General features: G+C 59.1%; 49 protein-coding genes and 1 pseudogene (1 of these 50 only partly in view). 30 read left to right on the top strand and 20 right to left on the bottom strand.

Annotated elements, in window-relative coordinates; all coding sequences use genetic code 11:
* Nucleotides 1–126 precede the first annotated feature (126 nt).
* Nucleotides 127–1,092, top strand: a pseudogene (locus tag OYW20_RS15435) (FAD-binding oxidoreductase); the annotation flags it as partial.
* Between the two features lie 263 nt (nt 1,093–1,355).
* A complete protein-coding gene (locus OYW20_RS15430; protein ID WP_268796824.1) occupies nt 1,356–3,467 on the top strand; it encodes a hybrid sensor histidine kinase/response regulator in 2,112 nt (703 codons plus the stop codon).
* A 115-nt stretch (nt 3,468–3,582) separates the two neighbouring features.
* Here OYW20_RS15430 and OYW20_RS15425 read toward each other — a convergent pair whose 3' ends face one another.
* Nucleotides 3,583–4,644 carry an SDR family oxidoreductase gene (locus OYW20_RS15425; RefSeq protein ID WP_268796823.1) on the bottom strand — a complete coding sequence of 354 codons (1,062 nt, stop codon included), beginning with the start codon at nt 4,642–4,644 and terminating at the stop codon, nt 3,583–3,585.
* Between the two features lie 69 nt (nt 4,645–4,713).
* Nucleotides 4,714–5,196 (bottom strand): DUF2938 family protein, encoded by a 483-nt coding sequence (locus tag OYW20_RS15420; RefSeq protein ID WP_268796822.1) that lies wholly within the window; start codon nt 5,194–5,196, stop codon nt 4,714–4,716.
* Nucleotides 5,197–5,372: 176 nt separating this feature from the next.
* Between OYW20_RS15420 and greB the strand changes: the two genes are divergently transcribed.
* Nucleotides 5,373–5,846 (top strand): transcription elongation factor GreB, encoded by a 474-nt coding sequence (greB, locus tag OYW20_RS15415; RefSeq protein ID WP_268796821.1) that lies wholly within the window; start codon nt 5,373–5,375, stop codon nt 5,844–5,846.
* Nucleotides 5,847–5,985: 139 nt separating this feature from the next.
* On the opposite strand, the gene OYW20_RS15410 is transcribed toward greB, so the two are convergent.
* The gene (locus tag OYW20_RS15410; RefSeq protein WP_268796820.1) at nt 5,986–8,499 is read right to left on the bottom strand and encodes an ABC transporter permease; all 2,514 of its coding nucleotides are present in this window, start codon (nt 8,497–8,499) and stop codon (nt 5,986–5,988) included.
* Nucleotides 8,499–9,182 carry an ABC transporter ATP-binding protein gene (locus OYW20_RS15405; protein ID WP_268796819.1) on the bottom strand — a complete coding sequence of 228 codons (684 nt, stop codon included), beginning with the start codon at nt 9,180–9,182 and terminating at the stop codon, nt 8,499–8,501. Before OYW20_RS15405 ends, OYW20_RS15410 begins: the two co-directional genes overlap by 1 nt.
* A 10-nt stretch (nt 9,183–9,192) precedes the next feature.
* On the opposite strand from OYW20_RS15405, the gene OYW20_RS15400 reads away from it, so the two are divergent.
* The 3 genes from OYW20_RS15400 to OYW20_RS15390 all read left to right on the top strand — a co-directional run bounded on the left by OYW20_RS15400 (nt 9,193) and on the right by OYW20_RS15390 (nt 11,376).
* The gene (locus OYW20_RS15400) at nt 9,193–9,798 is read left to right on the top strand and encodes an arylesterase (protein ID WP_268796818.1); all 606 of its coding nucleotides are present in this window, start codon (nt 9,193–9,195) and stop codon (nt 9,796–9,798) included.
* A 66-nt stretch (nt 9,799–9,864) separates the two neighbouring features.
* Nucleotides 9,865–10,158 (top strand): hypothetical protein, encoded by a 294-nt coding sequence (locus OYW20_RS15395; protein WP_268796817.1) that lies wholly within the window; start codon nt 9,865–9,867, stop codon nt 10,156–10,158.
* A 255-nt stretch (nt 10,159–10,413) separates the two neighbouring features.
* Nucleotides 10,414–11,376, top strand: coding sequence for a L,D-transpeptidase family protein (locus OYW20_RS15390; RefSeq protein WP_268796816.1), 963 nt, complete (start codon nt 10,414–10,416; stop codon nt 11,374–11,376).
* A 174-nt stretch (nt 11,377–11,550) separates the two neighbouring features.
* Here the strand turns inward: OYW20_RS15390 and OYW20_RS15385 are convergent, their stop codons facing one another.
* Nucleotides 11,551–11,802, bottom strand: coding sequence for an Lpp/OprI family alanine-zipper lipoprotein (locus OYW20_RS15385; protein ID WP_065988522.1), 252 nt, complete (start codon nt 11,800–11,802; stop codon nt 11,551–11,553).
* A gap of 499 nt (nt 11,803–12,301) precedes the next feature.
* On the opposite strand from OYW20_RS15385, the gene OYW20_RS15380 reads away from it, so the two are divergent.
* Nucleotides 12,302–12,583, top strand: a complete 282-nt coding sequence (locus OYW20_RS15380; protein ID WP_268796815.1) for a GNAT family N-acetyltransferase — start codon at nt 12,302–12,304, stop codon at nt 12,581–12,583.
* Between the two features lie 105 nt (nt 12,584–12,688).
* Here OYW20_RS15380 and OYW20_RS15375 read toward each other — a convergent pair whose 3' ends face one another.
* Nucleotides 12,689–13,762 carry a 3-deoxy-7-phosphoheptulonate synthase gene (locus OYW20_RS15375; RefSeq protein WP_268796814.1) on the bottom strand — a complete coding sequence of 358 codons (1,074 nt, stop codon included), beginning with the start codon at nt 13,760–13,762 and terminating at the stop codon, nt 12,689–12,691.
* Between the two features lie 255 nt (nt 13,763–14,017).
* Between OYW20_RS15375 and OYW20_RS15370 the strand changes: the two genes are divergently transcribed.
* The 5 genes from OYW20_RS15370 to cysB all read left to right on the top strand — a co-directional run bounded on the left by OYW20_RS15370 (nt 14,018) and on the right by cysB (nt 18,071).
* The gene (locus OYW20_RS15370; RefSeq protein WP_268796813.1) at nt 14,018–14,353 is read left to right on the top strand and encodes a YbbN family protein; all 336 of its coding nucleotides are present in this window, start codon (nt 14,018–14,020) and stop codon (nt 14,351–14,353) included.
* Between the two features lie 28 nt (nt 14,354–14,381).
* Nucleotides 14,382–15,356, top strand: coding sequence for a putative 2-dehydropantoate 2-reductase (locus tag OYW20_RS15365; RefSeq protein ID WP_268796812.1), 975 nt, complete (start codon nt 14,382–14,384; stop codon nt 15,354–15,356).
* 51 nt (nt 15,357–15,407) lie between these two features.
* Entirely contained in the window at nt 15,408–16,328 is a 921-nt protein-coding gene (locus tag OYW20_RS15360) for a 5'-nucleotidase (protein WP_408005412.1), read from the top strand.
* A 138-nt stretch (nt 16,329–16,466) separates the two neighbouring features.
* Complete coding sequence (locus OYW20_RS15355) at nt 16,467–16,961, top strand: universal stress protein (protein ID WP_268796811.1); 495 nt, start codon at nt 16,467–16,469, stop codon at nt 16,959–16,961.
* A 135-nt stretch (nt 16,962–17,096) separates the two neighbouring features.
* Nucleotides 17,097–18,071 carry an HTH-type transcriptional regulator CysB gene (gene cysB / locus OYW20_RS15350; RefSeq protein ID WP_268796810.1) on the top strand — a complete coding sequence of 325 codons (975 nt, stop codon included), beginning with the start codon at nt 17,097–17,099 and terminating at the stop codon, nt 18,069–18,071.
* A 109-nt stretch (nt 18,072–18,180) separates the two neighbouring features.
* Here cysB and OYW20_RS15345 read toward each other — a convergent pair whose 3' ends face one another.
* Nucleotides 18,181–18,915, bottom strand: coding sequence for a phosphoadenylyl-sulfate reductase (locus tag OYW20_RS15345; protein ID WP_268796809.1), 735 nt, complete (start codon nt 18,913–18,915; stop codon nt 18,181–18,183).
* Between the two features lie 152 nt (nt 18,916–19,067).
* Here OYW20_RS15345 and thrH point away from each other — a divergent pair, with 152 nt between their 5' ends.
* Nucleotides 19,068–19,685 (top strand): bifunctional phosphoserine phosphatase/homoserine phosphotransferase ThrH, encoded by a 618-nt coding sequence (gene thrH, locus OYW20_RS15340; protein ID WP_268796808.1) that lies wholly within the window; start codon nt 19,068–19,070, stop codon nt 19,683–19,685.
* 150 nt (nt 19,686–19,835) lie between these two features.
* Here the strand turns inward: thrH and pabB are convergent, their stop codons facing one another.
* Genes pabB through rloA form a run of 4 tightly spaced genes read right to left on the bottom strand, consistent with a single transcriptional unit; the run spans nt 19,836 to nt 24,304 of the window.
* Entirely contained in the window at nt 19,836–21,188 is a 1,353-nt protein-coding gene (gene pabB, locus OYW20_RS15335; protein WP_268796807.1) for an aminodeoxychorismate synthase component I, read from the bottom strand.
* Nucleotides 21,189–21,247: 59 nt separating this feature from the next.
* Nucleotides 21,248–22,216 (bottom strand): alpha-L-glutamate ligase-like protein, encoded by a 969-nt coding sequence (locus tag OYW20_RS15330; protein WP_268801149.1) that lies wholly within the window; start codon nt 22,214–22,216, stop codon nt 21,248–21,250.
* The gene (gene rloB / locus OYW20_RS15325) at nt 22,216–23,766 is read right to left on the bottom strand and encodes an osmotic stress tolerance membrane protein RloB (protein WP_268796806.1); all 1,551 of its coding nucleotides are present in this window, start codon (nt 23,764–23,766) and stop codon (nt 22,216–22,218) included. The genes OYW20_RS15330 and rloB overlap by 1 nt, the downstream gene beginning before the upstream one ends.
* Before the next feature lie 4 nt (nt 23,767–23,770).
* Complete coding sequence (gene rloA, locus OYW20_RS15320; protein ID WP_268796805.1) at nt 23,771–24,304, bottom strand: retropepsin-like aspartic peptidase RloA; 534 nt, start codon at nt 24,302–24,304, stop codon at nt 23,771–23,773.
* Between the two features lie 304 nt (nt 24,305–24,608).
* Between rloA and OYW20_RS15315 the strand changes: the two genes are divergently transcribed.
* The 5 genes from OYW20_RS15315 to prpF all read left to right on the top strand — a co-directional run bounded on the left by OYW20_RS15315 (nt 24,609) and on the right by prpF (nt 31,574).
* Nucleotides 24,609–25,316, top strand: a complete 708-nt coding sequence (locus tag OYW20_RS15315) for a GntR family transcriptional regulator (RefSeq protein ID WP_268796804.1) — start codon at nt 24,609–24,611, stop codon at nt 25,314–25,316.
* Nucleotides 25,317–25,318: 2 nt separating this feature from the next.
* Entirely contained in the window at nt 25,319–26,212 is an 894-nt protein-coding gene (prpB, locus tag OYW20_RS15310) for a methylisocitrate lyase (protein ID WP_268796803.1), read from the top strand.
* Between the two features lie 102 nt (nt 26,213–26,314).
* Nucleotides 26,315–27,442, top strand: a complete 1,128-nt coding sequence (gene prpC / locus OYW20_RS15305) for a bifunctional 2-methylcitrate synthase/citrate synthase (RefSeq protein ID WP_268796802.1) — start codon at nt 26,315–26,317, stop codon at nt 27,440–27,442.
* A gap of 193 nt (nt 27,443–27,635) precedes the next feature.
* Nucleotides 27,636–30,227, top strand: a complete 2,592-nt coding sequence (gene acnD / locus OYW20_RS15300) for a Fe/S-dependent 2-methylisocitrate dehydratase AcnD (protein ID WP_268801148.1) — start codon at nt 27,636–27,638, stop codon at nt 30,225–30,227.
* Nucleotides 30,228–30,383: 156 nt separating this feature from the next.
* Nucleotides 30,384–31,574 (top strand): 2-methylaconitate cis-trans isomerase PrpF, encoded by a 1,191-nt coding sequence (gene prpF / locus OYW20_RS15295; protein ID WP_268796801.1) that lies wholly within the window; start codon nt 30,384–30,386, stop codon nt 31,572–31,574.
* Between the two features lie 126 nt (nt 31,575–31,700).
* Here the strand turns inward: prpF and ppsR are convergent, their stop codons facing one another.
* Nucleotides 31,701–32,519 carry a posphoenolpyruvate synthetase regulatory kinase/phosphorylase PpsR gene (ppsR, locus tag OYW20_RS15290; RefSeq protein ID WP_268796800.1) on the bottom strand — a complete coding sequence of 273 codons (819 nt, stop codon included), beginning with the start codon at nt 32,517–32,519 and terminating at the stop codon, nt 31,701–31,703.
* Between the two features lie 194 nt (nt 32,520–32,713).
* Here ppsR and ppsA point away from each other — a divergent pair, with 194 nt between their 5' ends.
* The 8 genes from ppsA (at nt 32,714) to OYW20_RS15245 (ending at nt 40,918) form a co-directional block, all read left to right on the top strand.
* A complete protein-coding gene (ppsA, locus tag OYW20_RS15280) occupies nt 32,714–35,089 on the top strand; it encodes a phosphoenolpyruvate synthase (RefSeq protein WP_268796798.1) in 2,376 nt (791 codons plus the stop codon).
* Between the two features lie 159 nt (nt 35,090–35,248).
* Nucleotides 35,249–36,241, top strand: a complete 993-nt coding sequence (locus OYW20_RS15275) for an alpha/beta fold hydrolase (RefSeq protein ID WP_268796797.1) — start codon at nt 35,249–35,251, stop codon at nt 36,239–36,241.
* A 188-nt stretch (nt 36,242–36,429) separates the two neighbouring features.
* Nucleotides 36,430–36,918: a ribonuclease E activity regulator RraA gene (gene rraA / locus OYW20_RS15270; protein ID WP_268796796.1), complete on the top strand. Its 489-nt coding sequence runs from the start codon at nt 36,430–36,432 to the stop codon at nt 36,916–36,918.
* Between the two features lie 21 nt (nt 36,919–36,939).
* The gene (locus OYW20_RS15265; protein WP_268796795.1) at nt 36,940–37,935 is read left to right on the top strand and encodes a zinc transporter ZntB; all 996 of its coding nucleotides are present in this window, start codon (nt 36,940–36,942) and stop codon (nt 37,933–37,935) included.
* An 88-nt stretch (nt 37,936–38,023) separates the two neighbouring features.
* Nucleotides 38,024–38,272, top strand: a complete 249-nt coding sequence (locus tag OYW20_RS15260; protein ID WP_268796794.1) for a CrfX protein — start codon at nt 38,024–38,026, stop codon at nt 38,270–38,272.
* Between the two features lie 2 nt (nt 38,273–38,274).
* Complete coding sequence (locus OYW20_RS15255) at nt 38,275–39,099, top strand: mechanosensitive ion channel family protein (RefSeq protein WP_268796793.1); 825 nt, start codon at nt 38,275–38,277, stop codon at nt 39,097–39,099.
* 87 nt (nt 39,100–39,186) lie between these two features.
* The gene (gene sigX, locus OYW20_RS15250) at nt 39,187–39,777 is read left to right on the top strand and encodes an RNA polymerase sigma factor SigX (RefSeq protein WP_268796792.1); all 591 of its coding nucleotides are present in this window, start codon (nt 39,187–39,189) and stop codon (nt 39,775–39,777) included.
* Nucleotides 39,778–39,883: 106 nt separating this feature from the next.
* Nucleotides 39,884–40,918, top strand: a complete 1,035-nt coding sequence (locus OYW20_RS15245; RefSeq protein WP_268796791.1) for an OmpA family protein — start codon at nt 39,884–39,886, stop codon at nt 40,916–40,918.
* Between the two features lie 105 nt (nt 40,919–41,023).
* Here the strand turns inward: OYW20_RS15245 and cobA are convergent, their stop codons facing one another.
* The 5 genes from cobA to OYW20_RS15220 all read right to left on the bottom strand — a co-directional run bounded on the left by cobA (nt 41,024) and on the right by OYW20_RS15220 (nt 46,871).
* A complete protein-coding gene (gene cobA, locus OYW20_RS15240) occupies nt 41,024–41,788 on the bottom strand; it encodes a uroporphyrinogen-III C-methyltransferase (RefSeq protein WP_268796790.1) in 765 nt (254 codons plus the stop codon).
* Nucleotides 41,789–41,884: 96 nt separating this feature from the next.
* Nucleotides 41,885–43,579: a bifunctional protein-serine/threonine kinase/phosphatase gene (locus tag OYW20_RS15235; protein WP_268796789.1), complete on the bottom strand. Its 1,695-nt coding sequence runs from the start codon at nt 43,577–43,579 to the stop codon at nt 41,885–41,887.
* 34 nt (nt 43,580–43,613) lie between these two features.
* Nucleotides 43,614–44,825, bottom strand: a complete 1,212-nt coding sequence (locus OYW20_RS15230) for a nitrate/nitrite transporter (RefSeq protein WP_268796788.1) — start codon at nt 44,823–44,825, stop codon at nt 43,614–43,616.
* Nucleotides 44,826–45,073: 248 nt separating this feature from the next.
* Nucleotides 45,074–45,649, bottom strand: coding sequence for an ANTAR domain-containing response regulator (locus OYW20_RS15225; RefSeq protein WP_268796787.1), 576 nt, complete (start codon nt 45,647–45,649; stop codon nt 45,074–45,076).
* 13 nt (nt 45,650–45,662) lie between these two features.
* On the bottom strand, nt 45,663–46,871 hold the full coding sequence (locus tag OYW20_RS15220) for a CmpA/NrtA family ABC transporter substrate-binding protein (RefSeq protein ID WP_268796786.1): 1,209 nt from the start codon (nt 46,869–46,871) through the stop codon (nt 45,663–45,665).
* 266 nt (nt 46,872–47,137) lie between these two features.
* On the opposite strand from OYW20_RS15220, the gene OYW20_RS15215 reads away from it, so the two are divergent.
* Nucleotides 47,138–48,169 (top strand): quinone-dependent dihydroorotate dehydrogenase, encoded by a 1,032-nt coding sequence (locus OYW20_RS15215; protein WP_268796785.1) that lies wholly within the window; start codon nt 47,138–47,140, stop codon nt 48,167–48,169.
* 125 nt (nt 48,170–48,294) lie between these two features.
* Here the strand turns inward: OYW20_RS15215 and rmf are convergent, their stop codons facing one another.
* A complete protein-coding gene (gene rmf, locus OYW20_RS15210; RefSeq protein ID WP_080290409.1) occupies nt 48,295–48,510 on the bottom strand; it encodes a ribosome modulation factor in 216 nt (71 codons plus the stop codon).
* 587 nt (nt 48,511–49,097) lie between these two features.
* On the opposite strand from rmf, the gene rlmKL reads away from it, so the two are divergent.
* Together rlmKL and OYW20_RS15200 are read left to right on the top strand one after the other, a co-directional pair.
* Complete coding sequence (gene rlmKL / locus OYW20_RS15205; RefSeq protein ID WP_268796784.1) at nt 49,098–51,350, top strand: bifunctional 23S rRNA (guanine(2069)-N(7))-methyltransferase RlmK/23S rRNA (guanine(2445)-N(2))-methyltransferase RlmL; 2,253 nt, start codon at nt 49,098–49,100, stop codon at nt 51,348–51,350.
* Nucleotides 51,351–51,511: 161 nt separating this feature from the next.
* Nucleotides 51,512–53,521: a sensor domain-containing diguanylate cyclase gene (locus tag OYW20_RS15200; RefSeq protein WP_268796783.1), complete on the top strand. Its 2,010-nt coding sequence runs from the start codon at nt 51,512–51,514 to the stop codon at nt 53,519–53,521.
* 104 nt (nt 53,522–53,625) lie between these two features.
* Here OYW20_RS15200 and dacB read toward each other — a convergent pair whose 3' ends face one another.
* Nucleotides 53,626–55,092, bottom strand: coding sequence for a D-alanyl-D-alanine carboxypeptidase/D-alanyl-D-alanine endopeptidase (gene dacB, locus OYW20_RS15195; RefSeq protein ID WP_268796782.1), 1,467 nt, complete (start codon nt 55,090–55,092; stop codon nt 53,626–53,628).
* A gap of 369 nt (nt 55,093–55,461) precedes the next feature.
* Between dacB and OYW20_RS15190 the strand changes: the two genes are divergently transcribed.
* Nucleotides 55,462–55,806: a YggL family protein gene (locus tag OYW20_RS15190; protein ID WP_268796781.1), complete on the top strand. Its 345-nt coding sequence runs from the start codon at nt 55,462–55,464 to the stop codon at nt 55,804–55,806.
* 125 nt (nt 55,807–55,931) lie between these two features.
* Here the strand turns inward: OYW20_RS15190 and OYW20_RS15185 are convergent, their stop codons facing one another.
* Nucleotides 55,932–57,671, bottom strand: the final stretch of a protein-coding gene (locus OYW20_RS15185; protein WP_268796780.1) for a transporter substrate-binding domain-containing protein. 1,896 nt of this gene lie beyond the right edge of the window; 1,740 of the gene's 3,636 nt are visible here — the last part of the coding sequence; its start codon lies beyond the right edge, outside the window; its stop codon occupies nt 55,932–55,934.

Genomic DNA, 57,671 nt, shown 5'->3' with positions numbered 1-57,671 from the left:
ATCAACATGCACCTCATTGACAAGAACGTGCTCTCGCTGCTCACCGCATGTTCAGCGAGCCGACGCCTGCTCCTTCGGCAGACACCTCACCTGCGCAACCCGACGTTGCTCATTGGAGACGCCGCCATGCCCCTCGTCACACCTGTCACGCCCGCCACTCCGTCGCCGTGGCACGCTGGCGAAAAGCAATTGCAGAGCCAAACCGGCGTCGCCGAGCGAATGGAGGCGGTCGGTAGCAAGGTCCTGCGCGATCATCTTCCCGAGCAGCATCAACGGTTCTATACGCAATTGCCCTGCATCGTGGTCGGTGCAGTCGATGCCCACGGGCAACCATGGGCGAGTGTGCTGGACGACCGCGCAGGCTTCATCGCTTCGCCGCAACCGCGCTTGCTCACGGTGAGCCGCGTGCCGGACCTCGATGATCCGATCAGTCACGGCTTCACTCCGGGCGCTGCGCTGGGCTTGCTCGGAATCGAGTTGCACACCCGCAGGCGCAACCGCGTCAACGGGCGAATCAGCCAACTCGATCAGCAGGGTTTTTCGGTCGCGGTCGAGCAGGCGTTTGGCAATTGCCCGCAGTACATTCAACAGCGCCAACTCAATCAAGCGCTGCCCCCGTCTCAACCTGCGCGGCCAATGTCTACACACCTCAGCGCGCTGGACGACGCGGCGGTAGCCACCATTCGCATGGCAGATACTTTTTTCGTTGCCAGCTACGCTGACGTTCTGGACGATCCCGAGCAGCGGCAGGTGGACGTTTCCCATCGGGGCGGTCTGAAGGGTTTCGTGCGGGTGGATGGCGATGTGCTGACGATTCCGGATTTTGCCGGCAACCGGTTTTTCAACACACTGGGCAATTTCGTGCTTAACCCCAGAGCCGGTCTGGTGTTCGTCGATTTTGCATCGGGTGACTTGTTGCACCTGACCGGGCGGGTCGAGGTCATCCTGGACAGCCCTGAAATCGCGGCGTTTGAAGGAGCAGAACGTGTGTGGAAGCTGCAGGTGGACGCCGCTGTACGTCGGCCTGCCGCCCTGCGTTCGCGATGGACGTTCGAGGCTTTTTCACCTGCTAGCCTGAACACCGGGACCTGGCGTTAGCGGCCGGCAGCGACGCTCGGTTCATCGCTTGCTGCGCAACGTGACCCTCTTTAACCGGCATTGAACACCGGGATTTACCACCGCTGCGGATCGTCATGCCATTCTCCGGCGCTCAACCTGCGGTCAGAAATTGCAACGTCCTTTGGAGTTGCGCTATACGACGTTGAATTTTTTCTGATGTCCCATGCTCGAACATCGGTGAACGGAACAATCCATAACCGGCTCCGTGCGGAGCCGTCGCGATACAGAGTGAGCGGATGCCTTTTCTGACTGATGACCACGGGTGTGCTGGCTGGGGCGGCGAGATGGCCGGGCGTATTCGTGCGTTCAATTGGTCGCTCACCGACCTGGGACCGATTGAGGCGTGGTCACTCAGCCTGCGCTCGGCGGTGCAGTTTCTGCTGGCATCACCAGTACCTCTGGTGATGCTGTGGGGGCGCCCCGGCTACATGATCTACAACGACGCTTATTCAGTCTTTGCCGGTGGCCGCCACCCGTATCTGCTGGGAACGCCGGTTGAACTGGGTTGGCCGGAAGTTGCCGAATTCAACCGTGGCGTGATGGAGACGTGCCTGGCGGGCGGGACATTGTCGTTTCGCAACAAAAATTTGGTCCTGCTGCGCGAAGGCAAGCCCGAAGAGGTCTGGATGGACCTTTACTACAGCCCTGTTCCGGGCGATGACGAGGCACCGGCTGGCGTCATGGCGGTGGTGGTCGAGACCACTTCGCACGTAGTCTCTGAAAGTCTGCGCGAGCAAGCCGGGCGGGCCTTTCGGGCCACCAACGAACGGCTGCAACTGGCGCTCAACGCAGGTTCCCTGGTGGGCTCGTTTGTCTGGGACATCAAAACCGATCTGCTCTCGGGCGATGACCGCTTTGCCCGAGCCTTTGCCTACCCTGCTGACCTGCTCATCGAAGGCATGCCGCTTGCCAGCGCAGCCGAGATCATTCATCCGGATGACCGCGACCGGGTGGCTAACTCAATTGCCTACACGATCCGGCATGGAGGCCCTTACAACACCGAGTACCGGATTCGGCGCGCTGATGGTCATTACATCTGGGTGCAGGCCAGCGGCCGGTGCGAGTTCGACGAGCGCGGTGAGCCGCTGCGTTTTCCGGGCGTGCTGATCGACATCAACGAACGCAAGATCGCCGAAGACTCGCTGCTCCAGCTCACGCGCACGCTTGAGCAGCGGGTGGCCGATGAGGTGCGTGCGCGTTCGGCGGTCGAAGACAAACTGCGCCAGTCGCAGAAGCTCGAAGCCATCGGTGGCCTGACAGGCGGCGTTGCCCACGACTTCAACAACCTGTTGCAGGTCATCTCCGGGAATCTCTATCTGCTGGCCCGTCAGGAGCCGGACAACCCACGCGTGCAGAAGCGCGTCAGTGCGGCGGCTGCGGCGGTCGAGCGCGGCGCTAAACTGTCATCGCAACTGCTGTCGTTTGCGCGCCGCCAGGCTTTGTCCCCGGGTGTCTACAGCCTGTTGCGGATTTATGAGGGCCTTGGCGAGTTGATGCAAAGGGCCCTGGGCGAAACCATTCACGTTGAAATCCTGTTGCCGGAAAATGCCTGGCGCATCCATGTGGACCGTAATCAGCTGGAGAACGCACTGCTGAACCTGGCGATCAATGCCCGCGACGCCATGAAAGGCGAAGGCCACATTACCGTCAGCGCACAGAACGTGGTGCTCGATCAGGAGGCATGTGCCGGCAAGGAACTCAGCCCCGGCGAGTATGTATTGCTGGTGGTCGCCGACACCGGCGGTGGGATGTCCCCTGAGACCGCAGCGCGTGCCTTCGAGCCGTTCTTCACCACCAAACCGGACGGCCACGGCACCGGGCTGGGCCTGAGCATGGTGTTCGGCTTCGTGAAACAAAGCGGTGGGCACACTGAAATCATCAGCACCGTGGACTCAGGCACGAGGGTGCGCATGTATTTCCCGCGCAGCCTTGAGCCGGAGATGCAGGACACCCCGAACCAGATGGTGGGCATTGCGGGAGGACACGAGACCATTCTGGTGGTCGAGGATGACGCAGACGTGCGTGCTACATCGGTCGAGTTATTGCAGCAGGCCGGCTACAACACCCTGATGGCCGCCGACGGTGACGATGCCATCGCCATCCTGCGCAGCGGCGTCATGATCGACCTTATCTTTACCGACGTGGTGATGCCGGGGCAGGTCAAAAGCGCCGATCTGGCCATTTGGGCACGGCAGCAGTCGCCGCAAATTCCCGTGCTGTTCACCTCAGGGCATACCCGCGACGTGTTGGCGCGCACACATGAACTGGGCAGCACCACCTTCCTGCTGAGCAAGCCTTACAGCCCTGACGAGCTGACCACGATGATTCTTGCGGCGCTGAAAGTCTAGGTGCACTGAGTGTCCTGGCACGCTGGTGTCGGGATGATTTGGGAAGCGGTGGGAGGGAGCTTGCTCGCCAGCAACGTTCCCCCACGCAGCCATGTCGGCTACGCGGGGGCGCGCGTCATGGAATCAGACGCTCGGCGCGCAGTTTCTCGAACACGTCGAAGAATGCCTGATCACTGGCCTGGAAGGCGCTAAAGCCCATGGCGCGGCTTTTCGACATGTCTGTGACCACCTCGATCGGGCGACCGAGGTCGGCATCGGAGTGCCAAGGCGAGATCAATCGGCTGATGTCCGACTCTTTCAGGCCATGCTCGGCAACGATTTTGGTCCAGACGGCCTGATCGTCAGCCATCTGTGTTTCCAGAGGCGAATGGGCTTGGGGAAACGCAGCCGGTTGCAGGCCGAAATATTCTGCGATCTGCCCCCACATCCAGCTCCAGCGAAACACGTCGCCATTGGTGATGTTGAACGCCTGGTTGGCGGCGGCCGGCGTCGTGGCTGCCCACAACTGCTGTTTGGCCAGTTGGCGTGCGTCTGTCATGTCCGTGAGGCTGTCCCATTGCACGCGAGAGCCGGGAAACACGAACGGGCGCGAAGTCGCTTTGCAGATCGTTGCATAGACGGCGAGGGTGGTTGCCATGTTCATCGCATTGCCCACGGCCACGCCAGTGACGGTGTGTGGCCGGTGGACGCTCCAGGTAAAGCCGTCTTTGGCTGCTGCGGCAAACACTTCGTCTTCTTGGGCGTAGTAGAAGTTTTCGATGTCCAGGCGGCCTTGCTCTTCGCGGAACGGCGTCTGCGGCAGAGTGCCTTTGCCGTAGGACTCGAACGGGCCGAGGTAGTGTTTCAAACCCGTGACCAAAGCCACGTGCTCAACACTGCCGGCCGGGCGAACGGCGTCGAGGACGTTACGCACCATCGCCGCGTTGACCCGAATGTTTTCGGCTTCGGTGGCCTGTCGCGACCACGTTGTGATGAATATATGGGTGGGCTTCAAATCTGCCAGCGCCTGGTTTAACGACGCTGGGTTCTGAAGGTCAGCGGCCACCGGGATCACGCCAGGTATCGTCGACGGCTGCCGCGACAGCGCTGCAACCTGCCAGTGATTGTCGAGGAGTAGTTGAGTAATGGCGCTGCCGACAATGCCGCTGGCACCGACGACCAATGCTGTCTGGGTCATGGGTTTCTCCTTAAGTGAAGTTTTCAGAGCCCCGATGGGCGGCAGAGGTTCAACTCAATCGGATTCGCCTCAGCCAACCACCAACGCTGCCCCGTACATGCCAATGGCAAAAACCACATGGCCGATGACGTTTTGCAGCCGCGCCACAGGCGGGTTCGGCGCTTTGTTGCACGCCACGCCGACGCCCATTCCCGGCTGCAAAATAAACCAGCCGGCGCCCACTGTGACCAGACCGACCACCAGCGCCGGCAGAAAGCTCGGCGCGTGGGCCCATTGCACGCCCCAGATGACCAGCAGCACAGCGGCGAAGACGATGCCGACCAGGTAGTGGCCAGCCCAGCCAATGGCCAGTTCATTGTTGACCGCCGGGACATTGCCAATGCCTTCGCGTCGCACCAACTGGCCCTTGGGCAAACCGGCGAACCAGCGTCCGACCAGATGCCAGGGCGGGGTCGGCAAACCCAGTGTGGCTTTGAGCAGTAGCGCCCAAAGGTCCAGCAATGCCGTCCCGCCGATGCCGATGAGTACCGCGAGGTAAATGAATTCGAACATCTCAATCCTTATTGAAGGTCGGTGAGTATGGAGCCCGGTTGATACTACGGACACCGCCGGGAAACAAGCGATCAGCACCGATGAGGCACATTAGTGCGCGTTGAGAGGGGATGGCGCTGTTACGCTACGCCGCACACCCTCAACAGCGGTCAGCCTGGGTTCGGAGACGCACGCACGTGAACACCAAAATTATCACTCGCGCAGGGCATGAAGCGCTGAAGCAGGAGCTTGATCACCTGTGGCGCGTGTACCGGCCGGAAATCACTCAGAAAGTCGCGTGGGCGGCCTCCTTGGGCGACCGTAGCGAGAACGCCGATTATCAGTACAACAAAAAACTGCTCCGTGAAATCGACCGACGCGTGCGCTATCTGCGCAAGCGTCTGGAGGACATGCGCGTCGTCGACTACGCCCCTGAGCAGGAGGGCAAGGTGTACTTCGGCGCGTGGGTCGAAATCGAGAACGAAGCTGGCGAGATGAAAAAATTTCGGGTGGTGGGGTATGACGAAATCTACGGCCGCATGGACTACATCTCCATCGACTCACCCATGGCCCGCGCGCTGCTCAAGAAAGAGGTCGGCGATGAGTTCACGGTGCAAACGCCTTCAGGTGAGGCGTTGTGGTGGATCAATGAAATCAACTATCCCGGCTAAAAGCGTATCGGCGTACTGGGGTGGCTCGCGCCTTCAAGGGCATTTGAGCAGTATCAAGAGCATCGCGAGCAAGCTCCCTCCCACAGGGTGTGTAGCGCTTCAAAAACAGTGGGAAGGGGCTGACTCGCGATAGCGCCCGTCAACCTTCGCGCAGCACCGCCAGCGGGCTTGCGTTCAATGCGCGTCGCGTGCCAAACACACCGGCACCGCCTACCAGCAGCGCGCCGATGACGGGCAGCAGCAACAGCCACACATGCGGCTGCCATTGCAGGTTGAACGCGAACCTGTAGAGCGCAAAACTCACCAGCTCGCACCCCAGCGCCGCCAACACACCGCTGACCGCACCCAACAAGCCGAACTCGATGCGTCGTGCCTTGGTCAGCAGTGCGCGGTTTGCGCCCAGTGCCCTGAGCAACGCGCCCTGACGAATCCTTTCATCAAGGGTCGATTGAAGCCCCGAAAACAGCACCGCCATGCCCGCCGCAAGTACGAACAGCAGCACGTACTGCACCGCCAGCGTTACTTGATCAAGAATGCTGCGCAGTTGTTCCAGCAGCGCCTCGACTTGCAGGATGGTGACGGCGGGAAAGGCGCGGGACAGTTCGACAATCTGCTTGTCGTTGCCTGGCGCCAGGTAAAAGCTGGTGAGGTAAGTGGCGGGCACGTCCTTGAGCGTACCGGGCTGGAAGATCATGAAGAAGTTGGGCTGGAACGTGTCCCAGTTGATGTCGCGCAGGCTGGTGACTTTCACCTCGCGGGTCAGCCCGCCAATCACGAAGCTCAGCGTGTCACCCAGCTTCATGTTCAGGCTCTTGGCCAGCTTGGTTTCTACCGAAACCCCGGGCACAGCGTCCGTGGCAGGCAACTGATCGCCGTTCCACCACTGACCCTCGGTGATGGTGTTGCCTTCTGGCAGCGTTGCCGCCCACGTCAGGTTGAGGTCGCGCTGGGTGGCATTTTCGCCGCGCGAATCCTTGGTCACGAACTGGCTCACCGGCGCGCCGTTGATGCTCATCAGTCGGCCTGGAATCATCGGATAGAGTGGCGCGCTATGGGTCGACAGACTGCTTATGCGCTCTGCGAAATGATCCTTGTCGTTGGGCAGGATATTCAGCGCGAAGTAATTGGGCGCATCTTTGGGCAGCTGGTTCTGCCAGGTGTCGAGCAGCTCGCCGCGCAGCAGGGCGATAAGACCCATCGACAGCAGAATCAAGCCGAAGGCCAGTGATTGACCGGCGGCCGCCAGCGGGTGGCGCAGCAATTGACCCAACCCCAGACGCCAAGGCAGCGAGGCATTGGCGAGCAGTCGACGCAGGCTCTTGAGTGCCAGCAGCAATATACCGCCCAGCACCAGCGCAGCGATCATGCCGCCGCCGAGTAAGGCGAACGTCAGCACCAGGTCCAGGCTCAGGCGCCACATGATCAGACCGAGAGCAAACAGCGCCGCGCCGTAGACCAGCCAGGTGCTGGCCGGAATCGGCAGCATATCGCGACGCAGTACGCGCAATGGAGGTACGCGGCCCAAGGCTGCCAGTGGCGGCAGTGCAAACCCGGCAAGTGCTACAAGGCCGGTGCAGATCCCCGCCAGCGCGGGTAACAGTCCGCCGGGCGGCACTGCGGCAGGCAGCAGGTTTTCAAGCAGGTAAAACAGCCCCAGTTGCGCGAGCCAGCCGATGAACGCGCCGGTCAGGCTGGCAACCACGCCGAGCATCGCCAATTGCAGACTGAACAAGACCAGCGCCTCGTTGCGCGACAGGCCCAGGCAGCGGAGCAGGGCGCTGGCGTCGAAACGGCGCACGGCAAAGCGTGCGGCCGACAGCGCCACGGCAACGCCGGCCAGCAGGACCGCCACAAGGCTCGCCATGTTCAGGTAGCGCTCGGCCTTGCCCAAGGCGCCGCCGATCTGTTGGTTGCCGTCACGTGCGTCGTCGATCTTTTGATTGGGGGCAAGCCCCGGTTCGATTGTCTTGCGATACGCCGCCAGCGCTTCAGGCGTGCCGCGCCACATTTCCCGATAACTGACCCGGCTGCCCGGTTGCACCACGTTGGTCGCCTTAAGGTCGGCGAGGTTGATCATCACCCGTGGCGTCAGGCTGTAAAAGTTGCCTGCCCGGTCGGGCTCGTAGGTCAATACGCGGCTCAGCTTCAAGGTCTTTGAACCGACGTCGATGCTGTCACCGACCTTGATGTTCAGTGCCACCAGCACCCGTGCTTCGGCCCAGGCCTCCCCGGGTTGCGGCTCGCCGCCAGTGGTTTCGGGCTCGTACGGTGCGGGCGCGCTCTTCAGCTCGCCGCGCAGCGGATAGGCAGCGTCAACGGCTTTGACGCTGGCCAGCTGAATACCTGCATCGGTGGCGACAACACTGGAAAACACCACGGTCTGTGAGTGATCCAGTTTCAGCGCGGTGCCGGCCTCTATCTGCTCCGGAGTCGCCGGGCTGGAACCGCCCAGCACCAGGTCGGCGCCCAGAAACTCGGTGGCGCGCAATGTCATGGCGCTGTTGAGTCGGGCCCCGAAATAACCGATGGCGGTGCTGGCAGCGACTGCTACCACCAAGGCAAAAAACAGCACGCGCAATTCGCCTGCGCGTGCGTCGCGCAGCAGTTGGCGAGAGGCGAGGCTGAGCAGGCGCATAAAAGGCAGACGGGCCATCAAGGCTCCAGAGGGGCGACCAGACGGCCACCTTCAAGACGTATCAGGCGCCGGCAGCGATGCGCCAGGCGTTCGTCGTGTGTCACCAGCACCAGCGTGGTGTTGCGCTCTTTATTGAGCTCGAACAGCAGGTCGCTGATGCGCTCGCCGGTGTGGCTGTCCAGGTTGCCGGTGGGTTCATCGGCAAACAGTACGCTGGGGTCGGCGGCAAACGCGCGGGCGATGGCGACACGTTGCTGCTCACCGCCTGAAAGCTGGCGCGGGGTGTGGGTCAGGCGTTGCCCGAGGCCGACGCGTTCAAGCAATCCGCGCGCTTGTTCGCGCGCGTCCTTGCGGCCCTCCAGTTCCATCGGCAGCATGACGTTTTCCAGCGCGTTCAGGCTGTCGAGCAACTGGAATGACTGGAACACAAACCCTACGTGCTCGGCGCGAACCCGCGCGCGCTGGTCCTCGTCCAGGTCGCTGAGATTGCGTCCGGCGAGGGTTACCGAGCCTGCGCTCGGCAGGTCGAGACCGGCCAGAAGGCCAAGGAGGGTGGATTTACCCGAACCGGACGCGCCGACGATGGCCAGCGTGTCGCCCTTGTTTAGTTCCAGGGAGAGTTCGTGCAGGATGGTCAGGTCACCTTCGGTGCTGGGGACCACTTTGCTGAGGTTCTGCGCACTGAGAATACTTTCGCTCATGGAGAATCCGATGCGTGCGTGGTTTTTAAGTGCTGGCCTGGGGTTGTTGCTGGTGTCTCAAGGGGCAATGGCGGGCACGGTGTTGATCGTTGGGGATAGTATCAGCGCAGCTTTCGGGCTGGATACCCGGTTAGGGTGGGTCAGTTTGCTGGAACAGCGGCTGGCGAAGGAAGGTTTCAAGGACAAAGTGGTGAACGCTTCAGTCAGCGGCGACACCAGTGCAGGTGGGCAGGCGCGGCTGCCGGCGCTGCTTGCAGAGCACAAGCCGGACCTGGTGGTGCTGGAGTTGGGTGGCAATGACGGTCTGCGCGGTCAGCCTCCGGCTCAATTGCAACAGAACCTTTCAGCGATGATCGACAGCTCTCGTGCAGCCGGCGCCAAAGTCCTGCTGTTGGGGATGCAGATTCCCCCCAATTACGGGCCGCGTTACACCACAGCGTTCAAAGAGGTTTACAGCAATCTGGCGACCGAGAAAAAGGTGGCGCTGGTGCCATTCATGCTTGAAGGCGTCGGCGGTGTGCCGGAGTTCACGCAGGCTGACGGTTTGCATCCTGCCGCCAACGCTCAAGGCCGGTTGCTGGAAAACGTCTGGCCCAGTTTAAAACCTTTGCTTTAAAGGGCTGCGAGGCTTTTCCGCACGCAGGGTTTCGGCTAATGTGGCGCCCCCGCTCTGGAGCCCCTCATGCCCCGCCGCCTTGCCTGGTCCCTTTTTGCCTATCAATTGATCGAGCCTGATGAACAGCTCGACCTGTTTGCGTGCCAGGAAATCCGCGTCCACCTCGTCGCACGTCAGCTGGAGCTGGCGGGTTCTGCTGACCGCACACTGTGTGGTTCGCTGCTGCCGGCACAGCCTCGCTGGTCGGTGGTAGAGCAAGGCATTTATCAGGACGAGCGACTTTGCCCGCTGTGCCGCGCGATCATCGATGCACAGCGTCGCGGCTGGGCACCGATCTGGCCGGAACTTGAAGACGCTTGAGGTTTCACCATCGTGGCCTGGCGTTGCTCATCGGACGTCAGCCTGGCAACGAAGCTTGTAAGCGATAACTGTGGGGGAGCTTGCTCGCGATGAGGTCGGTGCATTCAACGCATATTCTGTGTGCAGGGTCTCGAATCGCGAGCAAGCTCCCTTCCACATGCCGCGTTTGCCGAAGCTAAGCGCACTGCGCGTTGGCTAGCGTCCGTGTACAATCGCGTTTTTTTGATCCCGTCCGTTTATCCAAGGATTCTCCAGATGTTGTCGCGCATTCCAGCCTTCGCTCGCTGTCTGTCGCTCGCTGCACTGTGTGCGGCTGGCCCTGTTTCCGCTCTGGAGTTCCCGTTGCCGCCACCTGGCGAAGACATCATCGGCCAGGTCCAGACCATCACCGCCAAGTACGAAGACACCTTCGCCGACCTGGGCACCCGTTACGATCTTGGCTACCTGGAGATGATCGCTGCTAACCCCGGCGTCGATGCGTGGCTGCCGGGTGTTGGCACGCAGATCGTGCTGCCGACGCGTTTCATTCTGCCACCCGGCCCGCGTGAAGGTATCGTGATCAACCTCGCCGAGTACCGTTTGTACTACTACCCCAAAGGCCGGGACGTGGTTTACACCTTCCCGCTGGGCATTGGCCGCGAAGGTTGGGGTTCGCCAATATCCACCACCAAAGTCACCGCGAAAACGCCGAACCCGACCTGGACACCGCCCGCGTCGGTAAAAGCCGAGCATGCTGCAGATGGCGATATCTTGCCGAACGTGGTGCCTGCTGGCCCGGACAACCCACTCGGTCCGTTCAAGTTCGGCCTCGGTTTGCCGGGTTACCTGATCCACGGTTCAAACAAAAAATTCGGGATTGGCATGCGTACCAGCCACGGCTGCTTCCGTATGTACAACAACAACGTGCTGGAGATGGCCGACATGGTTCCGGTGGGCACTCCCGTGCGAATCATGAGCGAGCCCTACAAGTTCGGCGTGAGTGGGGGCAAGGTGTATCTGGAGGCGCACACGCCGCTGGATGAAAGCGGCAATCCTTCGGTGGTCGACAAGCACACAGCGGTGATCAACGCGTTGCTCAAGCGTGAAGACCTTGCCAATAACGTGCGGATCAATTGGGATGAGGTGCGTGATGTGGTCGCTGCCGAAGACGGCATGCCGGTAGAGATAGCGGTGCCCACGACACCTGTGGCGCCAGTTGCGCCTGTTGTGCTGCAGTAAGCAGTGGCGACTTAAGACCGGCGAAAATACTGCGACGCTGATACCCGTCCGCGGGGCCTGAAGAGGCTGAGCGGACGGGTTTTTTATTGCCCGGAAAACACCTTGAAAGCGTGATTGGACAACAAAAAAGCCGATCCGAAACCGGATCGGCTTATCAATAATCCCGAAGGATTATTACTTGCGGCTTGCCTTGTCCAACATACGCAGAGCGCGTTCGTTGGCTTCGTCAGCAGTTTGCTGAGCTTTCTGAGCGGCGGCCATAGCTTCATCAGCTTTGCGGTACGCTTCATCAGCACGGGCTTGCGAACGAGCGGCTGCGTCTTCAGTTGCAGTCAGACGAGCTTCGGTTTCTTTGGATGCGCTGCTGCAACCGGTGGCCAGAACTGCGGCCAGAGCCAGAGCAGAGAATTTCAGAACGTTGTTCATCGTGTTCCCCTTAAAGGACTTCTATAAAATTAGTCATCTCTCGAGAGTGAGAAAATGACCGGCGTACATACTACCCATTGTTTGTAGTAAGTAAACGGACGAAGCGCAAGAAGTGGACAAAATTCTTTGCTTTGAAAGTCTTCCGTGCAACTTCTCGCGCCCTTTGTACTTAAAAAGCCACGCGTTCAGTGACATCGGCCATCAATTACCCTGTTTGGAGCAATCAGGTGACTCCTTCGCTGTACAAGCGTCCTAATGGACCTTGGCGAGTGTTGTCAGGTTCCACAGTTAACACAGTCAGGTGTTCGGCAGTGCATCTGCGGACGATTCACTTGAGCTTATTCGGTAATGACGCCTACTATTTGTGGGTGCTCACTTGTTTGAGAACAGCAAAGCTCTTCTCGGTGTCCAAGTCTGAGGCAGGGTGGCGTAGCAGTTCCTTCGCCGGGAAAACATCGGTAAGGTAGGGGTCAAAATCCAAGACCCGCGAGGAGTAGTGATGAGCGAGGCGTTGTCGATCCACCATGATGAGACTGGTCACCAGTTTGAAATCAATATAGACGGTCATCGTGCCTATCTGACCTACATGGACCTGGGTAAGGAAACCCTGGATATCTATCGTACATTCGTTCCAAACGAGCTACGTGGACGAGGCATCGCGGCGGCGCTGACCGAGGTTGCGCTCGATTACGCCGACAGTATTGGTTATACCGTTATCCCGTCGTGCTCCTATGTGGAGCGTTACATGGAACGTAATCAGCGTCAGGCCGCAAAGATATAATCCACGTTTTCGCGTTGACCGACTCCATAAAAAACGCCGAGCATTTGCTCGGCGTTGTTGTTTCTGCGTCTACCAGGCCTGCAGTGCAGGCCTGTTAAACCGCGGTCAGCGCTTGCGCGTTGGTAGCACGTCCTTAAGTTTGGCGTGCATGCTGCGCAGGGTTTTTTCGGTGCTCGCCCAATCGATGCAGGCATCTGTAATGGAGACACCGTATTGCAGGTCGGCCAAGTCCTTGGGAATCGATTGTGCACCCCAGTTCAGGTGGCTCTCGACCATCAGGCCGATAATCGACTCGTTGCCTTCCAGAATCTGGTTGGCGACGTTTTCCATCACCAGCGGTTGCAGGGCCGGGTCTTTATTGGAGTTGGCATGGCTGGCGTCCACCATGATGTTCGGCTTGATCTTCGCCTTGTTCAGCGCCTGTTCGCACAGAGCAACGCTGACCGAATCATAGTTGGGCTTGCCGTTGCCGCCGCGCAGCACAACGTGACCGTAGGCGTTGCCTTTGGTGGTGACGATGGACACGCCGCCTTCCTGATTGATGCCCAGGAAACGATGCGGGCTGGACACGGACTGCAGCGCATTGATCGCCACGGTCAAGCCGCCGTCGGTGCCATTCTTGAAGCCGACTGCCGACGACAGGCCGGACGCCATTTCACGGTGCGTCTGGGATTCGGTAGTGCGCGCGCCGATGGCCGACCAGCTGATCAGATCCTGCAAGTATTGCGGGGAGATCGGGTCGAGCGCTTCGGTGGCGGTTGGCAGGCCTTTTTCAGCCAGTTCCAGCAGCAGTTGGCGACCGATGTGCAGGCCGTCCTGAATCTTGAAGGAGTCATCGAGGTACGGGTCGTTGATCAGACCTTTCCAGCCAACCGTGGTACGCGGCTTCTCGAAATACACGCGCATCACCAGGTAGAGCGTGTCGGACACTTCAGCGGCCAGCGCTTTGAGCCTGTCGGCGTATTCGTGAGCGGCTTTGAGGTCGTGGATCGAGCACGGCCCGATCACGATGAACAGGCGGTGATCCTTGCCGTCGAGAATATTGCGGATCACTTCGCGGCCCTGGCTCACGGTCTGCTGGGCAGCTGCCGTAAGGGGGATTTCGCGCTTGAGTTGATCCGGAGTGATCAGTGTCTCGTTGGACGCAACGTTGAGGTCGTCAATCGGTAAATCAGCCATCGTGTTACTCGTCAGGTCACGGATGCTGGCCGCCAACGTCCCCGAGCGGCGGAGCCGAGCATGATTGAGCGCAGCGGGGGAGCGGAACCTTAGCGCGTTAAGCCGCCTTTCGACAATGGGCAAACGACGCTTTCGTCCAGTCCGCGCGGCTCATTTATAGAAAACACCGGCGCCCATGACGGCGTGCCCCATGGAATTTGTAAACTGACGTCCTGCCTGGCCTATAGTGTGCAGCCAACTGACCGGGATGATGGCGTGGACCAACTGCAATTGACCGATTTCGACGTGGACCAGCAACTGTTGTCGTTGCGCGGCACGTCGCTGCTGATTTTCACCAGCGTGGGCTGCGCGAGTTGCCGCTGGGCCCATGAACATCTGGTGCGTCAGACATTACCCCTGAACCGTCTGTGCTGGATTGATGCCGAAGAAAACGGCGGTGCGGTCGAGCGCTACGGTGTGTTTCACCTGCCGGCGCTCTTCGTTGTGCGCGACGGCGAGTTTTTCGGTCCTTTGCGCAGCAAGCTGCTTGCAGACGACATCAGCCGTGACCTTGAGCGGGCACTGCGCCTTGCGCCCGAAGAATTACCTTGATTTGAAGTTTGCCTTGAATGGGACCCTCATGACCAAAGACTCTACCAAACCACGCATCGGCATTATCGGCACAGGTGCCATCGGCGGCTTTTACGGCCTGATGCTGGCGCGTGCGGGCTACGACGTGCATTTCTTGCTTCGCAGCGAATTCGACGCAGTGTCGCAAAACGGCTTGCGCCTGGAGAGCAAGGTCCACGGCCCGTTAACGCTTGAAAACGTGCAGGCGTATGCCTCGGCCGACGACATGCCGCCCTGCGAGTGGTTGCTGGTCGGCGCCAAAACTACCAGCAACGCTGAACTGGCTCCGGCGATTACAGCAGCGGCGGCGCCTAACGCCAAAGTCTTGTTGCTGCAAAACGGCCTGGACGTCGAAGAAGCGTTGCGTCCTTTATTGCCCGACTCCCTGCACCTGCTGGGCGGCCTGTGTTTCATCTGCGTGCATCGCACAGGGCCGGGACAGATTGCGCACGAGGCGTTTGGCGCGGTGAATCTGGGCTATCACAGCGGTCCGGGCTACGGGAATAACCTGCGCCAGTCGATCCTCGAGCACGGTGCCACTTTGTTCCGCGCGGCAGGCATCGAAACGTCGGTGATGGAAAACCTGGAGCAGGCGCGCTGGCAGAAACTGGTCTGGAATATTCCCTACAACGGCCTGTCCGTGTTGCTGGGCGAGGGCACCACGGCGCTCATGGCCGATGCTGACAGCGCCGAGTTGATCCACGAAGTCATGAATGAGGTGGTCGAAGGCGCTGCGGCATGCGGCTACGACTTGCCTGCGGGGTACGCAGAGCGCCTGTTCAATGTCACCCGGCAAATGCCCGATTATCAGCCAAGCATGTTCCATGACTTGCGTGAAAAGCGCCCGCTGGAGCTTGAAGCGATATACGCCAAGCCATTGGCCGCGGCGCTGGCCGGTGGTTATGACATGCCCAAAATCCGCGCACTGCATCACGCGTTGTCATTCATGGACCGGCGCAACCGGCAGGCGCCAACGCCTCTGTAGGCGCGAATTCATTCGCGAGGCCTCGAACTGTTTACTGAGGGATGGGAACGCATGACCAGCGGATTAGTGACAAAAGTACCGGCCAACAAGCTGGTGCTGGCGATTTCCTCGCGGGCGCTGTTCGACCTGCGTGAGAGCCATCAGATCTACATGGCGCAGGGCGTGGCGGCCTACCGTCAGTACCAGATCGATCACGAAGACGAAGTACTTGAACAGGGCGACGCGTTTCAACTCGTGCAAAAGCTACTGAGCCTCAATGCCAGTCTGAGCAAGGCGCGGGTCGAAGTGGTGCTGGTTTCTCGCAACAGCGCGGACACCGGCTTGCGTGTGTTCAACTCCATTCAGCACTACGGGCTGGACATTTCTCGCGCCGCATTCGTCGGCGGGCGCAGTCCGTTCCCTTACCTGGCAGCATTTGGCAGCCATCTGTTCCTCTCCACTCACGCAGAAGATGTGCGCAGCGCACTGGATGCCGGTTTTGCGGCCGCGACGATTCTGTCCGGAGGCGCCCGACGCGCTGCAAGCGCCGAATTGCGTATAGCCTTCGATGGCGACGCGGTGCTGTTTTCTGATGAATCCGAGCGCGTCTATCAATCCGGTGGTCTGGAAGCGTTTCAGGCCAGCGAACGTGAGGCCGCACGTCGGCCCCTCAGTGGCGGTCCTTTCAAGCCATTTCTGGAAGCACTCAACCTGTTGCAGCGTGAATTTCCTGAAGAAACCTGCCCGATCCGCACGGCCCTGGTGACGGCGCGTTCGGCACCCGCTCACGAGCGGGTGATTCGCACGCTACGCGACTGGGACATCCGCCTGGATGAGTCGCTGTTTCTGGGCGGGCTGGAAAAATCGGCATTTCTGGAAGCGTTTGCAGCGGACGTTTTTTTCGATGATCAGCCAGGCCATTGTGAGAAGGCCAGGGACGTTGTCGCCACCGGTCACGTGCCCCATGGCATCAGCAACGAACTAAAACCCTGAACCTTTAGACCCTAATGATTTATCGCACCCGTTGGTTTCTCCCGGCGCTGCTAAGCTGAAAACAGATCCGGGCAAACGACCTGCGTGGCCGAAGTTGCCCGGCGTGCGCCTTGCCGTAACGGGCTTTCGGGAGGTCCCATGATTCGTTCGATGCTTTACGCGACGGACCTCGGTCTTTATTCGCCTTATGTGTTGCAGCACGCATTGGCTCTGGCTCGCACGTTTGAGGCCGAGCTATACGTGATTCACGTGGTGGAGCCCATGGGGCCGTTTGCCGAGTCGGTGTTGCAGAGTTATCTGGGAGAGGACGCGCTCAAATCGCTGCACAGCGAGGGCATCAGCAATGTCATTGATGGCATTGAGCAGCGGGTGCTCGACGGGTTTCGCGAGGAGCTGGGAGAAGGCCATAAAGACCTGGCGTTGATCCGCACCGTTCGGGTGGTTCAGGGCGACCCATCCAATGTGATACTCGATCAGGCCCAGAAGCTGGCAGTTGATCTGGTGGTGGTCGGTAGCCACAGTCACGGCGCACGGGGCGAGACGCCTATTGGCCGTACGGCTGCGCGTGTATTGCAGTTGAGCGAGGTGCCGGTTTACATGGTGCCGATGCTTCATAACCGGGCTGTCGATTAAAAGCAGGCAAAGAAATATCGAGCGTGTCATCGCCGTTCAAAAGTGATAAAAAGTTCTAGATTTTCTCTCCTGACCATTAATCCAGTTATATACCGTCGTGATGCCCGTGGGGTCTTCCGGCTTTGAGGGATACATATGAAGCTTCAACAATTGCGCTACATCTGGGAAGTGGCGCACCACGATCTCAACGTTTCGGCCACGGCCCAGAGCCTTTATACCTCTCAGCCAGGTATCAGCAAGCAGATCCGTCTTTTGGAGGATGAGCTTGGGGTCGAGGTTTTTGCGCGCAGCGGCAAGCACCTGACACGGGTAACGCCAGCGGGGGAGCGGATCATCACTACGGCAGGGGAAATCCTGCGCAAGGTTGAAAGCATCAAGCAAATCGCCCAGGAATTTTCCAACGAGAAAAAGGGCACGCTGTCCATCGCCACCACCCACACCCAGGCGCGTTATGCACTGCCGCCGGTGATCAGCAGCTTCATCAAGCAGTACCCGGACGTTGCGCTGCACATGCATCAGGGTTCGCCGATGCAAATCGCCGAAATGGCGGCCGATGGCACGGTGGATTTCGCGATTGCCACCGAGGCGCTGGAGCTGTTCGGTGATCTGGTGATGATGCCGTGCTACACCTGGAACCGCTGCGTGGTGGTGCCACAGGGCCATCCGCTCACCAAAGTGTCGAAGCTGACCCTGGAAATCCTCGCCGAATACCCGATCGTGACCTACGTCTTTGGTTTTACCGGCCGCTCCAAGCTCGACGAAGCCTTCAGCCACAGAGGCCTGACCCCTAAAGTGGTGTTCACCGCTGCCGACGCCGACGTCATCAAAACCTACGTGCGTCTGGGCCTGGGCGTTGGCATCGTCGCCAAGATGGCTGTTGACCCGAAACTGGACAGCGACCTGGTGGTGCTGGATGCCAGCGAGTTGTTCGAAGCCAGCGTGACCAAGATCGGCTTCCGTCGCGGCACCTTCTTGCGCGGGTTCATGTGCGATTTCATCGAGAAATTCGCCCCGCACCTGACCCGTGATGTGATGGCCAAAGCCATCGCCTGCCACAACAAGCAAGAACTCGAAGAGCTGTTTGCCGGGGTTGAACTGCCGGAGCATTGATGGAAGAAGCAACAAGCTGCAAGCGGCTCTGAAACGGGCTGCTTCTTCTTGCAGCTTGCAGCTTGCAGCTTGCAGCTTGCAGCTTGCAGATTAAAGCTTGCAACTGCCCCTATGCTTTCCCGATCAAATTCCCTGCATGCAGCCCGCATTCTTTTTGCGTGGCTTCTTCCCACCACCAACGGCCTTCGCGCTCGTGCTGGTTGGGCAGCACGGGGCGTGTGCAGGGTTCGCAGCCGATGCTGATAAATCCGCGCTCGTGCAGTGGATTGAACGGCAATTCCAGCATGCGGATGTAGTTCCACACATCAGCGCTGGTCATCTGTGCCAGCGGGTTGAATTTGTACAGCGGGCGCTCCGGCGTCGAGAACGCACCATCAATCTCCACCACCGCCACACTGTTTCGGGTGCTCGGGCTCTGATCCCGACGCTGACCCGTTGCCCAGGCCGTCACGGCACTGAGCTTGCGCCGCAAGGGCTCGATCTTGCGTATGCCGCAGCACTCTCCATGGCCGTCCCGGTAGAAACTGAACAAGCCCTTTTCCTTGACGAAGGGCTCGAGTGCGCGCTGATCGGGCGACACGATCTCGATCTCGATCTTGTACTGCTCGCGCACCTGTTCAATGAAACGGTAGGTCTCGGGGTGGAGCCGGCCAGTGTCCAGGCTGAACACTTTGACGTTTTTGTTGATCTTCCATGCCATGTCCACCAGCACCACGTCTTCCGCGCCGCTGAAGGAAATCCACAGCTCGTCGCCGAAGTGCTGAAACGCAAACTTGAGAATGTCTTGGGCGGACTTGCCCGCGTAAGTCGCAGCGATGTCAGCGACGTCGAAAGGGTGGCTCATCAGGAGGCTTCCTACAATTGGATGGCGCTTAGGCGCTCGTAATGGCAACGATGGTAACAAAATCCTTCGCGTGTTTGCCCACTCGCTGTGTTTGCGCAGGCATGACCCACTGGTTAGAGTGCGGCTACTTTAACGTCAGCGAGGAGTGTCCCGTGGAAATTGCCTGTCTCGATCTGGAAGGTGTGCTGGTCCCGGAAATCTGGATCGCATTTGCGGAAAAAACCGGTATCGAGTCGCTTCGAGCGACCACGCGTGACATCCCCGATTACGACGTGCTGATGACCCAGCGCCTGCGGATTCTCGATGAACACGGCTTGAAGCTGTCAGACATCCAGAAAGTAATTGGCACGCTCAAACCGCTGGACGGCGCGGTCGAGTTCGTCGACTGGTTACGCGAGCGGTTTCAGGTGGTGATCCTGTCGGACACCTTCTACGAGTTCTCTCAGCCACTGATGCGTCAGCTGGGTTTTCCGACGCTGCTCTGCCATCGCCTGATCACCGATGAATCCGATCGCGTTGTCAGCTATCAGCTGCGTCAGAAAGACCCTAAACGTCAGTCAGTGCTGGCTTTCAAAAGCCTGTATTACCGGGTGATCGCCGCAGGCGACTCCTACAACGACACCACCATGCTGGGTGAGGCGGACGCGGGCATTCTGTTTCACGCGCCCGACAAAGTGATTCGCGAGTTCCCGCAGTTTCCGGCGGTGCAGACGTTCGAGGCGCTGAAGCAGGAATTCATCAAGGCGTCGAATCGGGTGCTGAGTGTGTAGCTGGCGCTGTTCGCTCTCCAGGAGCGAACTTGGTCCCGAGCCGAAGTGATTGATGCGCCGTGTCAGCGGTGCACGACCTGTAGGCGCGAATTCATTCGCGTGGCGGGGGTCTGGGTCAACTCGCAAGACGCCTCGCCAACAAATTGCCTTCTACAGAGTTTTAAGGTTCTCCAGCGTCTGCAGCAACACCCGCACTTTAGTGAACGTCTCCTGATACTCGGCTTCGCCCTCCGAGTCGGCAACGATGCCGCCACCGCCCCAGCACGACAGTTGTCCGTCTTTGGCCAGCAGGGTGCGAATGGTGATCGAGCTGTCCATTTCTCCGCGCACGTCGACGTACAGCAGCGAACCGCAATACAACGCCCGTTGCGTTGGCTCCAGTTCGTCAATGATCTGCATGGCGCGGATCTTTGGTGCGCCGGTGATGGAGCCTCCGGGAAAACCGCCGCTCAGCAGGTCCAGCGCATCTTTGCCAGTTGCCAGCTCGCCGGTCACGCTGCTGACCAGGTGGTGCACGTTGGGGTAGGTTTCCAGGCTGAACAATTCCGGCACCGTGACCGATCCGGTGCGACAGGCCCGTCCCAGATCGTTACGCAACAAGTCGACGATCATCAGGTTCTCGGCGCGGTCCTTTTCACTGCTCAACAGTTCGGCGGCGTAGGCCGCGTCTTCGGCCGCGTCCTTGCCGCGAGGGCGGGTGCCTTTGATCGGTCGGGTTTCGACCTGGCGTTGACTGATTTTCACAAAGCGTTCGGGCGACAGGCTCAACACGGCGTCGCCTTGGGGCAGGGCGATGTAGCCAGCGAAGGGTGTCGGGCAGGCGCCTCGCAGCGCGCAGTACGCCGCCCATGGGTCGCCGGTATAGCCTGCGCGAAAGCGTTGTGTGAGGTTGACCTGATAACAGTCGCCGGCGTGGATGTAGTCCTGAATCCGCTGGAATGACTGTTGGTATTGCGCTGCGCTGGTGTCGGCTTTGAAAGGCCCGGTGAGGGCGAAATCACCCGCGCGCACCGGTGTCGGCTCGCTGAACAGAGCGATCAGTCGCTGCCGCTGTTCAGGCGCACACGCGCGGTGAAACACCAGTTGGCTGGTCTGTTCGTGGTGGTCGCTGATCAACGCCCAGTCATAAAGGCCCAGGCGCGCGGACGGCAGATGCAGGTCGTCCAGCGACTGTTGCGACAGGGGTTCGAGCAAGCGTCCAAAATCATAGGCCAAGTAACCGATCAGGCCGCCCGCAAACGGCAGCGGGCAATGCTCGGGCAACTGGCTGCTGCCCAGATGCGTGAGGCTGTCGCGCAGGCGCTCAATGAACGTGAGACCCGATTCCCCAGCCTGAGGCAAAAACTGTTCGAGCGGCCACGCACTGAGGATGTCGAACCGCCCGCGATCTGCTTCAGGGCGGCCGCTGTCGAGTAACACCGCGCCCGGTGCATGACGCATGACCGAAAAAAACCCGGAAGGGTTCGGGCTGTAGGCGAGGGGATATACAGAACAGGTTGGCATTCGAAGGAATCAGTCATGGAGCGCGGAAGGGCGATTGTAGTCGTATGGGTTTGCGCAGGCTACACGTGCCCGAACAGCGCCTGTGCGAATGCTACCCGTTCGGCCGGGCTTTCCACGCGGCCCTCGGCAGCCAGCTGTTCCAGTCGATCTTCGACTGCGCGGGTGCGGTGAGTCAGGCCACAATCATTGGCGATCTGAATGTTCAGGCCAGGACGCGCGTTGAGTTCGAGGATCAGCGGGCCGCGGTCCTGGTCCAGCACCATGTCGACGCCAATGTACCCCAGCCCGCACAACTCGTAGCACTCGGCCGACAGCTTCATGAAACCGTCCCAGTTCGGCAACTGCACGCCATCCACGGGATTGGTGGTGTCAGGATGTTTGCTGATGATGCTGTTGAGCCAGGTGCCGCGCAGCGTCATGCCGGTGGCCAGGTCCACGCCCACGCCGATAGCGCCTTGGTGCAGGTTGGCCTTGCCGCCGGACTGACGCGTCGGCAAGCGCAACATGGCCATCACCGGGTAGCCCATCAGCACGATCACCCGGATGTCCGGCACGCCTTCATAACTGATGCTCTTGAATATCGGGTCAGGGGTGACGCGGTATTCGATCAGCGCCCGGTCGCGGTGCCCGCCAAGGGAATACAGGCCGGTAAGGATGCTGGAGATCTGATGCTCGATTTCATCGCGGCTGATGATGCGTCCCGAAATGGTCCTGAAGCGCTCCTCGAAACGGTCGGCAATCACCAGAATGCCATCGCCGCCCGCGCCTTGGGCCGGCTTGACCACGAAGTCATCGCGCCCGCCGATGATGTCGTCGAGTTTGCTGATTTCTTTTTCGGTGGAAATGACGCCGTACATCTCCGGCACGTGAATGCCCGCTGCAATGGCTCGCTGCTTGGTGATGATCTTGTCATCGACAATGGGGTACAGGCTGCGCTTGTTGTACTTGAGCACGTAATCGGCGTTACGCCGATTGATGCCCATGATCCCCTTGGCTTCCAGCGCCTTCCAGGTTTTCCACCAGCCGATCATTTGGCGTCTTCCCGCGCTTCATCCTCTTTGATGAAGGCCTTGAAGCGGATGAGTTCGGTGAGGCGATAGCCCCGGTAGCGACCCATCGCCAGCATGAATCCAACCAGAATCAGCAGCACGGCCGGGAAGGTGAACACGAAGTAGATCAGTTCCGGCACGCTCATGATGATATGCGCCAGCGAGGCCGCGAACAGCGTGCCGATGGCGACTTTCATGGCGTGGCCGCCGCCGCGTTCTTCCCAGGTGATCGACAGGCGTTCGATGGTCATGGTCAGGATCACCATCGGGAACAATGCCACCGATAACCCGCGCTCCAGCCCCAGCTTGTGGCTGAACAGGCTGATGGCCGCGATCAGCACCACCACAAACGTCAGCACCACGGACAGCCGCGGCAGCATTTGCAGCTTGAGGTGTTCGAGGTACGAACGCAGCGACAGCCCCAATGCCGTGATGATGGTAAACAGCACGATGCCGAAGCCCAGCTGCGTCTCTCGGAACGCCAGTGCAATCAGCACCGGTGTGAATGTCCCCAGGGTTTGCAGGCCGATCAGGTTGCGCAGGATCAGGATGACCAGCACGCCAATCGGGATCATCACCATGATCATGAAGGTTTGCTGGGTTTGCAGCGGCAGGCCGTACAGCGAGTATTCGAGGAAGTCCGCGTCGGTGTTCTCGTCGGTGAGCTTGGCCAGGCGAATGGCGTTCATTTCGCTGTTGTTGAGGCTGAAATTGACCGTGGCCTTCTTGCCGCCTTCGACGGTGATCAGGTTTTCATCACCGATCCACCACAGCAAGCGGTCCTTCGGCAGGCCAGCTTCTCCGCTGTCCGGGTTGAAGTAGAGCCAGTCTTTGCCGTTGAAGCTGCGCAACCACAGCTCGGGAGTTTGTGGCTGGTCAGCGACAAGGCGGATGGTGTGGACTTTCTCGACCGGGACATGGGCGATGGACAGCAGTATCTCGGTGATGCGTGCCTTGTTGGCCACTGACGGATCGCCCGCCAGCAGCAGTTTGACGTTGTCATCGCTCAGGTTATTGACGCGCTTGATGGCTTCGGTGACGAAGGTCTCGACATCCGCCGAGTGTTGGCGAATCGGCGCGAGCAGCGCATCGGCGGCGATTTTCTCCGGGCCTTCCACGGCAATGCTGTCACGGAAGATCGGGCCTTTGACCTTGGCTTTTTCGCCGCTGTAGCGTTTGGTCAGGACCAGTCTGTAGTAGAGCGTCTGCTTACCGTTGGCGCGGCGTGCAGACCAGGTGACTTTGCGGTTGCCGTCGGCCCGGTTGACGCTCACGCCGTAATTGTTGGAGATGAAGCTCTCGTTGAGGCTGACGTAGTCACGAGCCAGTGGTGGCACGAACATCTGGATTTTGACCGGGTCTTTGGGGCTGGCGACGAACTCGACTTTGGCGTCGATGTTCCACAAGTCGTCCGTTTCGTCTTCAGTTACCGGAATGCCGAGCACCAATATCTGATACGCCGTGATCGCAATCCCTAGCCCGACCAGGATCGTGATCAGGATTTTCAGGTGGAGGGTAAGCGCGCGCATGTGGTTACTCTGCGGTTAAAGCATCAGTCGCGCAGGCTGGTTTGCCCGCTGCGTATTTAAGGCTGGGATCGACCAGCGCGTCGAAGTGTTTCAGTGCTTCAGAGCCAATCAAAAGCGGGTATTGGAATGCACTTCGGTCGGTCAAGTTCACTTCCACCGTTCTTAAAGATTTACCCATGCACACGTTGAGGCTGATCACCGGGCGTGCAGTGTATTTTTTCTCGTCGTCGGGGTCGATGTCACCCGAGCGTCGCTTGATTTTGCTGACGCGTGCCAGCGGACGCTCAATGGGGTGCTCGTGTGCGTCGTCTATGGCGAGATAGAAACGTACCCAGGATTCGCCATTGCGCTTGAAGCGTTTGATGTCGCGTGCGCTGAGGGAAGCGGTTTTTGCGCCCGTGTCCAGTTTTGCCGCCACCTGCAGGTCGATGTCCGCAAGCTCTGCGTATTCGTTGAGGCCGTACACGGTTTTCTCGGCAGCGAGGCTGATGCCGGGTAACAGTAGGCACAGAAAGATCAGGAGGTGTGTGAGGCTCATAAGTCCTGGCAAGGTCACAAAGAGGGGTCTAGCAGCCGTCATGGAGTCGGGGCAGCGGCGCGGCGCATTCTAGCATGAAGGTTTTGACGCTCCGGAAAATCCCCCGCGAAGCTGGACGGCACTTTAGGAGCGCGCTTGCCCGCAAAGGGTTTATCTCACGACACACCCGTATTGATTCAAGGAGCTTTCGCGGGCAAGCGAGCTCCTACACGGGGGCGCATACTGTCGACAATTACTGGGTGGGCTTTGACTAATTGGATCGAATTGTCTAGCTTTAGCGCTATAAATTATAAAGGTGTCAACAATGTTGGATGCCATCGAAACATTACCCGCCGTGCACGACGAGTCGGAAACGTTGTCCGAACACGTTTTTCGGCGTATTCAGGCCGCCATCGTCAAGGGCGAGATCAAGCCTGGCAGCAAGATTTCCGAGCCGGAGCTGGCGCGCACCTACGGCATCAGCCGTGGCCCGTTGCGCGAAGCGATTCACCGTCTTGAAGGCCAGCGGTTGCTGGTGCGCATCCCCCATGTCGGCGCGCGGGTGGTTTCGCTCAGTCAGGCTGAGTTGATCGAGCTGTACGAGATCCGTGAATCCCTGGAAGGCATGGCGTGCCGACTGGCCGCCGAGCGCATGACGCTGGCGGAGATCGATGAGCTGCGCCTCGTCCTCCAGACCCATGAACGCGACACAGCCTTCCAGGCAGGTGTTGGTTATTACCAGCAGGAAGGCGATTTCGACTTCCACTACCGCATCATTCAGGGCGCCGGCAACAGCACGCTGACCCAGATGCTCTGCGGCGAGCTGTATCAACTGGTGCGCATGTACCGGATCCAGTTTTCCACCACGCCCAACCGGCCGCGTCAGGCGTTTGCCGAACACCACCGCATTCTCGACGCCATTGCCGACCGTGACGGCGAACTGGCCGAGCTGTTGATGCGTCGCCATATCGGCGCGTCAAAACGCAACATTGAGCAGCATTTCAAGGCTGCGCCCGCCCGAGGTGAAATATAAAAATGAATCAGAACAAAAGCACTCCCGGCCAACGTTTCCGCGATGCCGTCGCCAGTGAACATCCGCTGCAAGTGGTCGGCACCATCAACGCCAACCACGCGCTGCTGGCCCAGCGCGCAGGCTTCAAGGCTATTTACCTGTCGGGCGGAGGCGTGGCGGCGGGCTCTCTTGGCGTGCCGGACCTGGGCATCACCGGCCTGGACGATGTGCTGACCGATGTGCGCCGGATCACTGACGTCTGCGACTTGCCATTGCTGGTGGATGTCGACACTGGTTTCGGTGCATCGGCGTTCAACGTCGCGCGCACGGTCAGGTCGATGATCAAGTTCGGCGCCGCCGCGATGCACATCGAGGATCAGGTGGGCGCCAAGCGTTGCGGTCATCGTCCCGGCAAGGAAATCGTCTCGCAGCAGGAAATGGTTGACCGCATCAAGGCGGCGGTGGATGCGCGCACGGACGACAGCTTTGTGATCATGGCGCGCACCGATGCGCTGGCGGTCGAAGGTCTGGAGTCGGCACTCGACCGCGCAGCTGCCTGCATCGAGGCGGGGGCCGACATGGTATTCCCCGAGGCCATCACCGAACTGGAGATGTACAAGCTGTTCGCCAGCCGCGTGAAAGCGCCGATTCTGGCGAACATCACCGAGTTTGGTTCGACGCCGCTGTTTACCACCGACGAGTTGAAAGCGGCCGAAGTGGCGCTGGTGCTTTACCCGCTCTCGGCTTTCCGGGCGATGAACAAAGCGGCGGAAAACGTCTATAACGCGATCCGCCGCGACGGTACGCAACAGAACGTGATCGACACCATGCAAACCCGCATGGAGCTGTATGAGCGCATCGATTACCACGCATTCGAGCAAAAGCTCGACGCCTTGTTTGCACAGAAGAAGAACTGATCAGGCTTGATTGACGTAGGAGGGAGCTGCGTTTCCGCCCTGGGCGGGGCTTATTGACACCGAATTGCCAAATCCCTAACAAATTCAAGATTGGAGACAGCAATGGCACAAGCAAAAGTATTGAGCGGCGCGGGCCTACGGGGCCAGGTCGCCGGGCAAACCGCATTGTCGACGGTTGGACAGGCCGGTGCCGGTCTGACCTATCGCGGTTATGACGTACGCGAACTGGCGGCAGACGCACAGTTTGAAGAAGTCGCTTACCTGTTGCTGTACGGCGATCTGCCGACGCAAACCGAGCTCGACGCCTACCAGAAGAAACTCCAGGGCCTGCGAGATTTGCCGCAAGCGCTCAAGGAAGTGCTTGAGCGCATTCCCGCCTGCACCCACCCGATGGACGTGATGCGCACCGGCGCCTCGATGCTGGGCAATCTGGAGCCTGAAGAAAACTTCGACCAGCAGCACGATGCCACCGACCGTCTCCTGGCGGCGTTCCCGGCGATCATGTGCTACTGGTATCGCTTCAGCCACGACGGCAAGCGCATTGATTGCGTAACTGACGAACCCACCATCGGCGGCCATTTCCTCAAGCTGCTGCTGGACGAAACCCCCAGCGAGCTGCACCGCAAGGTCATGAGCGTGTCGCTGATTTTGTACGCCGAACACGAATTCAACGCCTCTACGTTCACTGCGCGTGTGTGTGCCTCCACGCTGTCGGACCTGTATTCCTGCGTTACCGCTGCCATCGGTACGTTGCGCGGCCCGCTGCATGGCGGGGCCAACGAAGCGGCGATGGCCATGATCGAGAAGTTTTCGTCGGCCGAAGAGGCCGTCAAAGGCACCCTTGGAATGCTGGAGCGCAAAGACAAGATCATGGGTTTCGGTCACGCCATCTATAAAGACTGCGACCCGCGTAACGAAGTGATCAAAGGCTGGGCCAGGCAATTGGCGGAAGAGGTGGGCGATACCGTGCTGTTCCCGGTGTCCGAAGCCATCGACAACACCATGTGGGAGCAAAAGAAGCTGTTCCCCAACGCCGATTTCTATCACGCCTCGGCCTACCACTTCATGGGCATCCCGACCAAGCTGTTCACGCCAATCTTCGTCTGCTCGCGCCTGACCGGCTGGGCAGCGCATGTGTTCGAGCAGCGTGCCAATAACCGCATCATCCGTCCAAGCGCCGAGTACATCGGCGTCGAACAGCGCAAGTTCGTGCCAATCGAACAACGCTGACAGGGTGGGGAGGCTGCACCGGGATCTGAATGAAACCCTATGCGCTGTAGGAGCCAACTTGTTGGCGAGAAGGCTTCCCGCGGTTTGTCAGGCCTGACGCCCTCGCGAACACGTTCGCTCCTACAGATGAGCGCGGCGATATGAACCCTGGATCAGGCCCACCCACTGAAATAACCGTGACCGAGTGCTGATGATGAACACTGAAAACCGCAAACGTCTGCCAGGCACCGATCTGGATTACTACGACGCCCGCGCGGCCGTCGATGCAATCAAGCCGGGCGCCTACGCCACGCTGCCGTACACCTCACGGGTGCTGGCCGAAAACCTGGTACGTCGCTGCCACCCGACCACGCTTATCGCATCGCTGACGCAATTGATCGAGCGCAAACGCGACCTCGATTTTCCGTGGTTTCCGGCGCGAGTGGTGTGCCACGACATTCTTGGGCAAACCGCGCTAGTGGATCTGGCTGGCCTGCGTGACGCCATTGCCGACATGGGCGGCGACCCCGCGCAAGTCAATCCGGTGGTGCCGGTGCAGTTGATCGTCGATCACTCGCTCGCTGTTGAATCCGGGGGTTACGACCCCGAGGCCTTCTCGAAAAACCGCGCCATCGAAGACCGCCGCAACGAAGACCGTTTCCACTTCATCAACTGGACCAGGCAGGCGTTCAAGAACGTCGAAGTGATTCCGCCGGGCAACGGCATCATGCACCAGATCAATCTGGAGCGAATGTCCCCGGTGATCCAGTCCCTCAACGGTGTGGCGTTTCCGGACACTCTGGTCGGTACTGACAGCCACACGCCTCACGTCGATGCATTGGGCGTGATTGCCATTGGCGTCGGCGGGCTCGAAGCCGAGAACGTGATGCTCGGACGAGCGTCATGGATGCGCCTGCCGGATATTATCGGGGTCAATCTTTCAGGTCGTCCGCAGCCGGGCATCACTGCCACGGATGTGGTGCTGGCGCTGACGGAATTCCTGCGCAGGCAGAAAGTGGTGGGGGCCTGGCTTGAGTTCTATGGCGAAGGCGCCACCGCGCTGACATTGGGCGATCGCGCGACGATTTCCAACATGGCGCCCGAATACGGCGCAACGGCCGCGATGTTTTCCATCGATCAGCAGACCATCGATTACCTCAAGCTGACCGGGCGCGAGGACGAGCAAGTCAGGCTGGTGGAGACCTACGCAAAAGTCGCCGGGCTCTGGGCAGACACCCTGGCCACCGCCGAATACGAGCGTGTGCTCGGTTTTGATCTGTCTAGCGTGGTGCGCAACATGGCCGGTCCCTCCAACCCGCACGCGCGTGTGGCGACCAGCGATCTGGCGGCGAAGGGTATCTCTGGCGTCTGGGAAGATGTCCCCGGTCAAATGCCCGATGGCGCGGTGATCATCGCGGCGATCACCAGTTGCACCAACACCAGTAACCCGCGCAACGTGATCGCCGCTGGGCTGCTGGCGCGCAATGCCAACCGGTTGGGGCTGACGCGCAAACCGTGGGTCAAGTCTTCGCTGGCGCCAGGCTCCAAAACCGTGGCGCTGTACCTCGACGAAGCGGGTCTTACCACCGAGCTGGAGCAACTGGGTTTCGGCGTCGTGGGGTTTGCCTGCACCACGTGCAACGGCATGTCCGGGGCGCTGGATCCGATCATTCAACAGGAAATCATCGACCGCGATCTGTACGCCACGGCGGTACTGTCCGGCAATCGCAACTTCGACGGGCGCATCCATCCCTACGCGAAGCAGGCCTTTCTCGCCTCGCCGCCGCTGGTGGTGGCCTACGCGATTGCCGGCACCATCCGCTTCGATATCGAGAAGGATGTGCTGGGCGTGGTGGATGGCAAGGAAGTCCGTCTCAAGGACATCTGGCCAGCCGACGAGGAGATCGACGCGGTGGTCAAAGCCTCGGTCAAGCCTGCGCAATTCCGTCAGGTCTATATTCCGATGTTTGCTATTCACGAAGACACTGGCCCGAGGGTCGAGCCGTTGTACGACTGGCGTCCAATGAGCACCTACATCCGGCGTCCGCCTTATTGGGAAGGTGCGCTGGCGGGCGAGCGCACGCTCAAGGGTATGCGGCCGCTGGCGGTGCTGCCGGACAACATCACCACCGATCACTTGTCGCCGTCCAACGCCATCATGCTGGACAGTGCGGCAGGCGAATACCTGGCGCACATGGGCGTGCCGGAGGAGGACTTCAACTCCTACGCCACCCACCGAGGCGACCATTTGACCGCCCAGCGCGCAACGTTTGCCAACCCCAAGCTGTTCAATGAAATGGTGCTGGAGGGCGGCAAGATCAAGCAGGGTTCGTTCGCACGGGTCGAGCCGGAAGGCACCGTGACGCGGATGTGGGAAGCGATTGAAACCTATATGGCGCGCAAACAGCCGCTGATCATCATCGCGGGCGCCGATTACGGCCAGGGTTCCTCGCGTGACTGGGCTGCGAAAGGCGTGCGCCTGGCGGGGGTTGAAGTGATTGCAGCCGAAGGCTTCGAGCGTATTCATCGCACTAATCTGGTCGGTATGGGCGTGCTGCCGCTGGAGTTCAAGCCGGGCGTCAATCGGCTCACGCTGGGCATCGACGGCACTGAAACCTACGACGTGATTGGCGAGCGCACGCCGGGGGCGACGCTCACGCTGGTCATCCACCGCAGAAACGGCGAAACCGTGGACGTGCCGGTCACCTGTCGCCTGGATACCGCTGAAGAGCTGTCGATTTACGAGGCGGGCGGCGTGTTGCAGCGGTTTGCCCAGGACTTTCTTGAGTCGGCGACGGTGGCTTGAAGTGGAATCGCTGGCCTGGGACGACACACCGTCTGTAGGAGCTAACTTGTTGGCGAAGCGGTGTGTCAGGCACGACCTCTCGCGAACAAGTTCGCTCCTACAGAAGATCTCGTCCCCGACGGCGCTGTTGGTTCTTATATAAAGGAACGAGTGTTTATGATTCACCCAGCACAAATCAAAATCGCCGCGACCTACATGCGCGGCGGCACCAGCAAGGGTGTGTTTTTTCGTCTGCAGGATTTGCCTGAAGCCGCACAATCGCCGGGCGCTGCCCGCGATACCTTGCTGTTGCGGGTTATCGGTAGCCCGGACCCTTATGCCAAACAAATCGATGGCATGGGCGGCGCAACCTCAAGCACCAGCAAAACCGTGATTCTGTCGAAAAGCACCCGCGTCGATCATGACGTCGATTACCTGTTCGGGCAGGTCTCCATCGACACGCCGTTCGTGGACTGGAGCGGCAACTGCGGCAATCTGTCGGCAGCGGTGGGGCCGTTCGCAATCAGCAACGGGTTAGTGGACGCTGATCGCATCCCGCACAACGGCGTGGCCGTGGTGCGTATCTGGCAGGCCAACATTGGCAAAACCATCATCGCTCACGTGCCCATGACCGGTGGCGCTGTTCAGGAAACCGGTGACTTCGAACTCGACGGCGTGACCTTTCCGGCCGCAGAGGTGCAGCTCGAATTCCTTGATCCTGCGGCGGATGAAGAGGGTGCGGGTGGCTCGATGTTCCCCACTGGCAATCTGGTGGACGACCTGGATGTGCCTGGTATCGGCACATTCAAAGCGACGATGATCAATGCAGGCATTCCGACGATCTTCATCAACGCCCGAGACATCGGTTACACCGGCACCGAATTGCAGGACGCTATTAACAGCGATCCGCAGGCGTTGAGCCGTTTCGAGACCATTCGCGCGTATGGGGCGTTGCGAATGGGCTTGATTGCAAATGTTGGTGAGGCGTCCAAACGTCAGCACACGCCAAAAGTGGCCTTCGTTGCGCCGCCAGCCGAGTACGTGTCCTCGAGTGGCAAGGGAATTGGTGTGGCGGACACCGACCTGTTGGTGCGTGCGATGTCCATGGGCAAGTTGCATCACGCGATGATGGGCACCGCGGCGGTGGCTATCGGGACCGCCGCTGCCATCCCGGGCACGCTGGTCAACCTGGCAGCGGGCGGCGGTGAGCGGACCGCTGTGCGCTTCGGCCATCCGTCCGGCACCTTGAGAGTGGGAGCCGAAGCGATCCTGCACGAGGGCCAATGGTTGGTAAAAAAAGCCATCATGAGCCGCAGCGCGCGGGTGCTGATGGAAGGATTCGTTCGCGTGCCGGGTGATGTCGTCTGATCGACGCTGATCCCTTTTTAGGAGCGCGCTTGCCCGCGATTGCGCAGTGTCAGTCACGGATATTCTTCTGGTCTGACGCCATCGCGGGCAAGCGCGCTCCTACAGTGAACGCAACCGCAGCTGGCTTTATTTGAACCGTCGCTCCACGCCTTTTTCCACCAGCACTTTCGCCGAGATTTCTTCGACGGAAAAGTGAGTGGAATTGATGTTCGGAATGTTCTCGCGACGAAACAGGTTTTCCACTTCGCGCACTTCAAATTCACACTGTGCGTAACTGGAATAACGACTGTTGGGTTTGCGTTCGTGGCGGATGGCAGTCAGACGGTCGGGATCGATGGTCAGGCCAAACAGTTTTTCGCGGTGCTGTTTGAGCGCGGGCGGCAATTGCAGGCGCTCCATGTCGTCTTCGGTCAGCGGGTAGTTGGCCGCGCGAATACCGAACTGCATTGCCATGTAAAGGCACGTCGGGGTTTTGCCGCACCGTGAAACCCCCACCAGGATGATGTCGGCCTTGTCGTAATAGTGCGTGCGGGCGCCATCATCATTGTCCAGTGCGAAGTTCACGGCCTCAATGCGCTCCATGTAGTTGGAGTTGTGACCTATGGAGTGCGATTTCCCCACCGAGTAGGAGGAGTGTGAACTAAGCTCCTGCTCCAGCGGGGCGAGGAACGTCGAGAATATGTCGATCATGAAACCGTCGGAGGTCGCCAGAATCTCGCGGATGTCCTGATTGACGATGGTGTCGAAAATGATCGGACGCACCTCGTCCTTCTCGGCGGCCTTGTTGATCTGCTGGACCATGGCCCGGGCCTTTTCGACGCTGTCGATATAGGGCCGCGTGAACTTGTTGAACGTAATGTTCTCGAATTGTGCCAACAGGCTCTGGCCAAGGGTCTCGGCTGTAATGCCGGTGCCGTCGGAGATAAAAAAAGCGGATCGTTTCATTTGCGCCCTGGGCCTTAAGCTGGTGACGATTCTTGGATATCATAGGTCGGCTTGCGGACCTTGGCTGGCCGCATTCTACCTTTTTCAGGCTTCAGATTTTCCGGACCCGGATTACAAGCGCGCAGAACCCTCGTTTCCCAAGGTTCATGCACCCACGCTTTTCCCAACAACAATCGGTTAGTGGAGAGATCACCTTGGTAGAGTACGTAGTTTCCCTCGATAAGCTCGGCGTCCATGATGTAGAGCATGTGGGGGGCAAGAACGCATCCCTCGGCGAGATGATCAGTAACCTCGCGGGCGCCGGTGTTTCGGTCCCCGGTGGCTTCGCCACTACAGCTCAGGCCTACCGTGATTTTCTTGAGCAGAGTGGTCTGAACGATCAGATCCATGCGGCACTCGATGCCCTTGATGTCGACGACGTCAACGCGCTGGCCAAAACCGGCGCGCAGATTCGTCAGTGGATCATGGAGGCGCACTTCCCCGAGAAGCTCAACGCCGAAATACGTACCGCCTTTGCCGAGCTGTCGGCAGGTAACCCGGACATCGCCGTTGCTGTGCGTTCTTCCGCCACCGCAGAAGATCTGCCAGATGCCTCCTTCGCAGGCCAACAGGAAACCTTCCTTAATATCCGCGGCGTCGAGAACGTCATCCGTGCGGCCAAAGAAGTGTTCGCCTCCCTGTTCAATGACCGCGCCATTTCCTACCGTGTGCACCAGGGTTTCGACCACAAGCTGGTTGCGTTGTCTGCTGGCGTGCAGCGCATGGTGCGTTCTGAAACCGGCACGGCCGGTGTGATGTTCACCCTGGACACCGAATCCGGTTTCCGCGATGTGGTGTTCATCACCGGCGCCTACGGTCTGGGCGAAACAGTCGTTCAGGGCGCGGTCAACCCGGACGAATTCTACGTCCACAAACAAACCCTTGAAGCCGGTCGCCCGGCAATCCTGCGTCGCAATCTGGGCAGCAAGGCAATCAAGATGATTTACGGCGAAGTCGCCACGGCCGGCAAGTCTGTCAAAGTGATCGATGTCGACGCCGCCGATCGCGCACGGTTCTGCCTCTCCGACGAGGAAGTCAGCAATCTCGCTCGCCAGGCGATGATCATCGAGAAGCACTACAAGTGCCCGATGGACATCGAGTGGGCCAAAGACGGCGACGACGGCAAGCTTTACATCGTCCAGGCGCGGCCGGAAACCGTGAAGAGCCGGACCTCGGCCAACGTCATGGAACGCTACCTGCTCAAAGAGAAAGGCACCGTACTGGTCGAGGGCCGAGCTATTGGTCAGCGCATCGGCGCCGGCAGGGTCCGGATCATCAAGGACGTGTCCGAGATGGACAAGGTTCAGCCCGGAGATGTGCTGGTTTCCGACATGACTGACCCGGATTGGGAACCGGTGATGAAACGCGCCAGCGCCATCGTCACCAACCGTGGCGGGCGTACCTGTCACGCGGCGATCATCGCCCGTGAACTGGGTATTCCTGCGGTCGTGGGCTGCGGCAATGCCACTCAGTTGCTGCGCGATGGCCAGGGTGTGACCGTATCCTGTGCTGAAGGCGATACCGGTTACATCTTTGAGGGCGAGCTGGGCTTTGACATCAAGCAGAACTCCATTGATGCCATGCCGGAGCTGCCGTTCAAGATCATGATGAACGTCGGCAACCCGGACCGTGCCTTCGATTTTGCGCAGTTGCCCAACGCTGGTATCGGCCTGGCGCGTCTGGAATTCATCATCAACCGCATGATCGGTGTTCACCCCAAAGCGCTGTTGAACTACCCGAACCTGCCGCAGGACATCAAGGACAGCGTCGACAAGCGCATTGCCGGTTACGACGATCCGGTCGGTTTCTACGTCGAGAAACTCGTCGAAGGCATCAGCACCCTCGCGGCTGCTTTCACGCCGAAAAAGGTCATCGTGCGGCTGTCGGACTTCAAGTCCAATGAGTACGCCAACCTGATTGGCGGCAAGCTGTATGAGCCTGAAGAAGAAAACCCGATGCTGGGTTTCCGTGGCGCTTCGCGTTACATCAGCGAAAACTTCCGTGACTGCTTCGAGCTCGAGTGCCGCGCCCTCAAACGCGTGCGCAACGAGATGGGCCTGACCAACGTCGAAATCATGGTGCCTTTCGTGCGCACCCTGGGCGAGGCAAGTCAGGTGATCGACCTGCTGGCTGAAAACGGCCTGGCCCGTGGCGAGAACGGCTTGCGCATCATCATGATGTGCGAACTGCCTTCCAACGCGATCCTGGCGGAGGAATTCCTCGAGTTCTTCGACGGCTTCTCTATCGGCTCCAACGACCTGACTCAGTTGACGCTGGGCCTTGATCGCGACTCGGGGATCATCGCTCACCTGTTCGACGAGCGAAATCCGGCGGTCAAGAAGCTGCTGTCCAACGCCATTCAGGCCTGTAACAAGGTGGGCAAATACATTGGTATTTGCGGCCAGGGCCCTTCAGATCATCCGGATCTGGCCCGCTGGCTGATGGAGCAGGGCATCGAGAGCGTTTCGCTCAATCCGGATTCGGTACTGGAAACGTGGTTCTTCCTGTCCGAAGAAGATGCGCCGACGTGATGTAAATTGAGTAAAATGCTGGCCCACTTCGGTGGGTCAGTTTTTTTTGGAAGGGCGGTTCATCGATGCCGCCCTTTTTTGTGCGATTTTTTCAGCGCCTGGTGCGTCCTTTTCGGGCAGCCACTCAGGCGCCGAGCTTTCAGGGCCCAGCAAGACGATATGCAGAGCAGTAGCGATCTTTTTCCCGTGGCCTTGATCAGTGCCGAACGCCGTGGCGATCTGATCGAGGACGTCTACCGTTTGAAACCTGGCAACAGTCCTGATTTTTCCGTTGAACTGGCCGTGACACGTCTGGGGCTGGTGAGTGGTGCGAACGTGCGCAGTGTGCCGGTGATTCTGGTGCATGGAAGTTTCAGCAATCGGCGCTTCTGGTATTCACCTAAAGGCATCGGGCTGGGTGCCTACCTCGCGCGCGCGGGTTTCGATGTCTGGATTCCCGAGATGCGCGGTCACGGTTTATCAGCCCGAAATCAGGCCTATCGGCACAACCGCGTGGCCGACTACGCACGTTACGATCTACCGTCCGTCGCGGCGTTCGTGCGTGAGCAGAGCGGCCAGATCCCTCACTGGATCGGTCATTCGCTGGGCGGCACTACGTTGGCGGCAGCGCTCGGCGGCCAATACCTGGGCGTTGAGCAGGCCGCCTCTGTTGCGCTTTTCGGCAGTCAGGTTACCCGTGGGTTCTGGCCCTTGAAGCTGCCTCCTGTGCAGTGGATCAGCCGCTTCATACTAAAGCGCTTCGAGCACGTGTCTGGCTCGCGCCTCAAACGCGGGCCTGAAGACGAACCCATGGGTGTGCTGCTTGAAAGCATGCGCTGGCGCGGGCTGTTCGCACGTTTTGGCGACAAGAAGGAAGACTGGTGGGCGGGGCTGCGCGACGTCCAGGTGCCGCTGTTGGCCGTCACCGCGGCAGGAGACCATCAGGATCCGGCCTGGGCATGCCGTGAGCTCTACGAGCAGTTCGGCAGTGAGCGCAAACAGTTCCTGTGTCTGGGCCGTGAACAGGGCTTCACCGAAGATTTCGGCCACGTGCAGATGTTGGTCAGCAAGGCCGCGCAGGCTCAGGTATGGCCGTTGGTCGAGGCGTGGCTGGAGCAACCTGCAATGGGGCCGGTAACTGAATCTACGCTGAACGTGTCGGCAACTCCTTGAATTGCCGTGCTGCAGATCATTCCACTCAGGATGAGATGCGGCTAAGCTAGCCACCGGCAAGCAACCAGTGGTTGGTTTGCCGGGTTTAAAGGAAGCAATGCGCGATTGGGCGTGGTCCGACGTATGTGCCACCCAAACCTTGTGAAAACAGGTTCATCTTTGCTCATCACTGACAGGAGTTACCCAGCATGCATTACCTCACTCCAGATTTGTGCGACGCCTACCCTGAACTCATCACGGTGGTTGAGCCCATGTTCAGCAATTTCGGCGGCCGGGATTCCTTTGGTGGTGAAATCGTCACCATCAAATGTTTCGAGGACAACTCGCTGGTCCGCGAACAGGTCGACCAGAACGGCAAGGGCAAAGTGTTGGTGGTGGACGGTGGCGGTTCGCTGCGTCGTGCACTGCTCGGTGACATGCTGGCGGAGAAGGCGGCTAAAAGTGGCTGGGAAGGGATTGTCATTTACGGTTGCATCCGCGATGTCGACGTCATCGCGCAGACCGACATCGGCGTTCAGGCGCTGGCCAGTCATCCGCTGAAAACCGACAAGCGCGGTATCGGTGACCTGAACGTCGTCGTAACGTTTGCAGGCGTGACGTTCCGCCCCGGTGAGTATCTGTACGCTGACAACAACGGCATCATCGTCTCGCCCAGCCCTTTAAAGATGCCTGACTGACCGCCACCCACGGGATTTTGAATGTTCGACGAGACAAACGCGCAATGGGGGCTGCTTCATGCCCTGGTGTTGGATGGCAAGGGTGGGGCGCGTGCGATTGCTCGCACCGAGCTTGACGGGTTGCAACTGGAGCCGCACGAAAGCGTGTGGCTCCACTGGGATCGCAGTCATCCGCAAACCCGCACCTGGCTGCGCACTGCCAGTGGCCTGAATGAGTTTGTATGTGATCTGTTGCTGGAAGAGAACACCCGTCCACGGCTGTTGCCATTGCCAGACGAGCAGTTGCTGCTGTTTTTGCGTGGGGTGAACCTCAATCCCGGTGCCGAGCCTGAAGACATGGTGTCGGTACGGATCTTTGCGGCGGCCCAGCAGGTGATCTCCCTGCGCCTCAGGCCCCTGCGTGCCACGGATGAGTTGCTCGAACTGCTCAACGACGGAAAGGGCCCAAAGACCGCTTCAGAATTATTACTTTATCTTTCTCAATTCCTGACCGATAAAGTGCAGAAGGTAGTAAGCGACCTCACTGAATTGGTCGATGACGTCGAAGAATCCATGGATGCCGACGAACGGCACGTTCCAGAGCATGGCACCATGTTGCACATCCGCCGCAGGGCAGCCGGGTTGAGACGTTTTCTGGCGCCGCAGAGGGAAATATATGCGCAATTGACCCGGATCAAAATGCCGTGGTTTTTCGCAGACGATGCTGATTACTGGAATGAACTGAACAACAGTTTGACGCGTTATCTCGAAGAGCTTGAATTGAGTCGGGAGCGAATGGGGCTGGTACTTGAGTCTGAAGACAGGCGCTTGAGCGAGCGCATGAACCGGACCATGTACCGCTTCGGAATTATCACCTGCATCTTTCTGCCGATGAGTTTTCTCACCGGGCTTTTGGGTATCAATGTCGGTGGTATTCCCGGTGCTGAAAATCCCTACGGTTTCTTGATGGCATGCTCTTTAATGGTGGTGGTTGGACTGGGCCAGTGGTGGATGTTTCGGCGTTTGAGATGGGTGTGAGTAGGCTGTTTCCTACATCATTGAAAATGTAATTGTGACTCATGGAAATTTGGCTGCGTCTTTTCAGAGACAATGCGTGAGGTACCTGATGCACGATCCGTTTGAAGAGTCATTGCGTGACATGCTTAATTCGTCTTCTTCCAGTCGGGATGACGATGCCTGCCTTGGCCGCGTCCTGAAGACGGCAAATCGTCAGGTCGGCGCAGGTGATTTATTTGGTTTGCTTGGCCGCTGCACACAGGCAATCATGATTGCGCTGAACAACGGTTCGGCCCATGTTTCCCCGGTTTCTCGTCGCAAGGCGGCGCTGGCCAGCAACTCAGACAAGGCTGATTGAATATGGAATTGGACCTCTGGACACAGAGCCTGGTTACCGCAATGACTGCGCTGTGGACCAAAGTCGCAAACTTCATCCCGAATCTGTTCGGGGCGCTGGTGGTGGTACTGTTAGGTTTTGTCGTAGCCAAACTCCTCGATACGTTGCTGTCGAAGCTGTTGGCCAAGCTGGGGCTGGATCGTCTGATGGGCGGTACAGGCCTTACCAAACTGATCAGTCGTGCGGGTGTTCAAGTCCCCATCTCGACGTTGATCGGCAAGATTGTTTACTGGTTTGTGTTGTTGATTTTCCTGGTGTCTGCGGCAGAGTCGCTGGGTCTGGAGCGAGTGTCGGCCACGCTTGATATGCTGGCGCTGTATCTGCCCAAAGTGTTCGGGGCTGCTCTGGTGTTGCTGGTGGGCGTGTTGCTGGCGCAGCTGGTCAACGGTATTGTTCGCGGCGCGGCAGAAGGCGTAGGCCTGGATTACGCAGCCGGCGTGGGGCGGATCGCTCAGTGGCTGGTGATCATCATCAGCATTTCGGTCGCGATCAGTCAGCTTGAGGTGAAAACCGACCTGCTGAACCACGTGATTGTCATTGGATTGATTACCGTTGGTCTGGCTGTGGCGCTGGCCATGGGGCTGGGGAGCCGCGAAATCGCGGGTCAGATACTGGCAGGGATTTATGTACGGGAGTTGTACCAGGTAGGGCAACAAGTGCGTGTTGGCGAGGTCGAAGGGCAGATTGAAGAGATTGGTACGGTGAAAACCACACTGTTGACCGATGAAGGGGAGCTGGTTTCTTTGTCCAACCGGATCCTTCTCGAGCAGCGAGTGAGCAGCCGCTGAACTGGCGAATCTGCTAATGTATGCCGCCGCAAAATTTCGGGGTTCCCGGAGTGGCGGACATTCACCTGACTGTCGGCACGACTTGCTTTGAATAAGACCCAACCGCTCTCTATGCGTTACGACCCCCGCGAGCTCTCTGACGAGGAGTTGGTGGCGCGCGCTCACGGTGAGCTGTTTCACGTGACGCGGGCCTACGAAGAGCTGATGCGCCGCTATCAGCGAACACTATTTAACGTGTGTGCGCGGTATTTAGGGAACGATCGCGATGCGGACGATGTCTGTCAGGAAGTGATGCTTAAGGTGTTGTATGGGTTGAAAAATTTCGAAGGAAAATCGAAATTCAAAACTTGGCTCTACAGCATCACGTATAACGAATGCATCACGCAGTACAGGAAGGAGCGAAGGAAACGGCGGTTAATGGATGCGCTCAGCCTGGATCCACTCGAAGAAGCGTCTGAAGACAAGACGCCTAAACCAGAGGACAAAGGTGGGTTGGACCGCTGGCTTGTGTATGTGAACCCGATTGATCGGGAAATTCTGGTGCTGCGATTCGTCGCAGAACTGGAGTTCCAAGAGATCGCAGACATCATGCACATGGGCTTGAGTGCCACGAAAATGCGATACAAAAGGGCACTTGATAAATTACGTGAGAAATTTGCTGGCGTTACCGAAACTTAACTCGGAGCAAATATCTCTAACGAGCAGGCAAGTTCTGATAGACTTGCCGATGAGTTGTCCCCGTTATGCGGGACTGCTTTACAATCACCAGATGGGGATTTAACGGATGAAACTGAAAAACACCTTGGGCTTGGCCATTGGTACTATTGTTGCCGCAACTTCTTTCGGCGCTCTGGCACAAGGCCAAGGCGCAGTCGAGATCGAAGGCTTCGCCAAGAAAGAACAGTTCGACAGCGCTCGTAACTTCAAGAACGACGGCAACCTGTTCGGCGGCTCGCTTGGCTACTTCCTGACCGACGACGTTGAATTGCGTCTGGGCTACGACGAAGTTCACAACGTTCGTAGCGATGACGGCAAGAACATCAAAGGCGCTAACACCGCTCTTGACGCTCTGTACCACTTCAACAACCCGGGCGACATGCTGCGTCCATACGTATCGGCAGGCTTCTCTGACCAAAGCATCGGTCAGAACGGCAGCGGCGGTCGTAACCGCTCCACCTTCGCTAACGTTGGCGGCGGTGCCAAGCTGTACTTCACCGACAACTTCTATGCTCGTGCTGGCGTTGAAGCTCAGTACAACATCGACCAAGGTGACACCGAGTGGGCTCCAAGCGTCGGTATCGGCGTAAACTTCGGTGGCGGCTCCAAAAAAGTTGAAGCAGCTCCAGCTCCAGTAGCTGACGTCTGCTCCGACAGCGACAACGATGGCGTGTGCGACAACGTCGACAAGTGCCCAGATACCCCAGCCAACGTTACCGTTGATGCAAGTGGTTGCCCGGCAGTTGCTGAAGTTGTACGTGTTGAGCTGGACGTGAAATTCGACTTCGACAAGTCGGTAGTCAAGCCTAACAGCTACGGCGACATCAAGAACCTCGCTGACTTCATGAAGCAGTACCCACAAACCACCACCACTGTTGAAGGTCACACTGACTCCGTCGGTCCTGACGCTTACAACCAGAAACTGTCCGAGCGTCGTGCAAGCGCTGTTAAACAAGTTCTGGTTAACCAGTACGGTGTTGGCGCTAACCGCGTGAACTCGGTTGGCTACGGCGAAACCCGTCCAGTTGCTGACAACGCAACTGACGCTGGCCGCGCTGTTAACCGTCGCGTAGAAGCTGAAGTAGAAGCCCAAGCTAAGTAATTAGCCCAAGCCTCGAAAAAACCCGGCCTTGGCCGGGTTTTTTCTTGCCTGCAATTTGAGCAGCGAAGGTTTGGTAAGCCTCTGGCCAGTTCACGGCGAGCGTGATCAGCCAGCGTTGTATTGATACGACGATGCAAACCTGGTGTCACTCAAGATTGCCTGTCCGTCACTTGCCACCTCGCCAATTACCAACACAGAGGGGCTCTTCAGCTCGAAGGCCACCGCATCGTCGTGCATCGACAGCAGTGAGCTGCGGCACTCACGCTGATGGGGTAGGGAAGCGTTCTCGATCATGGCAACGGGCGTTCGGTCCGACAAACCACCTGCACGCAACCGGGCCTGAATCTCCGTCAGCTTCGCCACGCCCATGTAGATCACCAGCGTGGTGCCACTTTGTGCGAGTGCTTGCCAGTTCAGCGTGCTGTCATCCTGCGTGTGCGCCGTCACCAGCGTCACCCCTCGCGCTACGCCCCGCAATGTCAGTGAGATACCGCATTGCGTGGCGCCTGCCAGCCCTGCCGTAATGCCATTAACCAGTTCAACTTCAATGCCGTGCTCCCTCAACCACTGCGCTTCTTCACCGCCACGTCCGAAGATGCATGGATCGCCGCCTTTAAGCCGCACCACGCATTTGCCCTGGCGCGCGTAGCGCTGCATCAATCGATGGATAAACGCTTGCGGGGTTGAGCGGCAACCGCCTCTTTTGCCGACTGCGATGATGCGGGCCTGCGGGCAATGCTCCAGTACCGCTTTATTGACCAGATCATCAATCAGCACGACATGAGCTTCGTGCAATGCACGCACCGCTTTCAATGTCAGCAATTCCGGATCACCCGGGCCTGCGCCCACCAGCCAGACTTTTGCGTTCATACCATCACCTCAACGTGTTTGCCGTCGTTCAGCCGGGCTGTCCGATCAGCGTGGTAAGAGTGCCGTGGGCTTACGCCGCTCGGCTGTTGTGGTCTTTCAGCTCTTGATCAGCCATAGCCACATCAACAAATTAGCGATCAGCGACAACACAGCGACGGTCTGCCAAACCTTTAGCGGCTCACGTTCCAGGAGCGGGCGAGGCCGGGCGTTCAGTGTGGTCAGTTCGCACTGCTGCAACTGCAACAACCAATGCTCCGCAGTTTCGTAGCGATCTCCGGGATCTGCTTGAAGCGCTTGACTGAGGTTGTGCTCGATCCAGTCGGGGGCGTCGGGACGGTAGCGACTGGCAGGCACAGGACTGCCGAAGCGAGGGTGCTGGAACGCTTCGATTTCGCCGTAGGGATAGTGGCCGGTGAGCAAGAAATACAGGGTCACCCCCGCCGCGTAAATGTCCTGTCGGCGCTCCGGGATTTCACCGTCGAATGCTTCCGGCGCAATAAAACTTGGCGTACCTGGCAGTTCGTTCGGGTACGCCGCCGACAGTCCGGGGCAAAAAGCGAGTCCGAAATCCAGTATCCGCAACGCGCCGTCTTCACCGAGCAATAGATTTTCCGGCTTGATGTCGCGGTGCAGAATGTTCCGACGGTGCAGCAAACCCAGCGCGCTGATCAGGTCTGTCGCCAGGCTTATCCATTGCGGCAAGCGCAGCGGTCCGGCCTGCTCGAAGATTTCAGCCAGCGTCTGACCTGGATAGTGACGCATCACGTAATACAGATGCTGACGTTGCGTGCCTGGATGCACTTCAGGGTAATAACGTCCGGCCACTCGCTTGAGAAACCATTCTTCCAGCAGCAGCGCCTGTTCCGCGGCTGGGTCGTTTTGCAGCGCCGTCGGCAAGGTTTTCAGCAACCAGCGCTGGTCTTGCGAATCGCGTACCTGATAAACCCGCGATTGTCGTGAGTCGGCCAGCAAGGAATCTACCTGCCAGCCTTCAAAGACTTGCCCAGGCTTGAGCGACGGCGGCAGAGGCCATCGCTGCAACTGCTGCAGTGTCTCGCCCAGGCTGTCGGCGCCGAGCTGATCGACGCCAATCAGGAGTGCACTGGCGTTGTCTTGACTGCCGGCCAGGTGCGCGGCGCTCACCAGAGTTTTAACCGCACTGTCGAGATCGTGTTGTTCGCTCAGGATCGAGCGGATGCCGGCATCGCCCAGCGTCGCCCATACGCCATCGCTGACCAGCAGCAGGCGTTCGCCTTCGCGCAATTCGCCGTCCAGATAATCCATTACCACATACTGGTCGAGTCCCAGCGCTCGCTTAAGCACGTGTTGCATGTCGCGTTGTTCCCAGACATGGTCTTCGCTGATGCGCTGCAAATCACCGGCATGCCAGCGATACGCCCGGCAGTCGCCGATGTGCGCAAGCGTGAAGCGACGACCGCGTACCACCAGCACGCTCAATGTGGTCAGCAATCCATTGGCCAGCAGCCAGCGGTTTTGCGCCAGCAGCAGGCGGTCAAGCGCTTGTGCGACACCCCAGGTTTCCGGCGTTGAATAATAATCCATCGCCAATGCCTGGAGGGTCGAGCGGGAGGCGAGTCCGCCATCGACGCACTGACTGACGCCGTCGGCGAGGGCAAACAGATAGCCTTTGCTGGCCGCCAGTGCCGGAGCGGGGGTTACCAGCCTCAGCGCATCCTGGTTTTCCTCACGCGGGCCGCTGGCGCTGAACTCGGCGCAGGTCAGTCGCAAGCCGGTTACGGCGCTTTTCGGCAGGTCTGCGTGCGAGCTCATAAGTTGATTCCGGCGTGTAACGCGTGATAGATCTTCAGACCCGGGCGGCGGTAACAGCGGCCGAACCCCAGGTGGTTCTCCAGCGACGCTTGACACTCATCAGGCCAAACCAGGCCAGCACGCCCAGTAGCGCGAACAGCCACAAGCCCAGTTGATAGTCCCCGGTGTTTTGCTTGATCGCGCCCAAACCAGCCGCCAACAGAAAACCACCGATGCCGCCGGCCATGCCGATCAGGCCTGTCATGACGCCGATTTCTTTACGGAAACGCTGTGGCACCAATTGGAAAACAGCGCCGTTGCCTGCCCCAAGGCCGAGCATCGCCGCGACGAAAAGCGCCAATGCCGCCCATGAACTTGGCAGGTTGAAACCTACCGCCGCGATGCAGACTGCCGCCAGTGCGTACATCACCGACAAGGTACGAATGCCGCCGAAACGGTCCGCGAGCGCGCCACCCAGAGGGCGCATCAGGCTGCCGCCGAACACGCAGGCTGCGGTGTAGTAACCCGCGGTCACAGGGCTGAGGCCGTATTGGTCGTTGAAGTAGCCGGGCAGGGCGCTTGCCAATCCGATGAAGCCGCCGAAAGTCACGCTGTAAAACAGCATGAACCACCAGCTGTCACGGTCCCCCAGCGCTTTGAAATAGTCAGCCATGGATTTTGCTTTCGGGCGCTCCGGAGCGTTGCGCGCCATCAGCGAAAACGCAATCAGCGTCAATATCAGCGGGATGAGTGCGAACCCGAACACGTTGCCCCAGCCGAAGCTGGCGGCCAGCAACGGCGCGATCAGGGCGGCGAGTACAGTGCCTGAGTTACCGGCGCCAGCGATGCCCATGGCTTTGCCCTGGTGCTCGGCCGGGTACCACTGCGAGGCCAGTGGCAGCGCGACGGCGAACGAAGCGCCGGCCATGCCGAGGAACAGGCCCAGAATCAATGCCTGCTCGTAACTGTGGATGCCAAGTTTCCAGGCGCCGAACAGCGCGAGAATGACGATGACCTGTCCAATGATCCCGGCGGTCTTTGGTGATAGTTGATCAGCCAGCATGCCCATGAGGAATCGTAGAATCGCCCCGGCGAGAATCGGCGTCGCGACCATCAGACCGCGTTGCTGAGTGGTCAGATGCAGGTCTGCTGCAATCTGCACAGCCATTGGGCCAAGCAGGTACCAAACCATGAAGCTCAGGTCGAAATACAGAAACGCCGCGAACAGCGTCGGTTTGTGGCCGGCTTTCCAGAAACTTGTATGCATCAAAACACCTCATCTGCAAAAGAATGTGGCGGGCGAGGCGATCTCGCACAGCAACGGGTCAGGTCTTGCAGGTGAAGCACCAAACCACGGCGCTCCACCCGGCCCAAATCTCTGGGTCCAAAACGCAAAAAACGTCGCAGCCCGGTCCACATAAATGGAGGGGAGTGCGACGTCTTTGTCGTGAGTGGGGCAACCGCCGTTGGCTACCTGTGCAGATTACATAGCAAAACGTGGGCCAGAAGAGCGTTTCAGCCGAGCAGCTCGCTCATGGCGATGATCTGTTCGGCCACCTGCGTCAACTTCTGCTGCCGGCTCATCGCTTGGCGCCGCATCAGTGTGTAGGCCTCTTCTTCGTTGCAGCTTTTCATCTTCATCAGCAGTCCTTTCGCCAGCTCGATACGTTTGCGCTCGGCCAGTTGCTGATCGCGGGCATGCAACTGCGCGCGCAGATCCTGATCGCTTTCGAAGCGAGCCATCGCCACATCCAGAATGGGCTGCAAGCGCTGTGCGTGGATGCCTTCGACGATGTAGGCGCTGACGCCCGATTTGATCGCCTGCCGCATGACGCCCGGATCGTGCTCATCGGTGAACATCACAATGGGCCGGGGTAGATCGCGGGTCACCAGCACCACTTGCTCCATCACGTCGCGCCCGGGTGATTCGGTGTCGATCAGAATCACGTCCGGCCGAACAGCCTCAACGCGGGCGGGCAGGTCGATGATCAAGCCCGACTCGTCGATCACTTCAAAACCTGCCTCCACCAGCGCGGCCTTGAGGCGTCCGACCTTTTTCGGGGTGTCGTTGATCAGCAGGATACGCAGCATGGTGGCGACCTCCTCAGTGATCAGCGATGGCGGGGGCAGTGTCGGCCAGCGCGTGCAGTTTGAAGCCGTGCGCATAGCCCATCGGGTCGCTGCCATCCCAGATCTTGCCGTCGATCAGCTGGCTGCTGCGCATGGAGGCTGCTGGCACCTTCACATCCAGCGCTTGCGCTGCCTCGCGGTACAGCGCCAATTGCTGGACCTGGCGAGCAACGTTCAGGTAGTCCGGGTCCTCGCGCAGCAGACCCCAACGGCGGAATTGAGTCATGAACCACATCCCGTCAGACAGGTACGGCATGTTGACCGCGCCGTTACCGTGGAAGCGCACCGGATGGTTGTCTTGCCAATGATTGCCCAGCCCATCGGCGTATTCGCCGAGCAACCGTGACTCGATGGACTCCACCGGCGCATCCACGTAGTCGCTGCCGCTGATCAATTGCGCGGTGCTGCGGCGGTTATCGATGCTCTCTTCGATGAAGCGGCTGGCCTCCAGCACGGCCATGACCAGCGCTCGTGCGGTCTTGGGGTAGTGCTCGACGAACTCGAGTGTGCAGCCCAGCACCTTTTCCGGATGATCAGGCCAGATGGCTTGGGAAGTGGCCATTGTGAACCCGAGATCCTGAGCCACGGCGCTGGCGCCCCAGGGTTCACCGACGCAAAACCCATCGATACGGCCCGCCTGAAGATGCGCAACCATTTGCGGCGGCGGCACCACCACGCTGTCGACATCGTTGAGTGGATGAATGCCCTGACTGGCCAGCCAGTAGTAGAGCCACATTGCGTGATTGCCGGTGGGAAAGGTCTGCGCAAAGGTCAATCTTGAGTCGCTTTGGTGCGTGCGTTTGTCCAGTGCCTCAGGAGTGATCACGCCAGCCTCCTGCAGGGCGCGGGAGACATTGATGCTTTGCCCGTTCTGGTTCAGGCCCATGAGCACGGCCATGTCTTTGGCCTGGCCGCCGATCCCCAGTTGAGCGGCATATACCAGACCATAAAGGCTATGGGCCGCATGGAGTTCGCCGCTCAGCAGTTTGTCGCGCAGGCTGGCCCACGAGGTTTGGCGGTGCAGATTGATGGTGAGTCCATAAGGCTGGGCGAAACCCTGTGTGGCAGCGACCACCAGCGACGCACTGTCGGTGAGGGCCATGAAACCCACATCGATACTGCTGAGTTCTGGGGCATCGCTGCCGGAGGGCCAGGCTTGGGATGTAGGGATGGAATCGTTCATTAGATGTGTCCCGCCGAGGAAGGCACGAAGCGCCAAGGACCTTCCAAAAAAAACGTCGCTGCACCCGTTGCCTTAGCAACAGGAATCGCGACGCCATTGTCCGATGCTCGCTCCGTCGTTGGAACGAGTGTGATTGAACGACCAAAGCAAGCGATATGCCAGTGATGATGAAGCCGTTTTGCAAAGTTCAGGACAGGCCTCGCGCTGCACCTGTGCGGCGTCTATAATCGCCCGCTGAATTCAGCCGCAACGAGCCGCGCACGCCCATGTATAACCTGGCCCGCCAGTTACTGTTCAAACTCTCCCCGGAAACCTCTCATGACCTGTCGATCGACCTGATCGGTGCGGGAGGACGTCTGGGCCTCAATGGCCTCTTCAACAAGGCGCCGGCCCGGTTGCCGACGACGGTCATGGGCCTTGAGTTTCCCAACCCGGTGGGGCTGGCGGCAGGTCTGGACAAGAACGGCGCCGCCATCGACGGGTTTGCGCAATTGGGCTTTGGCTTCGTCGAGATCGGCACGGTCACCCCGCGACCGCAACCGGGTAATCCCAAGCCACGCATCTTTCGCCTGCCGCACGCCGAGGGCATTATCAATCGCATGGGGTTCAACAACCTCGGGGTCGATAACCTGATCAGCCGTGTGCAGGCCGCCAGGTACGACGGTATTCTGGGCATCAACATTGGCAAGAATTTCGACACACCGGTGGAGCGCGCCGTCGATGACTACCTGATCTGTCTCGACAAGGTTTACGCCCACGCCAGTTACGTAACCGTCAACGTCAGCTCGCCGAATACGCCCGGCCTGCGCAGCCTGCAGTTCGGCGATTCGCTCAAGCAGTTGCTAGACGCGCTTCGCGTTCGACAGCAATCCCTGACTCACCTGCACGGCAGACGTGTGCCAATGGCTATCAAGATCGCCCCGGACATGACCGACGAGGAAACCGTTCTGGTCGCCGCCGCGTTGCTTGAGTCCGGGATGGATGCGGTAATCGCGACCAACACTACGCTCAGCCGGCTGGGTGTCGAAGGCCTGCCACATGCTGACGAGGCAGGCGGATTGTCGGGCGCGCCGGTGCGCGAGCAAAGCACCCACATCGTCAAGGTACTGGCTCAAGAGTTGGGCGGTAAACTGCCAATCATCGCGGCAGGGGGCATCACCGAGGGTAAACACGCGGCCGAGAAAATCGCCGCCGGTGCGAGCCTGGTGCAGATCTATTCGGGCTTCATCTATAAAGGGCCGGCACTGATTCGCCAGTCGGTGGACGCCATTGCGGCGATGCCCGCCAGGGCCAACTGAATCCGGCATGCAACAAAAAGGGGGTTCCGATGAGGAACCCCCTGGGCTTTAGCCCGCGGCCCTGGTGGGGCACGCATGGTGTGATGAACTAGAAGAAGTTTTTTAGTCGCAACATTCCTTTCGTGTTAGCCGACCGCGTGAAGTTCGTTGAGTCTGTGGATACCCGCAGTGCCGGTCATACCGTCCCAGTTGTCGCCGCGACCTTCTCGCCAGCCATTGATCCAGGCTTGGCGCACCGACGGTAGAGTAAAGGGGCAAAGCTCACGGGATTTTCCATGAACACCAAATTGATATCCGCGTAAAAATGCTCTTTCCAACGGATCACGCTTAAGTCTTCTCATAGGGTGTTGCCCTCGTTTGTTGACTGTAATGTCCCTTCAGACCTCGAGTTGAGGTCGGGCAGAAATGTTCTGCCGTTGGTACCCGCTGCCGGCGTCGCGGGCTTAGGTGCTGCCGTCATTGCAACGACAACCTGTGGTGATTTCTAACCAATGCATCGGGCTCTGTGAATGACCGTTTTGTCATAAGAAAGTCATCTTTGGGCTATTAAAACCATAAGCGCGTGCGCGTTTCGCAACTCGTTTTTTTGCGAGCCCTCGGAAACACTGCGCTGCGCTGGTATCGAGACTGTGTCTCAAGTGCAAATGCTGGCTGGTTGCAGTCAGCGTTAAAACGACGAAGGGTCGGCGATGTGACTTTTTATTGCCACCGATGTCGTGCTCAATGGTGGTCTTTTAACATCAGATTTACGCCGATAATCACATCGGCTCATCGACTGCCACGGCCTTAGCGCTCCTTGATGGAGGCTTGCAGTGGTGGACCGGCACACCGTAGGTGCCACGCAGGTGTTCTCGACGAAAGACGCCTGTTTTAAATCGGGACGGGCAATGCGTTGTCCGCCACCAATCGCCAAGGCTCTTGAATAATCATGTCGGACCGTTACGAACTCTTCCTCACGTGCCCTAAAGGCCTCGAAGGTCTGCTTGCCGAGGAAGCCACTGCGCTTGGCCTCGAAGACACTCGCGAACACACTTCCACCATTCGTGGCACCGCCGACATGGAAACTGCCTACAGGCTGTGTCTGTGGTCGCGCCTTGCCAACCGCGTGCTGCTGGTGCTCAAGCGCTTCCCCATGAAAGACGCCGAGGACCTTTACCACGGCGTGCTCGATGTCGAGTGGCAGGATCACCTGGAGCCAGACGGCTCGCTCGCGGTTGAATTCAGCGGTCACGGTTCCGGCATCGACAACACCCATTTCGGCGCGTTGAAGGTCAAGGATGCGATCGTCGACAAGCTGCGAACGCCTGACGGCTCACGTCCTTCCATCGATAAACTCAATCCGGACCTGCGCATTCATCTGCGGCTGGACCGTGGTGAGGCGATCTTGTCGCTCGACCTTTCCGGGCACAGCCTGCACCAGCGCGGTTATCGCCTGCAGCAGGGCGCTGCGCCACTGAAGGAAAACCTGGCTGCGGCCATCCTGATTCGTTCCGGCTGGCCACGGATCGCCGCTGAGGGCGGCGCGCTGGCTGACCCGATGTGCGGCGTCGGTACGTTCCTGGTTGAGGCGGCAATGATCGGTGCTGATATCGCACCCAACCTCAAGCGTGAGCGCTGGGGTTTTTCCGCCTGGCTCGGGCACGTACCGGCGCTCTGGGGCAAGCTGCACGACGAGGCATTGGCTCGTGCCGAGGCCGGTCTGGCAAAGACGCCTTTGTGGATTCGCGGTTATGAGGCAGATCCGCGGTTGATTCAGCCAGCGCGCAACAATATCGAGCGTGCAGGCATGAGTGACTGGATCAAGGTCTACCAAGGCGAAGTTGCCACCTTTGAGCCGCGTCCTGACCAGAATCAGAAGGGCCTGGTCATCTGCAACCCTCCTTATGGCGAGCGTCTGGGCGACGAAGCAAGCTTGCTTTACCTCTATCAGAACCTCGGCGAGCGCCTGCGTCAGGCCTGCCTGAACTGGGAAGCGGCGGTGTTTACCGGTGCCCCCGATCTGGGCAAGCGCATGGGCATTCGCAGCCACAAGCAGTACGCGTTCTGGAACGGTGCCTTGCCCTGCAAACTGCTGTTGATCAAGGTTCAGCCCGATCAGTTTGTCACTGGTGAGCGACGCACCCCCGAGCAGCGCCAGATTGAGCGCGAGCAAGCCGAGCACGATGTGACGCCCGAGCCGGTCAAACTCAACAAGAACGGCAACCCTGTTCGCGAGCCGCAACCTGTTGTTGAGCAGGCGCGTCTGAGTGAAGGCGGGCAGATGTTCGCCAATCGTCTGCAGAAAAACCTCAAGCTGCTAAGCAAATGGGTGCGGCGTGAAGGCATCGATTGCTACCGCGTCTACGACGCCGACATGCCGGAGTATTCGCTGGCGATCGATTTGTATGAAGACTGGGTGCACGTGCAGGAATACGCAGCGCCCAAGTCCATCGATCCGGAAAAAGCGTCAGCCCGTTTGTTCGATGCGTTAGCGGCCATTCCTCAGGCGCTGAACATCGACAAGAGCCGTGTGGTGATCAAGCGCCGTGAGCGTCAAAGCGGCACCAAGCAGTACGAGCGCCAAAGCGCCCAGGGTCAGTTTGTCGAGGTCAAGGAAGGCGGCGTCAAACTGCTGGTCAACCTCACTGATTATCTCGATACCGGTCTGTTTCTGGACCATCGTCCGATGCGCATGCGGATCCAGCGCGAAGCGGCCGGCAAACGCTTCCTCAATCTGTACAGCTACACCGCAACGGCGAGCGTTCACGCAGCCAAAGGCGGCGCGCGCAGCACGACCAGTGTCGATCTGTCGAAAACCTATCTGGACTGGGCGCGTCGCAACCTTTCGCTCAACGGGTTCTCGGACAAGAACCGTCTGGAACAAGGCGACGTCATGGTCTGGCTGGAGGCAAGCCGCGATGAGTACGACCTTATCTTCATTGATCCGCCGACCTTTTCCAACTCCAAACGCATGGAAGGTATTTTCGACGTGCAGCGCGATCAGGTTCAATTGATCGACCTGGCGATGGCGCGTCTGGCGCCCGGTGGTGTGCTGTATTTCTCCAACAACTTCCGCAAATTCCAGCTGGAAGAGAACCTCGCCGAACGCTACAGCGTTGAAGAAATCAGCGCACAAACGCTGGACCCGGACTTTGCTCGTAACAGCAAAATCCATCGTGCCTGGAAGATCACCGCCCGCTAGGTTTCCGGCGTCAAACGCCTGACCCTGCGGCCATTTCGTGGGTCAGGCGCGCGGCATTTCCAGTGTTCGACATGCTTTACTGGTCAAGCTAATGGCGAATAGCTATAAGTGATCTTCGGCTGTGTATCACGACAACGCAGCGGCTTTTCCGAGTCTTGTGTATGTCGCTAAACCCATCTCGCACGAAAGTATTGGGCTTCATCAGCGAAGAGGCATCGTCATGGGTTGTGGCGATCCTTGCTTTCGCGGCGGGTATCGTATTGACCGCCTTGTTAGCGATGGCGAACGTCGAATTTTACAACCGTCAAATGCAGCAGCGATTCGAGTTGCTGGCCAACGAGCGTTTCAGTCGTATTCAGGAGCGGCTCGATGGTCAGGTTCAACGACTGGACAGTCTGCGTCGTTTCTTCGTGTTTTCGGATGAAGTGTCTGAGGATGACTTCATCGGTTTCGCCAACTCCATTCTGATCTGGACCGAAGCCTACTCGTGGCTGCCTCGGGTAGTCGACGCTGATCGCGCGCAGTTCGAAGCCAAGGCGCGAAGGGAAGGGGCGACGGGTTTTTCCGTGCGTACATTAGACCCATCGGGTGTATTGGAAACGTCTCCACGTCGGGATGTCTATTACCCGGCGCGTTACATGCACACCCTTAAAGCGGCGCCCAACGCGCTCGGTTTTGATGTCAATTCCGAGCCGCTACGCCATGCAGTTCTCGAGCGGGCCCGCGTGTCGGGACTTCCTGCGGCATCGCCGCGGATGCAGCTTTTCGGGCTCGATCCGCAATTCAGCAACGGCGTCCTTCTGGTCGCCGCTGTGGTCAGCCGTACGCCCAACGGAGTTATAAATCCGGCGCTCATAGAGGGTTACGTCTCAGCGGTCATTAATCTGCGCAAGCTGATGACCGAAGGGCTTCCGGCACAGGATCAAGACAACCTGTCGCTGACATTGACTGACACAACCGTGCCGCAAGCGCCCGACCTGCTTTACCAGTCAGGGAGCTCTGCTGCAATCAGCAGCTTGTACAGCACTAAACTGCTGACGCTGGCGGATCGGCGCTACCTGCTTGAGGTCAAGCCCACGGCAAAATTTTTGAGCGGTAATCCCTCGACTACCGACAGCGTTGTAATCGTGGGAGGGCTGTTGAGCTTTTTACTCAGCACCTTGTTTTATGTACTGATCAGTCAGCGTCAGCGTGCGTTACGTCTGGTGGATCAAAGCACCGCGCAGCTGCGTCAACGTGAGGTGCAGCTGCGTGATGCACACGGGCAACTGTGCAATGTCCTGGATGCAGCCACTCAAGTTGCCATCATCGCCACTGACCTTGATGGCGTCATCGCCACGTTTAACGTAGGTGCGCAGCTCATGCTGGGTTATACGAGCGATGCTGCATGCGGTCATTTGACGTTGCAGGCGTTGCACCTGCCTGCCGAGCTTGATACCCACACGCAGGAACTCAGTCAGCGCTATGGGCATTCCGTCGCTTCATGCGACGCGATGCTGGTCGAGGCCGTGGACAAGAACGGGAAGGCCGCACGGGACTGTACGTTCGTGCGCCAGGATGGCAGCACGCTGTTGGTCAACATGCAGGTCAGTGCGGTGTTGGATGAGCACGGGCAGTGGGTGGGCTACCTAGCGGTGTGTCTGGATGTGACCGAACGCAAGCGGGTCGAGGAGGAGTTGCGGACGATGTCAGTTACCGACCCGCTGACGGGGGTCTACAACCGTCGCTATTTTGAAGAACGCCTGGAGGCCGAGTTGGTGCGGGTAGGACGCCACGGTGGTGAATTGTCGGTGATCATGCTCGATCTCGATCATTTCAAAGCGATCAATGACGATCACGGTCACGCGATGGGTGATCGGGTGTTGCAGATGATTTGTCAGCGCATGGGCGATCGACTCAGGCGCACCGATGTATTTTGCCGATTCGGCGGTGAGGAGTTCATGATCCTGTGTCCGGACACTGACTCTTCCCAAGCCTACCGGTTGGCCAGGGAGCTCTGGGGCGAATTGCGTGGCACACCGGTGGACGACGTGGGTCGGGTCACCGCCAGTTTCGGGATGGCGACCTGGCGCTGGGGCGAGACAGGTGAAACCTTGTTGCTGCGGGCGGACTCAGGCGTGTACGCCGCCAAACAGGCGGGCCGTGACCGGATCCAGCCTGAAATGCCTTGATATCGAGGTAGCCGGTCAGGCCGTTTCCCCAACAAGTTGCCGTCTGCAGTGGCGACAGCCAGCGGCCGCCGCACCAGGCAGCGTGCCGACTTCATCCTTTAGCGTTACTGCTGCAGCGAGATGGCGTTGTTGGTCAGCTTTGGCTGCGAGTACAGGTCGACCAGCACTTCATCCAGCACCGAAGAAGCACCCCACGGGCGTGGATCGTTGAGGATCGCTACGACCGCCCAGGTATTGCCATTGCTGTCGCGGCTGAAACCGGCGATGGCCCGGACTGTGTTCAGGGTGCCGGTCTTGATGTGCGCTTCGCCGCGCAATGCGGTGCGCTTGAGGCGTTTACGCATCGTGCCGTCCATGCCTGCCAGCGGCAGCGAACTCATGAATTCGGCCTGATAAGGGCTGTTCCAGGCGGCCTGGAGCATCTGCGCCATCTCACGCGCGCTGACCCGCTCGGCACGCGACAAGCCTGAGCCATTCTCCATCACCAGATGCGGCGCAATAATGCCTTTCTTCGCTAGCCACTGGCGGATCACCCGTTGCGCGGCCTTGGCGTCATCGCCGTCGGCCTCGTTGCGAAACTCCGAGCCCAGGCTCAGGAAAAGCTGCTGCGCCATGGTGTTGTTACTGAATTTGTTGATGTCCCGAATGATCTCAGCAAGGTCCGGCGAAAATGCCTTGGCCAGCAGCTTCGCGTTGCCAGGGACGACATCCAGTCGATCCTTGCCCAACAGGGTGCCACCCAGCTCTTGCCAGATCGCGCGCACGGCACCGGCGGTGTACGTCGGGTGGTCCAGCAGCGACAGATAGGTTTGAGAATTGCAGCCATCGCCCAACTGGCCGGTGACTGTCACGTTGATCCCGCCATCAGGCTGAGGCACCGGGTTGTAGAGTACATCGCCGGTGCATTTGGTAGATGGCAATGCCTTGACCTGATTGTTGATATGGATCGCCGCAATGGGCGGCTCGACCGACACCAGAATCTTGCCGCCGTCGTTGCGTGTCACAAAACGCAGCGCCTTTAGGTTCACCATCAACGAGTCCGGCTTGACCAGAAACGGTTTGTTTTTATCGTTGCCGTCGTCATCGAAGACCGGCAATTGCGGCTGCACGAAATGGCTGCGGTCCAGCACCAGATCGCCAGTGATCTGCTGCACGCCATTGGCGCGCAGATCGCGCATCAACAGCCATAGCTTTTCCATGTTCAGCTTGGGGTCGCCGCCGCCCTTAAGGTACAGGTTGCCGCGCAGCACGCCGTTGCTCAGCGTGCCGTCGGTGAAGAATTCGGTTTTCCACTGGTGGGTCGGGCCGAGCATTTCCAGCGCCGCATAAGTGGTGACAAGCTTCATGGTGGACGCAGGGTTGACTGAGACATCGGCGTTGAAAACCGTTGCGGTGCCGGGGCCGGTGAGTGGCAGCATCACCAGTGAGAGGGCGTTGTTGTCGAGTTTGCTGGCCTTGATAGCCTGCTGAATCTTGGGCGGCAGCGCAGTGTTGATCGGGACGGCGAGGGCGGAGAGGGGCAATGGGAGAAGAAGCGTGGCAAGAAACAGTGGACGCAAAGATTTGATCATCAAATAAAACCCTACCGGTAAAGAGGGGAAACAAAGAGGGGATGGATTCCCTCGGTGGTCATGCCGCTCATCGGGCTGCGATGTTGCTATTGAATAAAGCCGCGATGCCTTGAAAACCTGCCAGGCCGACACTACGTGCGTGAGAAATGTGCACGGAGCATCGGTGATACGGCGGCATTATGCCCCAAGCGAACGTGACTTGCGCCGGGGTAGGGCCGTCGAACGGCGCTATTTTTTCAGCCAGGCGGTAATCGGCGGCGTCAGAAGCTATTTTTGCGCCATTGATGGCGGGCGGTGGTGCTCGTTTCGGGCTTTTGTCAGTGCAAGCTGGTAAAGTGCCGCCCGATATTTACTTTTGAGGATTGTTTCATGGCGACTAACCGTTCCGCCCGTCTGCGTAAAAAACTCTGCGTAGACGAATTCCAGGAGCTGGGTTTTGAATTGAACCTGGACTTCAAGGAAGACCTGGACGATGCGGCAATCGATGCATTCCTCGACGCCTTCCTGAAAGAAGCCATGGATGCTCACGGCCTGGACTACGTAGGCGGCGACGACTTCGGTCTGGTTTGCTCGGCCAAACGTGGCTCGGTGGCTGAAGAGCAACGCGCTACCGTTGAAAGCTGGCTTAAGGGCCGCAGCGAGTTGACCAAGGTCGAAGTGACTCCGCTGGTCGATGCCTGGTATCCGGAAAAGCCGATCAATCCGGTTGCCTGATGCCTGAAGGGGAGCAGGCATTGCGCCTGCTCCCCTTGTGTTTTCCTGTGCGATTTCTCGTTCAGGTTCTGTTTTTTCGCTCCGCCAGATTTCCCTCCACTCTGATTTTCATCCAGCGTTCGCAATTAAATGGCGTTCTCCAGATGAGCCCTCAATGCGTGCTCCAGTTGTTTAAGCGCTGTGTCGAGCGCGGTCTGACGAGCAAAGATGATGTCGTCCGCCTCGTTCTCATCACACGCATCCTCCAGTGCTTCACACATGTCGATGACGTGCCGGGCGCTGATGATTCTCGCAGCGCCCTTTATTTTATGGCCCATGTCGCGCAATTGCTGGCGATCACCCTGAGGCACAAGTGCCATGAGTTCCACGCGGTCTGCACTGTTGCTGGTGAACAGTTGTTCGATCAGCCTTTTTGAAAGGTCTTCACGGCCACCTGTAAGGGCTGCGATGCTCTCGGGAGAAAAAGTCAGCGGATCACTCAGGCGGACGTAGCGGGAGAGAACGCCGACTTTTGACAGCCGCTCATTGAGCGTGGTCAGGCTGATGGGTTTGAACAGGCAATCGTCCATGCCAGCGTCTCGACAGCGCTGCGATTCTTCCGGCTGCGCGTTGGCGGTGTAGCCCAGTATCGTGCAGCGTTGACGGGATTCAAGGCGTTCTTGCTCTCGAATGCTGCGTGTCAGGTCGTAGCCGCTCATCACCGGCATGTTGCAGTCGGCGATGACCAGGTCGAAATGCTCACTGCGCCAGCGTTGCAGGGCGTCGATACCGTTCACGGCCATTTGGCAGTGGTGCCCCAGAAAGCATAGTTGCTCAATCAGCAGCAATCGGTTGGCCGGGTGATCGTCGACGATCAGGATGTCCAGTCGGGCGGAGGAATGGGGCGTCACGTCGCGGGGAGTCGAATGCGATTCGAGCACATCCAGCGTGGTGAGGTCGAAGGTCATGTCGACGCGCGTGCCTTGTCCGGGCTGGCTTCCAAGGCTCAGGGTCCCCCCCATCATTTCACACAGGCTGCGGCAAATAACCAGGCCCAGCCCGGCGCCGGTTCTTGCCAGTTGTCCGGAATTGTCGACCTGCGCAAACGGCTCGAACAGACGCTGCTGGTCCTCCTGGCTGATACCGATACCGCTGTCATGAATACTCACGTGCACTCGCAAACACTCAGGTGAGGGCCCATCTTCAGTATGCAGACTGATTTTGACCTGCCCCTGCTCGGTGAACTTGATGGCGTTGCTGATGAGGTTGGACAAAATCTGCTTGAACCGCAGCGGGTCGATGAGGACGTCGGTATTGATGCTGGCGTCCAGATCCAGGGCCAGGGTCAGGCTCTTCTGGCGCGCCAGCCCGTCGAACACCCTGACCACGGATTCAACCAGTTGCCGGAGATTGGCACGCTCCGGGCTCAGGCTCAGGCGGCCGGATTCGATCCTCGCGATGTCGAGAATATCGCCGATCAATTCCAGCAGGTCCTTGGCCGAGCTGTAGGCCACTTCGATGGCGGGACGGTCGAGCTGCCCTTTGTCGGCGCGCTTGATTGCCAGCTCAAGCATGCCGATGACGGCATTCATCGGCGTTCTTATTTCGTGGCTCATGGTCGCCAGAAAAGTGCTTTTCGCGCGATTGGCTTCATCGGCGAGCTCTTTGGCGTTCTGCAACTCCTCGATCAACTGACGGCGTTCGCTGATGTCGATCCATCCGCCAATGATGCCCTGCACCTTGCCAAGCGAATCACGGAAAGGAAGGATCCAGTGGTAAATCGTCAGGTTGCGCTCACCAATGTGCAGCGACCTGTCCGACACGAGAGGTGCATCCTCTTCCATCACCCTTTGGTAGTCCGCGACGTAACCCAGGGCTTCATCCGT

The sequence above is a fragment of the Pseudomonas sp. BSw22131 genome (assembly GCF_026810445.1).
Classification (GTDB): domain Bacteria; phylum Pseudomonadota; class Gammaproteobacteria; order Pseudomonadales; family Pseudomonadaceae; genus Aquipseudomonas; species Aquipseudomonas huanghezhanensis.
This window is presented reverse-complemented; position numbering and strand designations above follow the sequence as displayed.

Coding starts and splice junctions, on each gene's coding strand:
- OYW20_RS15345 (WP_268796809.1), bottom strand. CDS start 18,915: ATGAGCCACCCTTTCGACGTCGCTGACATCGCTGCGACTTACGCGGGC.
- rlmKL (WP_268796784.1), top strand. CDS start 49,098: ATGTCGGACCGTTACGAACTCTTCCTCACGTGCCCTAAAGGCCTCGAA.
- OYW20_RS15255 (WP_268796793.1), top strand. CDS start 38,275: ATGGAATTGGACCTCTGGACACAGAGCCTGGTTACCGCAATGACTGCG.
- acnD (WP_268801148.1), top strand. CDS start 27,636: ATGAACACTGAAAACCGCAAACGTCTGCCAGGCACCGATCTGGATTAC.
- OYW20_RS15385 (WP_065988522.1), bottom strand. CDS start 11,802: ATGAACAACGTTCTGAAATTCTCTGCTCTGGCTCTGGCCGCAGTTCTG.
- OYW20_RS15265 (WP_268796795.1), top strand. CDS start 36,940: ATGTTCGACGAGACAAACGCGCAATGGGGGCTGCTTCATGCCCTGGTG.
- prpF (WP_268796801.1), top strand. CDS start 30,384: ATGATTCACCCAGCACAAATCAAAATCGCCGCGACCTACATGCGCGGC.
- dacB (WP_268796782.1), bottom strand. CDS start 55,092: ATGATCAAATCTTTGCGTCCACTGTTTCTTGCCACGCTTCTTCTCCCA.
- OYW20_RS15390 (WP_268796816.1), top strand. CDS start 10,414: ATGTTGTCGCGCATTCCAGCCTTCGCTCGCTGTCTGTCGCTCGCTGCA.
- OYW20_RS15190 (WP_268796781.1), top strand. CDS start 55,462: ATGGCGACTAACCGTTCCGCCCGTCTGCGTAAAAAACTCTGCGTAGAC.
- OYW20_RS15380 (WP_268796815.1), top strand. CDS start 12,302: ATGAGCGAGGCGTTGTCGATCCACCATGATGAGACTGGTCACCAGTTT.
- OYW20_RS15260 (WP_268796794.1), top strand. CDS start 38,024: ATGCACGATCCGTTTGAAGAGTCATTGCGTGACATGCTTAATTCGTCT.
- OYW20_RS15235 (WP_268796789.1), bottom strand. CDS start 43,579: ATGAGCTCGCACGCAGACCTGCCGAAAAGCGCCGTAACCGGCTTGCGA.
- OYW20_RS15430 (WP_268796824.1), top strand. CDS start 1,356: ATGCCTTTTCTGACTGATGACCACGGGTGTGCTGGCTGGGGCGGCGAG.
- rmf (WP_080290409.1), bottom strand. CDS start 48,510: ATGAGAAGACTTAAGCGTGATCCGTTGGAAAGAGCATTTTTACGCGGA.
- OYW20_RS15355 (WP_268796811.1), top strand. CDS start 16,467: ATGATTCGTTCGATGCTTTACGCGACGGACCTCGGTCTTTATTCGCCT.
- prpB (WP_268796803.1), top strand. CDS start 25,319: ATGAATCAGAACAAAAGCACTCCCGGCCAACGTTTCCGCGATGCCGTC.
- OYW20_RS15315 (WP_268796804.1), top strand. CDS start 24,609: ATGTTGGATGCCATCGAAACATTACCCGCCGTGCACGACGAGTCGGAA.
- OYW20_RS15425 (WP_268796823.1), bottom strand. CDS start 4,644: ATGACCCAGACAGCATTGGTCGTCGGTGCCAGCGGCATTGTCGGCAGC.
- OYW20_RS15410 (WP_268796820.1), bottom strand. CDS start 8,499: ATGGCCCGTCTGCCTTTTATGCGCCTGCTCAGCCTCGCCTCTCGCCAA.
- OYW20_RS15215 (WP_268796785.1), top strand. CDS start 47,138: ATGTATAACCTGGCCCGCCAGTTACTGTTCAAACTCTCCCCGGAAACC.
- OYW20_RS15200 (WP_268796783.1), top strand. CDS start 51,512: ATGTCGCTAAACCCATCTCGCACGAAAGTATTGGGCTTCATCAGCGAA.
- rraA (WP_268796796.1), top strand. CDS start 36,430: ATGCATTACCTCACTCCAGATTTGTGCGACGCCTACCCTGAACTCATC.
- OYW20_RS15225 (WP_268796787.1), bottom strand. CDS start 45,649: ATGCTGCGTATCCTGCTGATCAACGACACCCCGAAAAAGGTCGGACGC.
- pabB (WP_268796807.1), bottom strand. CDS start 21,188: ATGCCAACCTGTTCTGTATATCCCCTCGCCTACAGCCCGAACCCTTCC.
- rloB (WP_268796806.1), bottom strand. CDS start 23,766: ATGCGCGCGCTTACCCTCCACCTGAAAATCCTGATCACGATCCTGGTC.
- OYW20_RS15420 (WP_268796822.1), bottom strand. CDS start 5,196: ATGTTCGAATTCATTTACCTCGCGGTACTCATCGGCATCGGCGGGACG.
- cobA (WP_268796790.1), bottom strand. CDS start 41,788: ATGAACGCAAAAGTCTGGCTGGTGGGCGCAGGCCCGGGTGATCCGGAA.
- OYW20_RS15375 (WP_268796814.1), bottom strand. CDS start 13,762: ATGGCTGATTTACCGATTGACGACCTCAACGTTGCGTCCAACGAGACA.
- OYW20_RS15405 (WP_268796819.1), bottom strand. CDS start 9,182: ATGAGCGAAAGTATTCTCAGTGCGCAGAACCTCAGCAAAGTGGTCCCC.
- OYW20_RS15275 (WP_268796797.1), top strand. CDS start 35,249: ATGCAGAGCAGTAGCGATCTTTTTCCCGTGGCCTTGATCAGTGCCGAA.
- OYW20_RS15400 (WP_268796818.1), top strand. CDS start 9,193: ATGCGTGCGTGGTTTTTAAGTGCTGGCCTGGGGTTGTTGCTGGTGTCT.
- ppsR (WP_268796800.1), bottom strand. CDS start 32,519: ATGAAACGATCCGCTTTTTTTATCTCCGACGGCACCGGCATTACAGCC.
- prpC (WP_268796802.1), top strand. CDS start 26,315: ATGGCACAAGCAAAAGTATTGAGCGGCGCGGGCCTACGGGGCCAGGTC.
- OYW20_RS15230 (WP_268796788.1), bottom strand. CDS start 44,825: ATGCATACAAGTTTCTGGAAAGCCGGCCACAAACCGACGCTGTTCGCG.
- rloA (WP_268796805.1), bottom strand. CDS start 24,304: ATGAGCCTCACACACCTCCTGATCTTTCTGTGCCTACTGTTACCCGGC.
- OYW20_RS15365 (WP_268796812.1), top strand. CDS start 14,382: ATGACCAAAGACTCTACCAAACCACGCATCGGCATTATCGGCACAGGT.
- OYW20_RS15245 (WP_268796791.1), top strand. CDS start 39,884: ATGAAACTGAAAAACACCTTGGGCTTGGCCATTGGTACTATTGTTGCC.
- OYW20_RS15220 (WP_268796786.1), bottom strand. CDS start 46,871: ATGAACGATTCCATCCCTACATCCCAAGCCTGGCCCTCCGGCAGCGAT.
- OYW20_RS15360 (WP_408005412.1), top strand. CDS start 15,408: ATGACCAGCGGATTAGTGACAAAAGTACCGGCCAACAAGCTGGTGCTG.
- cysB (WP_268796810.1), top strand. CDS start 17,097: ATGAAGCTTCAACAATTGCGCTACATCTGGGAAGTGGCGCACCACGAT.
- OYW20_RS15395 (WP_268796817.1), top strand. CDS start 9,865: ATGCCCCGCCGCCTTGCCTGGTCCCTTTTTGCCTATCAATTGATCGAG.